The sequence below is a fragment of the Vibrio sp. SCSIO 43133 genome (assembly GCF_023716845.1).
Lineage (GTDB): Bacteria > Pseudomonadota > Gammaproteobacteria > Enterobacterales > Vibrionaceae > Vibrio > Vibrio mediterranei.
The window spans coordinates 805,843-863,513 of sequence record NZ_CP068025.1 but is presented as its reverse complement, the minus strand read 5'-3'; the positions used below and the strand labels follow the sequence as shown (position 1 = coordinate 863,513).

Below are 57,671 nucleotides of genomic sequence, written 5' to 3'. Positions count from 1 at the left end.
CTCAGTATGCGGAGCAGAAAGCGGAACAATTCTGTTTAGATTACGATGATTTGTTACTTTACTGCTTCCATATGGCTCAAGTGCCAGAGATAGCAAATAAAGTGCGAGCTCAATTCGATTTCATATTGGTCGATGAATACCAAGATACCAACTTACTTCAGGCGGGCATGCTCAAAGCCTTCTTTCCTGATGGAAGAGGGTTAACCGTGGTCGGTGATGATGCGCAATCCATCTACGGCTTCCGAGCGGCGAGTGTCGACAACATTCTGGAATTTCCACAACAGTTTTCTCCGCCTGCAAAAGTCATTACGCTCACAACCAACTATCGCTCACATCAAGGTATTTTGGATTTATCCAATCAACTACTTAATGAAGGACAAGAAGGTTATAAAGTTGAGCTACATTCGGAGCGAAAACAAGGGCCTAAGCCTCAACTTGTCACAGTGGAAGATGACGCTAAGCAAGCGGAATATATCGTTGAATCTATTCTAAGAGCGAGGGAAGAGGGCATTGAGTTGAAACGACAAGCTGTGCTGTTTCGCTCTAGTTATCATAGCGACAGATTGGAACTTGAGTTAACGCGCCGTGACATTCCTTATGTTAAGCATGGTGGCCTGAAGTTTCTTGAAGCTGCTCATGTTAAAGATCTTCTTTCTATTCTTCGCTGGGCTGATAATCCAAAACACACCATATCTGCTTTTCGAGTGTTGAAATTGCTTGCTGGTATTGGCCCGAAAACCGCTAACAATATCATCGAGCATTTAAAGGCGCATCAATATCAGTTCAGTGCGCTGTCTGATTGTAAAGTCCCGATGTCGGCAAGAGTGGAGTTTAAAACGTTAGTCGAATCTCTACTCACGATAAACAGTAACGCTGTACCGTGGGCAGAACAATTGAGCCTTCTTGCAACTCTCTATAGCCCATTATTAGAACTGAATTACGATGACCATTTTGTTCGTTGGGGTGATGTCGAGCAGCTTGTAATGATTTCCGGTCAATACAGCACGCGTGAACGGTTCTTGACTGAGTTGACTCTTGACCCACCGCAGTCGACTGGTGATTTAGCAAGCAACCCTAAAATCGATGATGACTTTTTAATTCTCTCCACGGTACACAGTGCGAAAGGGCAAGAGTGGCAAAATGTTTATGTTCTCAATGTCGCTGATGGCAACTTCCCTAATGAATATGCAGTGGGCGACAAACGAGCGTTAGAAGAAGAAAGACGCTTACTGTATGTAGCCATGACGCGTGCTAAGCAAGAACTGCATCTCATGCAGCCGATGAAATATTGGGTACCTGAGCAACAGAGTTGGGGTGATAAGCATGTGTATGGAGGCAAGAGCCGTTTTATGACGGACTCGTTGTGTGAACACTTAAACCGAGTGCACTATCCGAAAATAGCACCGGATTCTCAGGATAAAAAAATCGCTGCGAAAGCGATTACCGATATCCGTAAAACCGTACTTGGAATGTGGAAGGACTAGGCGATGAAGACTGACTACCACAAACGACTACGACCGGTAATTCGTTATCTAGAAAGTCACTATGACAATCCTACAAATTTGGTACAGGTAGCAGAGAAAGCACATTTGTCACCGTACCATTTCCATCGAATATTCAAAGCAGTGGTAGGAGAGACGCTGAACGACTTTATTCGTCGATTGAGACTAGAACAAGCCGCTAACGAGCTGTTCTATAACAAACCAGACATCACCACGGTGGCATTAGATAGTGGCTTCGCGAGCTCTCAAAGCTTGGCAAAAGCCTTTAAAAAGTACTTTGGAATCACGCCAACGGACATTCGCAATTGCCGTGATATGGAGGAGTACGGCTGCTTGATGCGAAACAGCAAGATTGGACACAAGCTTCGCAATAATGGACACGAGAATAGCGAAGCCGACCTCTATACTGAAGCCGAATCAAAAACATGGAGCACAATGATGGATATTAAAACTTTTGAATCTGGTCAATTAGCTTACGTGCGAGTGACTGGCCCATACGGAGAAAACTATGAGCCTGCAATCGATACACTTTACACATGGGCAGGCCCAAAAGGTCTAGCTGGGAACACCAGTATCTTCGTTTATCATGATAACCCAGAGATCACCCCAGCAGATAAATGCCGAACCGATATTTGTTTGTTGGTTGAGTCAACTGTAGACGTATCTAACGGTGTCGAGTTGATGTCATTTGATGGCGGTAAATACGCTTGTATTCGCAAAACGATTACTGAAAAGTCGCAATATGGACCTGCGTGGGAAGAGCTGATGGGGCAAGTTGTTGAACAGCAGCTTGATAGTGACGATAGACCCTGTTTCGAACTTTACCATTCCTATAATCTGGAAACGAATACAGCAGATGTGAGTTTCTGTACTGCAATCAAAGCATAACGTCATTTGTAAAAAGGCACGGACAGCAGTATGAACAGTTCGTGTCTCCCTCTTTTTTCTTCACTTTCCTCATTGACCTGTCTATAACTTTATAGTTTAAAGTGGTTAATCATCTAGACAGATAGAGGCATTGGATTTGTATCGAATCTCAGAGTTAGCAGCAATGGTCGGCTTGTCACGAACGGCTTTACTTTACTATGAAAAGCAAAAGCTGATTTCAGGTAGACGGCTAGAAAATGGCTATCGTGTTTACAGCGATAAAGATGTTCAGCGAGTCCGTTTGATTCAGAAGTTGCAGGCAGGAGGATTGACACTTAAAGAGTGTAAGGCCTGCTTAGAAGCTAAGGTGGATCGAGAGCTACTCAAGAACCGACTGCAAGTCCTACAACAAGAAATTGAGCAAAAACAGCAGTCGTTGCAATTACTCGCGGCGTTACTTGGGGAAGGTGACCTTAAAGCTTGGCATGGTGATTTGGACAAACTGGCTCCTGATGCTCACTTAGATTGGTTAATTAAGCAAGGGTTTAGTGAAAAAGACGCCTTGCACTTGAAATGGTTATCAAAAGATATGAACGAACACGACGAATACATGGCCGATTTTATGAAGGTTTTCCAGACATTAGAACGCTGGGGGCCAGGTAGTGAAGAGGACACAGCAAAGGCACTGAATTTACTACCGACGACGCCACGAAATATCCTTGAAATTGGTTGTGGTAAAGGTCTAGCCACAAAAGTTCTGGCAGAGCAAAGTAATGCAGTTATCACTGCTGTTGATAATGAGTCGACAGCGCTCGAACGTCTTTCTGAACGTTTTGCTGAGCAAGGATGGCAAGACAGGCTCAAGACAGTTACTGCGAGCATGACTGAGCTACCATTCGACAAACAGAGCTTTGACTTGATCTGGGCAGAAGGAAGCGCTTACATCATGGGAATCGAAAAGGCTCTAATGGATTGGAAACCTTTGTTGAAACAAGAAGGCTATCTGATGGTGAGCGACATGGTATGGAAAACGACATCACCGAGTGACGAATCGAAACAGTTTTGGAGCCATGAATACCCAGACATTCAACTTGTTGAGACACGGTTAGCGCAAATGAAAAAGGCAGGTTATGAAGTGATCGATAACTTCGCGCTGAGTCAATCTGGGTGGATGAACTATTATGGTCCATTGGGTGAACGAGTTGTTGAAATGACGTCCGAAATGTCCAATAAACCCGCATGGAAAGATATTCAACACGAAGTCCATATTTGTACTCAATATTCTGATGAGTTTGGCTACCATTTATTCCTTCTAAAAAAGAGTAATTAATCTTTATTAGCAATAAGCTAATAGCGTATTTTAGTTATCTTCACCACTCTCCCAATAATCTTGCATGTTTTGCTTTAAAACGTGCAAGATTCTTATCTGCCTTTTTATATTTCATTTCTAAAAAATCTACTTATATTGAATCTAACTTTAGTAGTTAACGCATCGATAGGTTTTCCCTATCCTAGAAATAGGATAAGCCCAATGGTGTAAACGGCTGGAGCGCACTATAGTTTGCTTAGTAACGGCAAAGGAGGTGTTTCATGAAAGCGAACCCTTATAGTGATATGGTTTTTAGCTCATTTGGAGTTAAGAGTGCTGTTCGGACGGAGAACTACAACCAAGGCACGTTCGAGCATAACAATCGAAAAAGCGTTGGACGTTTAACTGACGACAACAACGAACGGAAGAGACTTGAAACGGAAGTCTATGGTTACTGGGATTATGATAGTGACTATATTATAGCGGTGTAACTCAAACCTCTACTAATAAATGGATGGTCACATTGTTTATATTTAGGTAGTTAATATTTGATTGAATTCGGTGTAATGAAATATTAATTACTAATAAATCCACAGTTGAAGCTGGGTAATTGCTTGGCTTCGCTTATTTAAAAATAGTGTGCTTGTCGTAATCGTTAAAAGTTATAAATAAAATCGGTGAAATATTATGAAGCAAGAAAATACAACTACTGGCAAATGTCCAGTTATGCATGGAGCAGTTACCTCTTCAGAAGGTTCTAATGTTGCATGGTGGCCCAACGCACTTAACTTAGATATTTTGCATCAGCACGATGCTAAAACGAATCCTCTAGGACAAGCGTTTGATTATCGTGAAGCGGTAAAAACGTTGGATTTTGACGCATTGAAGCAAGACGTAACAGCATTAATGACCGATAGCCAAGAATGGTGGCCGGCTGATTGGGGCCATTACGGTGGTTTAATGATTCGCATGGCATGGCATTCAGCCGGCTCTTATCGAATTGGCGATGGCCGAGGTGGTGCGAGTACGGGTAACCAAAGATTTGCCCCCCTAAACTCTTGGCCAGATAACGCAAACTTAGATAAAGCACGTCGCCTTCTTTGGCCAATTAAGCAAAAGTATGGCAACAAAATTAGCTGGGCTGATCTTATCGTTTATGCGGGTAACATTGCTTACGAATCGATGGGGCTAAAAACCTACGGTTTCGCATTTGGTCGTGAAGATATCTGGTCGCCAGAGAAAGATATTTACTGGGGCGCTGAAAAAGAATGGCTTCAAGACAGTAAAGGTAAAAACAGTCGATATTCTGGTGATAGAAATTTAGAAAACCCATTAGCTGCGGTCATGATGGGCCTTATCTACGTGAACCCTGAAGGTGTTGATGGTCAACCAGATCCACTCAAAACCGCTCAGGATATGCGAGTCACTTTTGCTCGAATGGGAATGAATGACGAAGAAACCGTGGCCCTGACGGCTGGTGGTCATACAGTTGGTAAAGCACACGGTAACGGTAACGCTGCCGAACTTGGTGAATCTCCAGAAGGAGCGGATATCTCTGAGCAAGGTTTAGGTTGGAACAACCATCAGTCTCGTGGTATCGGTCGTAACACTGTAACTAGTGGCATTGAGGGCGCTTGGACTACACATCCAACTCAGTGGGATAACGGTTTCTTCGAAATGTTGTTATCACATGAGTGGCAATTGACTAAGAGCCCAGCAGGCGCATGGCAATGGGAACCTGTTGCGATTGATGAGGTAAATAAGCCGGTAGACGTAGAAGATGCAAGCATCCGATACAATCCTATGATGACTGATGCCGATATGGCGCTAAAAGTGGACCCAGAATATCGTAAGATCTCTGAACGCTTTTACAATAATCCAGAGCAGTTCTCCGAGGTGTTTGCTCGCGCTTGGTTTAAGTTACTCCACCGTGATATGGGACCATCATCAGTTTACATTGGTCCAGAAGCGCCAACTGAAGCGCTAATTTGGCAAGATCCTGTTCCTGCAGGTTCAACGGATTATGATATTGAAGACGTAAAGGAAAAAATCTTAGCGTCAGATTTAAGCGCAACGGAAATGATTACAACGGCTTGGGATAGTGCACGTGCATATCGCCAGTCAGATAAACGTGGCGGGGCTAATGGGGCTCGAATCCGTCTAGAGCCACAGCGTACCTGGTTAGGAAATGAACCAGAGAAACTGAATAAGGTTTTGCCTGTTCTTGAGCGTATCGCTGTCGATACTGGCGCAAGTGTTGCTGATGTGATTGTGTTAGCGGGTAATGTGGGTGTAGAGCAAGCAGCAAAACTTGCTGGGTTCAATGTGAACGTACCCTTCGCTCCAGGTCGAGGTGACGCAACCATAGAGCAAACTGACGTCGAATCTTTTGAAGTTCTAGAACCTCTTGCAGATGGTTTCCGAAACTGGCAAAAACAGCATTATGCTGCAACACCGGAAGAGATGTTGTTAGACCGCGCTCAATTGATGGGGCTAACCGCACCAGAGATGACAGTTCTCATCGGTGGGATGCGTGTGTTAGGGACTAACTATAACGGCAGTGCCCACGGTGTCTTCACTGAGCGTGTTGGAGTGTTGAGCAACGACTTCTTCGTTAATCTTACAGACATGAACTATCAGTGGAAGCCAACAGGCCGAAACTCCTATGATATCGTGCATCGTTCTAATGGTGTCGTGAAATGGACTGCGACGCGTGCTGACCTTGTATTCGGTTCTAACTCGATACTAAGAGCGTATGCTGAGGTCTATGCGCAAGATGATAACAAAGAAAAGTTTGTTACCGACTTTGTTGCTGCGTGGACTAAGGTAATGAATGCTGACCGTTTTGATTTGAAATAACTAAGATAATGTGGCCTTGCTAATGTGCAAGGCCACTTTCTTTTCTCACTTTTTCTATCTCCTTAATCATTCCAAAAAATTATCAAAATTATAATATTAGATAATTTCACCTACTTTCCCATTTGCCTTACTCTAGCGTCAGTTGGAAATAACCATTTAACGTTGTTGGCTTGTTTTACTGCGCTGACAAGAGTTCTGCCGAGGGGTTACATGAAAGTTTTACACACCATGATTCGAGTCGTGGACTTAGAAAAGTCCATCAAGTTTTATTCTGAAGTGCTTGGCATGAAAATGTTGGATCGTTTCGAAAATGAAGAGTATCGCTATACGTTAGTCTTCGTAGGCTACGAAGGTCAAGATGCAGGTTCGACTATTGAGTTAACTTACAACTGGGATACAGACAACTATGACCAAGGCAACGCCTGGGGACATATTGCGATTGGTTGTGAGGACATTTATGCAGCGTGTGAGCGTATTGAGCAACTTGGTGGCAACATTACTCGCGCTCCTGGTCCTATGAAAGGTGGCGAAACGCACATCGCTTTTGTTAAAGATCCAGACGGCTATTCAATTGAGCTTATTCAAACGAGCAAATAGGGGTATCGCAATGACAGATTCAATGTTTCAACCAATTCAGCTTGGTTCATTAACACTAAAAAACCGCATCGTAATGCCACCTATGACTCGCTCTCGTGCGACTCAACCTGGTAACTCTGCTAACGATATGATGGCCGAATACTACGCACAGCGCGCGTCTGCTGGTTTAATCGTTGCCGAAGGCACACAAATTTCACCAATGGGACAAGGTTATGCTTGGACTCCTGGTATTTATTCAGACGAGCAGATCGCGGGTTGGAAAAAAGTCACTGATGCCGTACACGCAAAAGACGGAGCTATCTTTGCTCAGCTTTGGCACGTTGGTCGCGTCACACATCCAGACAATATTGGTGGCAAGCAGCCTATCTCATCTTCGGCTCTAAAAGCTGAAAACGTAAAAGTATTTGTGGATAATGGCTCGAACGAACCTGGCTTTGTTGATGTGGTCGAGCCTCGTGCGATGACAAAAGAAGATATTCAAGAAGTCGTTGGTCAATACCGTCAAGCAGCACTAAATGCGATCGAGGCTGGTTTTGATGGTATCGAATTGCATGGTGCAAACGGCTATTTAATCAACCAATTTATTGACTCTGAAGCAAACAACCGTGATGACGAATACGGTGGTCCAATCGAAAATCGTCTTCGCTTTTTAGATGAAGTCGTCGCAGCTGTCGTAGATGCGATTGGTGCCGACAAAGTAGGTGTTCGTCTTGCGCCATTTACTTCACTTAACGGCACAGTCGATAAAACGCCAATTGATACTTACACTGCTGCGGCTCGCGTATTGGAAAAACACCACGTAGTCTATATGCACATTGCAGAAGTCGATTGGGATGATGCCCCAGACACACCAGCGGAATTTAAAACCGCAGTAAGAGAAGCGTACCAAGGTACGATCATTTACGCTGGTCGCTACAACCAAGAGAAAGCCGAAAAAGCACTGTCTGACGGTATTACTGATATGGTAGGTTTTGGTCGTCCGTTTATCGCCAACCCTGACTTACCGAGTCGCCTAGAACACGGTTATCCGCTAGCAGAGCATAATCCAAATACTTTGTTTGGTGGTAACGAAGTGGGCCTATTAGATTACCCAGAGTACCACGCGTAATTGTTATTTGTTGTATTTAAGCCCAAAGCGCCGAGATGTGCTTTGGGCTTTTTTACTTTTGTGACAACCAAACGCAGCTTTAGTACAATCCTTTGCCTGTTCATTTGTATTAATTTTTGTAGACCTAGGACCGATGAGTTTCACTGACATTCAAAGCAAGCTTACCGAATTTACCTCTATCGAGCAGGTGTTCGAGTACTTTGAGGTTGAGTTTGACAGTAAATTTGTCGAAGAGTATCGCTTACCTTTATTAAAACGGTTCAATGGCTACTTGATTATGCAAAAGCCAGAAGACTGGTTTGCCGCAAGACGAGTCCTTCGCAATGCCTACTGCAAAGTTCAAAGGGGACGACTCGATCCACATACTCGTTCAGCTTGTCGTGGATGTACTTCCTGCATCAGACGATAATAATCATTTGTAATCCTTCCGAATGTTACAAAGCTAAAGCGCTGATAGTAAAGTGTTTTAGTTGATTTTAATATTGATTAAACCAGACTAAATCCACTATTAAACTCTCCTCCATCGATCATATATCGGCTAATCCTTAAGATTCTCATCAACAGTTAATCACTACGAGAATTTATCCGATGAAATCAAAAAACCTTCTTTCCACCCTTGTTATGACAACGCTAATGTCTGGCTTTGTTTCAAACGCGGTCGCTGCTAACGCAAGCGATGGTGTACAAGACATGTCTGACCCTTTAGCAGTGTACACACAAGCGGGAGCAGGGCTGACGGATAAAGGCTTAAACGTAAAAATCGGTCGAGCTTATGACACCGGGAATGACGACACGATGGCTATGAACGTATTGGAGATTAAAGGCTTTGCCGGTAGCTCATTAGGTTGGTCTGGTACCTCAGAACGCGATGATTCTGTCGACTCAGTTCGTTTCCGTAATTTCACCATTAACACGACAAACGGTCTTGGTCGACAAATTGATTTGAATTACAACGTCGAACAAGAAGCATTGAACACCTCTTATAGTTTTATCCAAGCGCTACCTAAATGGGGTGGGTTACAACTTTATCCATTAGCTGGTGTCGGCGTTCAGGTCAAAAACGGCAAGTTTACTGGTGATAAAGTTGAACAGGTATCTTCGGGCCAAGTGAACCCAGACGATCAATACATCGGATATACCTTACCTGGCGTCTATGCCGTTGTTGGTGGCTATAGCAAATATTCAATTACAGACAAGTTGTGGGTTAACTATAACCCAATGTGGGTCACGCCTTTAGCGGGCTCGCAAGCTTGGACGGATGCAGGTTCTGTTTTTACTAATGAGTTTGTAGTTTCTTACCAGTTCACTCCACGTTTTAACGTTCGTTACTTTGCTAACTGGACGCACGATCAATCCTATTTCGATGGTGATCAACGTGTCGAGTTCAACTATCAGTTTTAGTCGAGTCGTTTTGAGAACGTCCACTAAGTAAGTTAAGAAGATTGTTTAAGTAGGCTCCAATGAAACTCGCTAATTCTTTATTTTTACTCTCACTAACGCTAATTGGGACTAGTGCTCAAGCTACATCTTTCACAGACCCAATTGATGGTCAGTTGGACATGGGAGACTACTTAGCGGAAAACGCGTATGGCTTCCTCCCTGTGCCCATTCTGATCACTGAACCTGCGGTGGGGTATGGCGGTGGAATGATGGGAGTATTCTTGCATGAATCTGATGCTCAAAAAAAGAAGCGTAAAGAATTAGCCCTAAAGTCACTTGATGGTGGAGCCAAGCTTCTTACTCCAGCGATTACCGTTGCAGGGGCGTTTGGTACTCAAAATGGCACGTGGGCGGGTTTTATCGGTCATAGGCATACCTGGAACAAAGACAGCATTCGCTATTTAGGCGGCGCCTTTTATGGTGACATTCATATGAATTTCTATGCTCCGTTTGCGAAAGATGACGCATCAGGTTTTGAAATGGGCATGAATGGATATGGTGTTATCCAGAAGTTGCAGTTTCGAGTGGGTAAATCACCCGTCTTACTTGGTGTGAGTCAAAAGTTCGTTTCCCCAGAACTGAGTATTGTGGAGCCAAGCAAAGCGAATCAGGTGGCTAATCGGTGGTTGAATATGACGCCGACGGTATCAGGTCTGGGGGCGATTGCTGAATATGACACCAAAAACAACTTCTTATATCCAACGGCTGGTGGAGATTATAAAGCGGAATACATGGTATTCAGTGAGCACCTTGGTAGTGACTACGACTTTCAAACATTTGCCGCAGAAGGCACACAATATTTCCCTGTTAGTCAAAAATGGAACGTGGCATTAAAGGGTAAGTACAACACTTTATCGACGGATGAGAGGTTGCTGCCTCCTCCGGCGTACCCTGATATCGAGCTTAGAGGTATTGCTAGAAATCGATATCAAGGCACTTCAACAGCTTCAATCGAATCACAGGTCACTTATAGCTTCACAAACCGCTGGTCGAGTTCGGTATTTGCCGGGGTTGGTTCTGCTACCGATGCGACTAATGAGCTATTTAGTGACGGAAATCACTATGCCTACGGAGTGGGCTTCCGTTATTTGATCGCCCGTCGTTACGGCTTAAAAGTAGGAATAGATGTCGCGAAAAGTGAAGAAGACAATGCGCTCTATTTTCAAGTGGGTACCGGACTTTAGGATCCAAATAACACCGTAATTATTATTAAACCAAAGCTTAAAAGGTAAGTATCATGAACATTCATTTTAACACACAAAGCATTGTTTTATCGGAAAGCATGCGTTCACATTGTGTCACCAAAGCAGACCATTTATTCGCAGTGCACCCACAGGCAACGGAGATTTTCGTCTCGATAATCCACCACCGCTCTTATGGGCAATATGATGTTGAGCTTAAAGTTCACGCTGAGCATCAATGGTGTTTCGTTAAACACTCTGGTGATGAGTTCTACCATGTCGCGGCTGAAGCATTTTCTGCTATGACGCATAAACTTCAGAAACAAAAAACGAAAGCAAAAAGAGAGCTTAGAGATCATTCATTGGAGGTGGAGCACGATGAGTAGCCATAACTTAACCTATGACCTATTGGAGTGTGGTCGTTGTCGTCAACGTGTCATGCTTACCAGCAAAAGTCGCGGAGAGCTACAATGTTGTGGTTTCCCAATGCGCAATGTCACTTATGATCGACTTGGGCATTACTTGGATTTGTCACTAGCACAAAAATCATCATTGGCTCAATGCTTGAGTACCATCGAAAGTAAACTAGTGCAAAGTGATTCTTCCAATAAAGAACTGACTCATTTGAAAGAGCTAATTAACCGCCAACAGGCTGTAGCAGGCAAGTTCGCGCAACTATTAATGGGTATATCAGATGAGCCGACAAGTATGTCGAAGTCTTTCATGAATGTCATTGATGACCTCTACCTTTCTTCGTTAAACCTTTATCCTAGCTTTTCTTTGGAAGCAAAAAGTGAAGCAAATATAGAATACGTAAGGCTTTTTGATGAGGCAACAGAGCTCGATAAGGAAACCATCGCGTTGTTAGAAGACACCTTGTATAGAGTAGAAAAAAGCCCTCAGTCTACACCATAATGCTGACTTCAAATAAACAGAAATCATTGACTCACCACGTGTAAAGACAGCTATAACTAATAGCTGTCTTTTTGTTTCCGCAATTAGTCATTCGTAATTTGATTTGAATGGACTATGTTTAATTTAGGCGAATCAGACAGATAGAGCGGAAATAATGGATCTAAATCTCCTTAAAACCTTTGACGCGGTTATTAAGTCGAAAAGTGTGAACGAAGCGGCCGAAGTTCTCAACATCACTGCTCCAGCGGTCAGTCATGCGCTTAATAGGCTTAGAGATGAATATCAAGACCCGCTATTTATTCGTCAGGGAAGAGGCATCGTACCTACTAATTTTGCTATTGAGCTTCACAACGAGATTCAAGAGCCGCTTAGCCTGTTGCTGAATGGGTCCAAATCACGTCAAGACTTTGATCCTGAGTTAAGCCAACGTACCTTTCGCATTTCTAGCCATAAAGACATCGACCTAATCGTTGTCCCCCCTTTGGTTCGCTATAAAAATGTGCATGCACCGAATGTCACCATACAGGCAGACATTGAACATTTGAATGAGCAAGACCGACACGACGACCTGAGGCGTCGTCGTGTGGACGTAATATTAGCGACGGTGCCATTAGAGGATAGGGGCTACCACAATGAGGTACTCTTTGATCAAGAGTTGGTGGTTACCGTAAGTAAAGATCATCCAAGGATACAAAGTGAATTGACGATGGAGGATTTTCTTAGAGAAAGCCACATTACTTGGAAAACTCAACGTCTTAATACCAATACACTGGACTCTGTAGCGATTGACGTCGCGCTTCCGCCACGACAAGTCGCATATTCCACGGGCTCTGGTGCGACGGCGTTGGTTATGGCTGCACAAACAGATTGGCTTGCTGTCAGTGGTCAATGGCAAGCGGAACAGCTTGCAGAGTCTCTCGGACTAAATGTCTTTCCAATACCATTTGAAACTCAGAAAGTTCCGGTTTACATGACGTGGCATCAGTCCCAAAAAAACGACAAAGGACATGAGTGGTTTCGGCAAGCGATAGTGTCATCGCTTGACCTGTAGACAGTAAAGCGACTTTACAAGACCTCAATTAGATAGCGACCTAACAGTGGTCGCTTTTTGGTGTGAATGCTGACGAAAAGTAGTTAGAAAATGACGGCAGTGAGTAAGGCTAGCAATAACACTGCTGACGAATAAAAGGTTAGTGCGAAGCCAAATGAGCGTGCTGGTGCTCCGTGCTTATAGCCAGTTGCAAACAGGACTCGGCCTAAAAGGAAAAGAGCTGAGCATATTGGAACCGCAGAAAGCCAAAGGCTGGGCGCCAGTGTACTCCATGCAAAGTAGATGGGCAGTGCTATGACAAGTTGTTCAAGGGTGTTCTGTATGATGCTCTGTAAGATACGTGCTTGTTGTGAGCCTTGAGTGAGGCCACTACCATCAATATCTTCTGCGCTAAAAAAACGATGTTTAGCTAGTCGCCCAATGGATATGAGTAGAAATAACGTTGGTAGAATAAACGAGTAAGACAGAACTTCGAAGCGATTTGTATTGTCATCAAAACTCAATGGGTTTGAATAAATCGCATAGCCTATGGATGCCAATGAAAGGAACAAAGCCAGCCCCATGCCTTTGGCTACGCCTTGCTGTTTGGTTGAAAGTGCCATTAAGTCGCCCTTCTATGTAATTATGAAGGGCTGAAAACAGCCCTCTCTTTGTGATTGAAGTCGTGTTGGGTATATATGTCCCTGAATAATAAAGTTAACCTTCAAATAACCAGTTCTGCCAACTTTGCATTCTTAAAATCACTTTACGAACAATACTGAACATCTCCCATTTAGGTGAATAAACCGCAACATGAGCATCAGTGCCTGAAGGTATTGGCATACCTTGCAAAAGTGACGGGTTGTCCAATTCAACTTTTACTAAGATCCTACCGTTATGAGGTATCTGTTCTGGATACTTCATGATGCCAGATGGAGTGATTGCACCTTGAGCAAATATATCGTTTACCTGTACCACATGGGCTTTATACGCGTGACCTGGAATAGTATTAAAGGTCACTTCTGCCGGATAACCAGCTTTAATATAGCGCGCAGGCGCTTGTTTAAACGCAGCAAATAGTTGTTTGTCTTCTTTATGTACGAACGTTAGATTACCTTGAAATGGAACAATACGGCTTTTCATGCCTGGGCGAAGTGCCACTTGAGTTACGTAGCCATCAGTAGGCGCTTTTACAGTAGTTTTCGCTAAGTTAAATTTCGCTAACTCTAACTGAGATTGATATTTGCTTTGGTTGGCTTTTTGTTCCAACAATTGAGTTTCGATATTGTCGATATTCTCTTGCGATGAAAACCCTTTCTTACCGAGTTTCTGGTAACGAACCAATTCTGATTCATAAAATTCAATGGCAGAAGATGTTCGTTGAATGTCGCTTTCTATACGGCTCACTTTATCTTGGAAAGGCGTTTTATCGATTTGATAAAGTGGATCACCAGCTTTCACCTGTTGGTTGCCTTTCACATAGACATCGGTAATTAACCCCTCAACTTGTGATGTGATAGGAGTCGTGACGCTGTATAAACGAGCCATACGAGAAACCGGTTGATACATCGCCATATAGAGAAAGATCCAACCTACGATAAATAACCCAATAACGCTGGCCGTTGTTAGCGTCCATTTATTTTTAGGCACTTTAAAAGCTTTAAATACAATAACGCAAAGTGCTGCGTAACTCAGGATGATGAGCGTTTCCATTTCGTTACTCCTTGATTGATTTTTCAAGAGCATCAATGCGTTCAACTAATGCTTGATATTGTTTATCGGAATGGGCTGAACGAGCCCCTAACCACTGCTGTTTATCACCGTCATACATGGTTGCCCATACCCAAAGCACAGGCCACATAACATGGAGGAAAAACAAACTAATCCAACCAGCAACATGAATCGCATCGGCATGTGGATGATTACGTTTTTTGGCAATCTCATAAGGAATATCGTGCAAAATGATCAATCCATAGATCAGGATTAGAAGCACAACAAACAAAATCGCCAGTGATGCATAATCTAGAGTGAGGTTCATAGTCTCCCCCCTTAGTTTAAAACGTTGTAGCCACGGCCAACCATGCACTGCTTCATGACACTATCAACATCGTGTTGATATTTGGCTTCACTGTATTGTGCTTCAGCACGGTGGTGGAGTAAGCCACCTACCAGACCAACCCCTGCACCAACTTTGGCGCCTTTAGAACCGTGGCCGCCGGCAATGGCTGTACCTGCTGCGCCTAATGCGGCAGTGCGGGCTGTGCTTCCCACAACGTCGCGACCTAAACTATTGACTTGATTGCTTTGAACCTGGGTCGATAGTTGTTGGCATTCGTACATATCAGCGTTGTATTTTTCCATATCGACACCTTTGGTATCGACAATAACGTTAGCGAACGACGTCGCTGAATAGATGGCAGTAAATAAAATGAAAAGGCTGCTTTTGATGTTCATAATGGTCTCTCTAACTGTTTTTTCTAATAGTATTTCTGTCGTTAGAGTTGAACAAATAGCGTTCGTTAATAGTGGATTAAGTGTTATTTAACTAAGAAAAAGGTATTTGAAAACATAAGGTTATGTTACCTAGTTTAGAGGTGGAGATGATGAGATGATTATATAAATTAGCGTAATGAATTTTGACGCCACCTACGTTTTACAGAGTAGATGGCGCTTTAGGAGACTAATTGTCTTCTGTGACCTTTAGTCGCTTGAGCTGAATGTAAGTGATAACACTCAAAACCAAAAAGAACAGTGGATCACTCCATCCCAAGCCAACGAATATTCCTGTGATACCTGCATAGGTCGTAATGACAACACCGAGTAAGTTGGTAATGAGCAGCGCTTTGATCAATTGAAACTGGGCATATAAGTCTGACACTCCGCGCATCATAAAACTAACCGCTGCAATTCCTCCTAAGAAAATGCTCGTATGCTGTGAAAGAAACGATGCATATTGATCATTGATCTGTACGCCGTATACAGGCCACATTATCGAAGGGATAACGAATAAAGCAATGGCAAACAGTGAGTAGATAGCACCGTGTATGGTCAGGAATAGTCGAGAATGCATTACTTGCTCCTATGCCGGTGTAACCGGGCCATGGTTGATTGCTGTAAGAGGGTTATTAATATCGAAAATAATGCCTCTAACTTCTTCAACACCAAGTTGCTTTAGTCGGGCAGTATGCATGGTTAAGTATGATTGAGCGGTTGTTTCGTCTTGGAACAAGTAAACACCTCCGCCTATACCCATTTCCGCATTTTCTGTCCATATTTTCCAAACCACACCTGGCTCTTGATTAATGGATTGAGCGAGGTCTTTTAGTGTGTTGGCCATGTCATTACCAAACGGTCCTGAAAACGCAAAGTCGACTTGTAGTAGTTTCATGAAGATTCTCCATTAGTTGAATAGGTGAATATATCCGATTAAGTACGGTGATTATTACTTGCAAAAAACAAACAGAAAAGTTCATAATTTTGCCGAATAATGTCGAAAAAACTGACATTTTAAGTGAGGGCGAGATGAGATTTAGGACGACCTTGGAGCAATGGGTGACGTTGCGCGAAATTGATAGAGCCGGAAGCATTCAAGCTGCAGCGTTGTCATTAAACAAAAGTCACACAACAGTGATTTACGGTATCCGAAAATTAGAGCAACAATTAGGCATTGAGTTGCTTGAAGTGAAAGGACGCAAAGCCGTGTTGACATTAGATGGTCGGGATCTATTGCGTCGCGCAAATACAATGCTTGATCAGGTGAAAGAGTTAGAGCTGTTGAGTGGTCAGTTATCGGCGGGAATGGAACAAGAAATTACGGTGGCCATGGATCACCTATGTGATCCTTCGCTGTTATATGACGCGATGAGTCGCTTCATTACCAATAATAGTGCAACCTCAGTACAGGTCATCGAAACTTCACTCTCCAAGACAGAAGAGGTGGTGAAACAAGAAGTTGCAGATATTGCGATTATCACACTGCCGATCACTAATTATCCCGCAGAAGCTTTTTCTGTCACCACTATGCTACCAGTAGTGTCGAAGTCACACCCATTAGCAACATCGGTTAAAGTGTCGCTTTCAGAGCTAGCAAATGTGACTCAAATTGTTATTCGCGACCTAGGTGAAAGCGCTCTCAGGAAGACAAAGCAAGATGTGGGATGGTTAAAAGGGCAGCAGCGAATTACGGTTGATAACTTTGACCATGCTTTCAAAGCAGTAGAAAGTGGCGTAGGTTTTTGTCGGCTTCCTAGACATATTATTGAAAGCCGTAATCAAGGACAATTAGTTGTACTTAATGTGACACTGTCAGATCAATATCAGGTGCCACTGCACCTAACCTTACCAAAAGGCGTACGAACGGGCCCTGCGGCATTAGCTATGTATGAAGCGCTTAAACAATTAAGGAAAGCATGATTTGGCTATGTTTAGATAAAGAAAAAGGCTCATAGCATAACTACTATGAGCCTTTTGATTAATAAGTCGTTTTATTTGTCATCAACGTTGACAAACATAAACGTCAACGCAAATGCCAATGCAAACACACCAATCACGCCAAGAACCGCTTGAATGAAGTTTTGAGTACCGCTTGCTAGGTATGCAGGCAAACTAAATACTGAAGACAAAATGTAGCTCGTTAGATGCGTGTCGATAGTTACTGAGATCGCACCAACAATACCTGCTGCTAGGCTCGCCATGAACAGTGCTTTAGTGTACTTAGTCAACACACCAAAGAGTGCAGGCTCAGTGATACCAAGAATTGCAGTGATACCAGAACCTACGGTAACAGAAGACTGTTCTTTTGAAACGTTCTTACGCTGTTTATACCACACCGCCATCGTAGCACCCGCGATAGCGAGGTTACCCAAGCACATTATTGGCATAAGCAAGTCTTTTCCATACAGCGCGAAGTTATTCAAGCTGATTGGCGTCATGCTGTGGTGAATACCAAATACGATGGTGATTGGGCGAGTTAAACCAAATACAAAGCCAGTCAGTGTTGGAGATATTTCTAATAGCGAGCTTACCACCCAACCTGCGCCATTACTTAACCACATGCCAGCTGGGGCAACCAGGGACAATACGATAGTTGAAGTGACCGTGAAGGCGAGTAGGGGAGTGAATACTGGCTTGGCGGATGAAGGGACGAATCGATCAACAAATGGTGTCACTTTTGAAAGTACCCAAACCGCTAAGATAGCAGGTACGATTGCGCCGCCATAGTTAAGCAGTTCGATTGGTACCACACCAAGTACAGTCAGCTCCGGAACGCTACCAGCGTCTTTGAGTAACGCCGCTTTTTCTACTAGTTTAGGCGCAAGCATGGCGGAAGACACAGCCAATGCAATGTATTCGTTCACTTTAAATACTTTAGCGGCAGAAAAAGACACTAACATTGGTAGGAAGAAGAATACAGCGGTAGAAATCGAACGGAAGAAGTACACTGTATCTGAAGATTCTGAAATAACGTTGGTCGCAATTAAACCAGAAAGAAGGCCCATCAACATACCCGCACCAGCAATTGCAGGAACCACAGGGCCAAAAATGCCCGCAACGATGCGCATTGCATTTTGGAACAGCTTACCTTTTTCAGCTTCAATCACTGGTTCATCACTGCTTTTGCTAACACCTGATAGCGCGTTGTACCACTTTTCTACATCTACACCGATGACGACTTGAGTCTGACCTTGAGCAAGAACCACCCCTTTGACCCCAGAAATGGCTTCTAGCTGCTCTTTCTTGGCAAGTGTCTCATCTGCTAACTTGAATCGAAGACGAGTCATGCAGTGAGTAATGTTGATGATGTTATCTTGGCCGCCAAGTGCTTGAACCAATATTTGTAGGTTGTCGCTAAAGCTATTCTTGTTACTCGATGCTTGAGCATTCAAGTTCACTTCATTATTAGTTTCAGTAAGTTGCATCTAAGGAGTCCCTATGTGCTTGCGTTATTTGTTGGGGACATAATATCCATCACTCATATTTACCCCAATCGGAAAAACAGAGACTTCCGTCACATTAAGTGCGGCAAATTGTTAATTTTCAGCAAAATTCGTCGATTGGTTCGTTTTTTTTAGCGAATGTTTAGCAATAACGAACCAGTTACTTTTTGCCGAAAATTAGCGCTTGAAATAAGGTTTTTTTCGCTGTTATATAGAATAAAACCACTGACATAGAGCTATTACGCCGTGAAAGAAAATATCATATCCAACATTGAATGTATAATTACTAAGCCAGACCGACACAATCTAATTACTGTGCTTGTAGAAACCGAGAGCGGCGTAACAGGCTATGGATGTGCGACATTCCAACAGCGTCCACTTGCTGTTAAAACTATGGTTGATGAATATATTAAGCCTTTGTTATTAGGTAAGAATGCGAATAATATTGAAGACCTTTGGCAAATGATGATGGTCAATGCCTATTGGCGTAATGGTCCGGTTATTAATAATGCTATTTCTGGTGTTGATATGGCTCTTTGGGATATTAAAGCCAAATTAGCTAATATGCCGTTACATCAATTATTTGGTGGTAAATCTAGAGATGCCATTCAAGTGTATACACATGCAACGAGTGACACAATGGAAGGGCTTTATGAGCAAGTTGAGCAATTCCTAGAGCAGGGTTATAAACACATTCGTTGCCAATTGGGATTTTATGGCGGTGTACCAGAGAATATGCACACCACAGAAAATCCAACTGAAGGCTCATACTACGACCAAGACCAGTATATGGATAACACATTAGAGATGTTCCGTTTACTGCGTGAAAAGTACGGTCGTAAATTCCACATTCTTCATGATGTACATGAACGGCTGTTTCCTAATCAAGCGTTGCAATTTGCCAAGCAAGTTGAACAATATCAACCGTATTTCATTGAAGATATTCTGCCGCCAAATCAAACCGAATGGTTGGATAACCTACGCAGCCAAACCTCGGTATCGCTAGCGTTAGGGGAGCTTTTTAATAACCCAGAAGAGTGGAAGTCAGTCGTTGTTAATCGTCGTATTGATTTCATTCGTTGCCATGTTTCACAGATCGGTGGTATCACTCCTGCGTTGAAATTAGGCCATCTATGCGAAAGCTTCGGTGTTCGTATTGCATGGCACTGTCCACCAGATATGACACCAATTGGAGCAGCGGTGAATACTCACCTAAATGTGCACCTTCACAACGCGGCAATTCAAGAGCATGTGCATTACAAAGAAAACACAAGAAAAGTGTTCCCTAATGCAGCTGAACCTAGAAATGGTTTTCTTTATGCTTCAGAAGACATAGGCATCGGAGTAGAAATCAATCGCGCTGCGGCACTTGATTTCCCAGTAGAATATCGTCCTCATGAGTGGACTCAAAGCCGACTTCCAGATGGCAGTATTCATACGCCATAAGGTTTAAATACTATTTAATAAAACGACCGCTATAATTAGCGGTCGTTTTGATCTCGATATTGCAAACTCTCATTATTGAATTTTGTGTGATAAGTGCATTGATAATTTATATCAATAACGTCGCTTACAATAAACGCCTCACCTGATGTTAAAAAACCGCGATTAGTAATATTCATAGCAGCGGTGGTACGTTTACATTGTAAAATGTTGGCATCCTCCGTTGATAAGTTAATTGCTTTATAGTTGGTTAGATAACTGTCAATCTTCAAACCTAACGACAACGCATATTTTTGCAGTGAACTCTCAATAATACTGTCGTTCATTTTCGGAAAAAGATGTACCGGAACGATCGTTTCTTCTATCTGTGTGATTTTATTTTGGATTAGACGTAACCTTTTGATATGCCATAAGTAGTCATCCTCTCCAATAGTAAAGACTTGCATCTCATGAATAGTCGGTACCCGTTTATTCAATTGCACTTTCTTATAGGAAATTTGCTCGAAGCTGTTTTCCGTAATTGAATTGTAGATTAAGGGAGAGCCGATAATAGAAGTGTTAACATAATAACCAGAACCCGTTTTTGGTTTAACAATGCCAATGGCTTCCAATTTTGACAGGGCTTTTCTGACAGAAAAACGTGATAGTTGGTACTTATCTACAAGCTCTCTCTCAGATGGCAGCTTATAAGTGATAACGTTATTGCAGATCTTACTTATTAAATCTTGTACCAGTTCTTCGTGTTTTTTCATCTTTATCTAATTCGATAAACCAAAATAATAAAGTTAATAATAGCGGTTATGTTGTCTTACTAGCAACACCTTTACGGTTAACAGATAAGCAAACACTCACAAGTCGCAAAACTGGCATTTCTTTCATAAGAGAATGCCAGTTCGTGTCGAGGTTGTAGGCATGGTGGCCTATAGAAAAAGTAGTGTAGGTTATTCAAAAATTGCTTTTTTTCTATCCTTTAAATGAAACCATACACTTATCAAGATAAACAAAAACGCGAAATAGTAGACGAACGAGGAGAGTGAAGCGATAAAGTCGACACCTTGCTCAACTTGCTCTTGGCTGTAGCCTTGAGAAACCAGTTTGTAGTAGTACGCGTATAGCACGCCAATAGAACCATATCCCAAGTTAAACATCAGTCCTTTGAAGCTTAGAACGGTTGCGCGGTTGTGTGATTCAGTTTTTCTATTGAGGTGGTAACTAATAAAGATGTTCATCGTCATGATGATAAAGATCAGTACTAGTGCCGGAATTACGCCGTAAATCGACCAACCTAAACTGATAAAGTAGTAGGTCGCGATAGTCGCTATGCCCATGATTACGATGAACTTCTTAGGGGCTAAACTTTCGGCAAATCGACGACTTTGTCCTGCAAAGAGTATCTTAAAAATACTCACGCCAGCGCCAATGAATCCAATGTAGATAATAGGAATGTCGATAGCACGATAATATTGACTATTCATGGTGAGAAACATGCGTGAGGTGTGCTCGAAAAGACTGTAGTAGAGCAATATGAACAACACATAAGGTGTAGACATAACCCACTTACCGGTACTGAGCGTCAAGTTTAAGCTTGCTAACGTTGTTGCTAGCTTATCGCCGCTTTTGGGCATCGGTTTTTTATCTTCTTGCATATTGATTGCTGCGTAAATGGCGACCATGGCTACGATCAAAGTGGCGTAAACCGGAATACGCATAATGTCTTGAGTGCTCTCTGGTGCTATCCATCCAAACAATTGGTACACAGACCCCATGACATCGACATCATACATAGCGGCCCCGATCAGCGTAACGAAGATACCCACTGCAGAGGCCACTCGTATTTGAATCTGCAATACATGAGGCCACGCCTCTTCCTTACCTTGTTCTTTCAAGGTGTCGTATGCCAAAGCTTCGTCGGCACCGCTAGCAAGGGCCATAGCTAAGCCACTTAATATCCGGTTAACCAAAAATACCGCGAATACCAAACTCGGATTACCTGTCGGGACAAAGGCTATCATGGCGATCTCAACGAACATGATAATCGAGGATAAGACGACAAGTTTCTTACGACCTAAAGTGTCGGCAAAGGCTCCTGATGGTACTTCCGCAAGAACGATGGTAGCAGCCCAAATCACATTGAGCATTGCAAACTGCGACAGTGTTAACCCGTAATCCAGATAGAGCAGGGTGAAAACAGGATAATAAAAACGCGCAAAATAGCTGCTTCGAAACATTAAGAAGTAGCGCACATTGCGAACTTGGAGGATTTCCTTAAGTGTCATGACTTTTTCATTTATTAGACTTATATAAGGTTATGTATAACCCTTTTTGGCCGAGATGGTAAGGTTTCAGCCGAAAAATCATAGGTTTGTTGCAAAGCGATTTAGCTTTGAATATTTAGAGCAGATTAATTATGGTGGCTTCCGCATCAAAAGGACTCTTCTCAGTGTCCTCGTTAGTGACAATAAAATAAAAAACCACTAGTCACTCGATTTTCTAGCTAATCAGCATCTATGCTGTATACATGAGCTGAATGCAATCAATGAGTTAATCATGGATCCATTATCCCAAGGAGTGCTAGGTGCCTCTTTGTCTCAATCATTAAGTAGAAAAAAACAAATAGTCGTTGCTGGTATATTGGGTCTGCTCGCGGGAATGTCCCCTGACTTAGATGTGCTTATTCGTTCGCATGATGATCCTTTGTTGTTCTTAGAGTTTCATCGCCAATTCACACATTCATTGTTTTTCATCCCTATTGGTAGCTTAATTTGTGCGTGGGTGCTACATCCTTTGATTGCGAAAAGACATGGACTTTCCTTTAAACAAAGTTGGCTTTACTGCACGTTAGGTTATAGCACTCATGCATTATTAGACTCTTGCACTAGTTATGGAACTCAATTGTTGTGGCCGTTTACTAATGAGCGTTATGCATGGAGCACGGTTTCGGTCATTGATCCTATCTATACGCTACCTATTTTGATACTGGTCGTTTTGGCAACGTTTAAGCGTAAAACATGGTTAGCCCGATTGGCTTTTTTGTGGGCTGTTATGTACCCAACGATAGGCATGATTCAAAGAGACCGAGCGGAAGCAGCTGGTTGGCAATTGGCTAACGAAAGACAGCATACCCCGATTAAACTAGAGGCCAAGCCGAGCTTTGCTAACATATTACTGTGGAAAGTAGTCTACGAAACCAGCGATCGATATTATGTCGATGCAGTTAGAGTAGGAAGTACAGTGAAAACATACCCTGGACAATCCGTACCTAAACTTGATGTGAATAGAGATTTTCCTTGGCTCGATCCTAACTCACAACAAGCTATCGATATCGAACGCTTTCGATGGTTTTCTAACGGATATGTTGCACAAGATCCTGATGACAAGACACGAGTCATCGACGTTCGATATTCTATAATTCCGAATCAAGTTAAATCACTTTGGAGCATCAAGCTTTCTCCTTCCGCGAACATAAAATCTCACGTTGAATATCATACTCATAGAGACAGCAGTCCTGAGTCCCGCGAAGTGTTCTTTGGTATGTTGTTCGATTCATACTAAGAACATTCAATTGAAGCGCCTAGGTACAGCTCGGAGATTCTAGAGTCTGTCCATGGTCATTCCTATACAGGTAGGAATCTAATAACAGCATTTAGGATAACCTAGTTAGTTTATCAATAAACCTTTCAGTTGCAGTCTGTAGGTTTTCTTGTCACATCACTCCAACTATCATTACAGGATCCTGGAACGTTCGCCCAAGTGACGCTTTGATCACAAAAATACCACCTTGGTATTGTATTGGTATTACTTTGAATAGTACCATTGTTTTGTGCCCTACAGTACCTAAGGATTAGAAATGAAAACGACAAACATCAAACTATCTTCAATGATGTTCATTGAATGGTTTATATGGGGCGCATGGTTCGTCCCGTTATGGCAAATACTAAGTACCAACGGTTTTACCCCAACAGAGATTGCATGGTCATACGCTTGTACTGCAATTGCAGCGATCTTATCGCCAATCTTGGTAGGTTCTATCACCGACCGATTTTTCCCAGCGCAGAAAGTACTCTCTGTGATGTTGTTGGCAGGCGCGGTACTCATGTATTTAGCGGCACAACAAACTGAATTCGCCACCTTTTTCCCGCTTTTACTTGGCTATTCACTGACTTACATGCCAACGATTGCACTGACAAACAGCATTGCTTTTTCTAATGTAGAAGATGTCGAACGTGATTTTCCACGCATTCGTGTGATGGGGACGATTGGTTGGATTGCCTCGGGTGTTGCGATTGGCTTTTTGCCTTCTTGGTTAGGTTACGGTGACATTTCTTCAAGCAATATTCCGCTTATTATTACGGCTGCAAGTTCGGCGTTATTAGGCATATTCGCTTTAACTTTGCCTAATACACCGCCAAAGAGTACCGGAAAACTAGACTTAAAAGTCATGCTTGGTCTTGATGCGATGGTGCTATTGAAAGATCGAAACTTCTTGGCGTTCTTTGTATGTTCATTCATGTTTAGTATGCCACTCGCGTTTTATTACATCTTTGCAAACGGCTTCCTAACAGAAGTAGGTATGAGTAACGCAACAGGTTGGATGACGCTGGGTCAGTTCTCTGAAATCTTCTTTATGTTAGCACTACCATTCTTTACTAAACGATTTGGTATTAAAAAGGTATTGCTTCTTGGTCTTGCTACGGCCGCCATCCGTTATGGATTCTTTGTCTACGGCAGCGCAGACACATGGTATCTGTACTCACTATTGTTCTTGGGCATTTTGCTACACGGCGTAAGCTACGACTTCTACTTTGTAACCGCTTATATTTATGTTGATAAGAAAGCGCCAGCACACATGCGTACTGCTGCTCAAGGTTTGATTACGCTAGGTTGTCAGGGTATTGGTAGCTTGCTTGGTTATCGCCTTGGTGGTGTCTTAATGGAAAAAATGTTTGCATACGACACACCACAAAACGGCTTAACGTTTGACTGGGCAGGTATGTGGGGATTTGGTGGCGTCATGATCGCGATCATCCTAGCCATCTTTATGTATTTCTTCCGTGAGCCTAATGGTGAGATAAAACCAATCCAAATGGCTGATCAGCAAGATTCCTCTAGTGCAGAACAAAAAGCACAAGCTTAAATTTCAGCCCTGCCCGATGTGTTTAATTCATGTTGGGCAGGACGTTTAACCCTTTTTTTGGTAAGTAAGATGACGATTACAAAACAAGACAGAATCCTTGGCACTTTTTATGGTCAAGCACTCGGTGACTCAATGGGGATGCCATCTGAACTTTGGCCTCGCAGTCGAGTAAAAGCCCATTTTGGTTGGATTGACCGTTTTCTTGATGGTCCTGAAGATAACAATGCTGCGTGTTACTTTAAAGCATGTCAATTTACCGATGATACATCAATGGCACTTGCGTTGGCTGACGCAATTATTGAATGTGATGGTCAAATTGTTCCTGAAGTCATCGCTCGTAATGTACTAACGTGGGCAGAAGGATTTGATGCGTTTAATAAAAATATTTTTGGCCCAAGTTCAAAAGCGGCAATGCGCTCGATTAAAGAAGGAGTAGCGATTAGTGAGTTGGAGAACAATGGAGTAACTAATGGCGCTGCGATGCGTGTGTCGCCTATGGGTTGCCTGTTACCAACAAATAACCATGACGACTTCATCGAGCAAGTTGCATTAGCTTCAAGTCCTACTCACAAGTCGGATGTTGCCATTTCAGGAGCTGTCATTATTGCTTGGGCAATATCGAAAGCAATTGAAGGGCACTCTTGGACAGAGATTAAAGATCAACTACCAGCGATTGCTCATACTGCACAAACAAAGAATGTCACGACGTTCAGTGCATCTATGGCATCACGTGTCGAACTAGCTCTGCAGGTGGCAGAAGAGAGATGTGGTATCGAAGAGCGAATGGAGAAAATCTATAACCTAGTGGGCGCTGGTGTAAGTACGATTGAGTCTGTACCGGCAGCGATTGCGATGGTTGAACTGGCCGAAACTGATCCAAACCGCTGTGCAATTTTGTGTGCAAACCTAGGTGGTGATACTGATACCATTGGCGCAATGGCAACAGCAATTTGCGGTGCATTGAATGGTATTCAAGCAATTGACGCTGCGCTCAAGCAGCAGTTAGATAATGAAAACCAGCTAAACTTTGAAGAATACGCGTGCAAATTCCTTTCTCTTCGGGAAGCTAAGGAGCAGGGCCATGCCTCATAATGCACTAATTGAATTAATTCCGACACTTAACAACAAACGTCAATTATGCTTAATCGGCGCTGCTGTCGTCGACATTGTGACCGAAACCCCTTGCTTACCTGAGCGAGGCGGTGACTTGGAAATGCAAGAAAAGGGCATTCATATTGGTGGTTGTGCGCTTAATATCGCGATTGCAGTTAAACGTCTAGGCCTGCAGTCGACCAATGCTTTACCCATCGGAAGTGGAAAATGGGCAGACTTAATTCGTCACTCAATGGAGGAGAAAGGACTACAAAGCAACCTAACCGATCCAAGTGGAGACAATGGCTGGTGCTTAGCCCTTGTTGAACCAGATGGCGAAAGAACGTTTCTTTCTGTCAGTGGTGTGGAAAACAACTGGAATAAAGAAAATCTAAGTCAGCTATCGATCAATGATGACGCGATTATCTATTTATCTGGTTACCAGCTAGCTTCAGATTGTGGCGTAGAAATTATCAATTGGTTAGAAACGCTACCAAATTCTATTCAATTGTTTATCGATTTTGGTCCGCGTATCGCTGACATCGAACCGGTTTTACTTGAGCGGTTGTTGCTCTTGAAGCCAATCATTTCGCTTAACCGTCAAGAAGCAGAGCACCTAGGGATGAAAGACAGTCAACGCTTTGTGGAACAATGGTATTCACGTTATCACTGCCCGTTGATTTTACGAATTGATAGTGACGGTGCGCTATTTAGCAATGGAGAGTCTCATGGAGTCGTTGCACCATTTGCGGCGCAGGTTGTTGATACGATTGGGGCCGGTGATACTCATGCTGGTGGTGTGCTTGCTGGTTTGAGTTCTGGGTGGGAACTGGCCGATGCTGTCCTTCTCGGTAATGCAGTTGCATCATACGTAGTTAGTCATGAAGGCGGCGACTGTGCTCCAAATGTTGTCAAAATCTCAGATTATCTTCGACAATATTAAAATATTGTAATTATAAAAGGGGCTTAACACTCGGTTAAGCCTCATCACTTTCACCATCAATCTAATCGAAGGTCGTTCGGCTCCGAGCGATGCTCATAAGTAATTATCATGAATAACAAAGCTATAAGGATCCTAGCCACAGGTTGCGGGATTAATCTGTGCATCGGTGTGCTTTATACATGGAGTGTGTTTAAAAATGCCCTTATTGAATTAGGCTGGAGCCACACGCAAGCGTCTTTGCCATATACCATTACTATCGTCACATTATCATTAGCGCTTCTGGTGGCAGGGCGTATTCAAGATCAAATTGGCCCGAAGAAGGTACTGATGCTTGGTACATTAATGGCTGGTGGAGGGATGGCATTATCGAGTCTATCTATTACTCCCATGAACTTATGTTTGAGCTTTGGAATGTTGACAGGTTCCGGTATTGGTTTTTCTTATGCGTGTCTTAATCCGACTGCAATGAAATGGTTTCACGCTTCCAGAAAAGGAATGGTCAATGGCGCGCTGGCTACAGCCTTTGGCTTGGCGGCACTGTATCTTGCACCTCTAACTAGTGTGCTGATTTCTGAACTCGGGTTAGAAGTGAGTTTGCAGATCCTTGGGCTTGGTTTGTTGCTGATTGCGTTTCCTTTGGCGTGCTCTTTCACCAATCCACCTTCAGATTTCAAACCTAAACCTGCAAACATGAAACGTGAATCGAAAGCTAAAGCTCAAAGTACCGACGTGTTATGGCGAGATATGCTATCGACGCGTCCTTTTTATCTACTATGGTTTGCTTATGCATTTGGGGCATCTGCAGGGCTAATGATCATCGCAAACATCACCTCGATCGCATCAGAACAAGGGAACATTATAGATGGTGCATATTTGGTGGTAGCGTTAGCAATTTTCAACTCAGGCGGTCGATTAGCCACTGGCTTATTGAGTGATAAGATCGGTTCGATCAAAACCCTTGCTCTAGCTATGTTACTACAATTAGTAAATATGCTGCTGTTTGCTCAATTTGATTCGTCTTTCACCTTAATTCTTGGTGCAGGTTTAGCCGGTATTGGCTATGGCGCTTTACTTGCAGTTTTCCCTTCTGTTATGGCGGAGCTATATGGGTTGAAAAACTTCGGCACCAACTACGGTATTTTATACACGGCGTGGGGCGTTGGAGGATTTATTGGCCCTGTGCTCGCGGGCTGGTCGGTCGATACATTTGGAACTTACGATCTCGCTTACTCTACGTGTGCTGTTTTAGTTTTTGTTGCTACGATATTGTTGCTTGTGGTCAAACCAAAAGAGGATGCGAAGCAAGTCGTTGCTGTCACGTGAGATAAATAAAAAGTTGAAACTTGCCTGTTTCAGCTTTTTTCGTCGCCCTATCTAATCCTTTCCAATATCAGGTATAATGCAAAAATTGCTGATAAAAATAAGAACGTTATGACAACCTACCAGCCTCTTATCGAACTGATACTGACTCGTATTGAACAAAAAGATAAATCACCGCTGTATATGAAGATATCTGAATCAGTAAAGGTCGCCACTGAACAGAAAATCTTAAAAAGTGGAGATTTTATTCCCACGGAGCGCGAGTTCAGCGATTTGTTAGGTGTCTCAAGGATAACGATTCGAAAAGCGTTAGACGTGCTCGATAAAGATGGCGTCATTGTTCGCTCTCGTGGTTTGGGAACCATGATTAGCGACACGGTAGAGTATTCAGGTAAAGCTGCGACAGGTTTTTCTCAACAAGTCGTGTTAAAAGGGAAAAAGCCAGATACGCTTTGGATCAAGAAAGACACTGTATCTTGTGTGGCGGAAATCGCCCAAACCCTAAACCTTAAAGAGGGGGAGGAAGTGTTTCTTTTGAAGCGCGTTCGTTATATTGATGAGCAAGCGGTATCAATTGAAGAATCTTACGTTCCGTCTGATTTGATTCAAGATCCAGATGACATCCAGTTATCGTTGTACGATTACTTCCACAGTCAAAACATAACACCTTCAAGAACGCAAAGTCGTGTGTCGGCAAAAATGCCAACAGAAGAGTCACTTGAGAAGCTTAATATAGACTCGACAACTCCCGTATTACTCATTGAACAAACCGCGTTTGACAATTCAGGGCGTCCAATCGAATACAGTATCAATCATTGTCGAGGTGACCTGTACGTGTTTGTCAGCGAGTAAAGTAGCAATACAGTTTGCAAAGAAACCACACCGCTTGCTGGCGGCGTGGTTGTGGTATTTCATAACTAGAAAACTAGCGGAGCTGATTTAACAATTTTGAATTAATCGCACTCTAGCCCCACTGTTTTAGCCTTCTCAGACTCAAGCTCAGCCATATTTTTCGTTTGCTTGAACGATTCATCAAACAGCACTTTCTTTTCTTCTGCACTTTCAATTTCGTCGGTCACGTCAACCTTCAATATTAAGTTCAAACCAAGTGCAACGAGAGAACCTGTGGTAATTCCCGAACCTAGAATAACTCTTAAGGAATCTGGGAAGTAGGTCAATGTTTCAGGACGAATCGTCACTGTCATTCCGGCGGCGACACCCAGAGCAACAATCAACATATCGCGCTTGGTAAAGTTCAGACGAGACAGAATGTTGATACCGGATGAGATGATCATTGAGAACATAACGATGCCAGCACCGCCTAACACGCTGCTAGGAATAGTAACGACTAGGCCACCTATCTTAGGAATCAACCCTGCACAAACCATAATGACGCCAGTAAAGGCGACCACATGGCGACTTGCAACACCAGTAATCGAGACAATACCAACGTTTTGGCTGAATGAAGAAAACGGTGTCGTGCCGACAACGGACGCTAAAGCACTGCCCACTCCATCACATAAGATACCACTGGAAAGTTTTTTACCCGTGAGCTTAGTTTTGGTGGCATCGCTTAGGGCTAAGAAATCCCCTGTAGATTCCATAATAGTGACCAAGTAAGCGATGGACATACCGATAATGCCAGCTACAGTGAATTCAATGCCAAACGGCAATAGGTCTGGAGTAGCAAAAACAGTCGCCTCTTTTACAGGAGTAAAGTCCACCATGCCCAATGCCAACGCAATCAGATATCCAACAGCAATACCAATAACGATAGATGCCGCACCGAAGATTCCCTTGCCAAAGTTAGAAATTGCGATAATCAATAAAAGAACGAAAGTGCCGAGAGCAAGATTTTCCAACCGTCCGTAGCCTTCTTGGCCTACAAAGCCTCCCGCGATCCAGTCGATACCGACAGGGAGTATGGTAAGACCGATCAATACAACGACCGTTCCGGACACGACGGGCGGGAACAACTTGCGTATTTGAGGCATAAATTTGGAGCCAATGATCATGACCAAGGAGCCAACCAATGCCGCTCCAAAGATGGCAGCAACACCAGATTCAATGCCAATAGAGATAGAGATAGCAACAAACGTAAAGCTTGTGCCCATAACAACCGGAAGTCTAATGCCTATTACTCCAACGCCTTTACATTGGATGATAGTAACGACTCCCGATACCAGTAACGCTGCATTAACTAAGACAATCATTTCATTAGTCGGAAGGCCAATGGCACTTCCCACAACTAAAGGCACCGCAATGATTGCCCCCATAGCCGCCAGCATATGTTGAAATGCTAATAGTAACGATGTTCCAAATGGCGGTTTATCCTCAACTTCATATGTTAACTTCATACTACGTCCTTCTATTCACCACTTAATAAATTCGTCAGCAATAGAGCAAGTTATGTTCCAAGAGCTTTGACAACCGATTATTACGTTTAGCTTTTTAGAGACTCGTTGGAGTTTGGCGATGGTAATAATTAATTTTTGATTGATGGATTTGTGAGCATGCCGCTCTCCGAGTTTAGTGGTGATTAACCGTGAACCTCGAAAGGGTAACAAGGTGTCAAGTTGATAGTTAGTGGCGATAACGAGGTTATCATTTTGATAGCTAAGCCTTGAGCAGGTGGTTAAAACGACGGGTTTAATTCATTTTTACTAACGTCAACGTCGTAAATAGACTAAGATACACGGCCTTTATCTAGCCCAGAGCCCAGAGAGTAATGACTGACAAAACATCTCCAACAACATTCGCTGACCTAGGTCTGATTCCAACCCTAGTTGAGCGACTAGAGGAGTTGGAATACAGCCAACCGACTCCAATCCAATCTCACACCATTCCTTACCTACTTGAAGGGCGTGATCTTGTTGGTGGTGCGAATACGGGTTCTGGTAAAACTGCCGCGTTTTCGCTGCCGATTCTGCAAAAAATCTGTCAACAGGACAAACCTAACAGTCGTCGTGGCAACACGGTTTCTCACCTAATTCTTGTTCCTACGCGCGAACTAGCGTCACAGGTGGCGTATAACGTTAAATCGTACTCATATCATCTACGAAATGAGATAAAAACGGTTGCTGTATTCGGTGGTGTCTCAGCAAACCCTCAAATGCTAGCGCTTCGAGGTGGCAGCGACATTGTTGTGGCAACACCTGGACGATTACTTGATCTGGTATCAAGTAATGCTATTAAGCTAGACCAAGTGCAAACACTAGTACTAGATGAAGCGGACCGTATGTTGAGCTTAGGCTTTACAGAAGAGCTCAACAAAATTCTTGCTTTGCTACCAGAGAAAAAACAGACGTTACTATTTTCAGCAACTTTCCCTGAGAAAGTAACAAGTCTGGCGCAGCACTTACTTAGCAACCCTGTTGAAGTGCAATTGCAAAGTGCTGAGACCAGTACTCTCGTGCAACGTGTGTTTAGCGTGAATAAAGGTCAAAAGACGGCGGTACTCGCGCACTTAATCAAACAGCATCAATGGCGACAAGCGTTAATCTTTGTTAATGCCAAAAATAGCTGTAACCATTTAGCACAAAAGCTATCAAAACGCGGTATCACTGCAGAGGTTTTCCATGGTGATAAAGGGCAGGGTGCTCGTACACGTGTGCTAGAAGGGTTTAAATCTGGCGACATTCAAGTCCTGATCGCAACCGACATCGCAGCTCGTGGCCTTGACATTGAAAAGCTACCGGTCGTGATCAACTTTGATCTGCCACGCAGTCCCGCCGATTATATGCACCGCATCGGGCGCAGTGGCCGCGCAGGAGAAGTTGGTCTTGGTTTATCTCTTATCGATTATGACGACTACCATCACTTTAAAGTGATAGAAAAGAAAAATAAGTTCCGTCTTGAACGCGAACAAGTTGCGGGATTTGAAGTGGATGATGACCAGAGTGAAGCTTATTTCGCACCCGTGAAACCACGAGCAAAACCGGCTGGAACGGGTAAGAAAAAAAAGAATCGAAATCAATAGAACAACGCTGATTAAGATTAGATAGAAATCATTGCGGACTAGTTTTGGCCGCAATGATAATTCATTATAGTTGTGCTTAATGATTTGCTATTAACACAACAATGTTCAATACACTAAACACAGTTAGCCACTCAACGTTCACTTACAAAGACTGAAGATGACGATAGAGACTAAATAAGTTTAATTGTTCCATCTTATCGTTTTATCCCTATATCCACGTATTCTAACGTCTCATTACCCCTTAGCGATTCAGCTATTGCCAACAAAACCGATGACATAAACCATACCAAGCATGACAAATTTCATGCACTAAAGTCGCTATCATCCTAGAACTTTATATTCACGAGCTGGTCACAAGCTCGTGTATCAATAATTGGTGTGAATGATGGCAAAAACTTGGATGGTCTCGGCTGTGTGTATGGCGCTGCTCGGCGGTGGTGCGTATTTCTATCTACAATCTTCGGAGCAGCCGTTAGCTTTTCCTACTCTGGCGGTAGAAAAAGGAACCATTGAGAAACAGGCGGTGGCCGTTGGTAATATCGTGCCCGCTCACTCAGTATCCATCAAATCTCAGATTGATGGCATAGTAGGTGAGATTTATGTCAGCGTCGGTGAAAAAGTCAAACAAGGTCAACCGCTCATCAAGGTTCGTCCTAATCCAACACCTCAAGCGTTAACCGATGCTTCAACCGATTTGATGCGCAGTGAAGCAGAGCTTGAATCAGCCAAGCAAAAGCTTGCCAACTTAAAGAGCTTAGTTGAGCAGGACATTATTCCTAAGAACTACGATGAGTACGTAAGCGCTCGTTCGTCGGTGAAATCTGCTCAAGCCAATGTGTTGCAAAAGCGTCAGAACCTTGAGCTTATCCGCAGCGGTGAAGCCTCCATCGGTAATGCTCGTCTGACATCCACTATCTACGCGCCGATTGATGGTACGGTTCTTAATCGCAAAGTTGAAGTCGGTGAACCAATAATCTCCACCCAATCCAACCAAGAAGCCACCGCCATGATGTCGCTAGCGGATATGAATAGTTTAATTTTCAAAGGCAGTGTCAGTGAACATGACGCCGCTCAATTGTCTCCAGGAATGCCTGTTGTGTTGACCGTTGCACCGTACCCTGATGTGGAAATTACCGGAGTACTGTCCAAGGTTGCTATTCAGTCTGAAAACTTAAATTCACCAGCAAGTAACTCGTCGGCAAAGAGTTTCGACAATGGATTTGGCGTTGAGGTGGGTGAGCTGTCGATCCCTAAAGGGGTTGTGTTGCGTTCAGGTTTCTCCTCGACAGCTAAAATTACCCTGAAGAAGTCAGAAAACGTCTTAACCCTGCCTGAGCGAGCACTGCAATTTAACGGCGACACACCCAATGTATTGATCCCCGATGCTTCTGAGCAGGGTTTTCACACACAACCAGTGAAACTCGGTCTGTCAGATGGCATTAATGTCGAGGTGCTCGACGGAGTTGAGTTGAACGAAGAGATTATCGACAACAGCATGATGGCAGGAGTTACACATGGCTAAGTTATCGTTGTCGAAATTAGGGTGCGCGGTATTAATTACTACCTTGAGTTTACCAAGTTATGCGATTTCTATAGAGCAAGCTTGGCAACAGGCAAAACAAAATGACCCGAATTATGAAAAAGCTAAAATTGGCGTGCAACTGGGTGAAGTGGGAGTTGAGGCACGGCGCAGTTCTCTACTCCCAGGCTTAAGTGCCAATGCCTCTGCTAATTGGAGTGAGTCGACAGACAATTCGAATAGCTACGGGGCAACACTGTCTCAAACCATTTGGGATAGCAGTTTATGGTCAGATTTAGATCTGGCGAATGCGAAATACATCAAAGCACAACTAGAGCTTTCTCGCTCACACAACGAGTTGGCGCAAAGACTGTTGTCTTCATATTTGGACGTAGCAAGTGCGCAGGGAGATCTTCAACTGGCCAAGTCTAAGCTAGAAGAAGGCAATAAGCTGCTGAAGATTATCGAGAAGCGCTACCGCGCCGGTAAAGTAAAATCGGTGGACGTAGAAGAGATTCGCGCAACTCAGGTATCTGAACAAGCTGGTATTTTGAGTGCGCAAGCTGACTTAGAAGTAAAAAGAGCAACGCTTGCCGAACTTATCAATCAAACGCCGCAAAATGTTGACCAAATTCGTACCGAGTCCCTGGCAGAGCCACCTATGTTGGTGAACTCACAACAACAATGGTTAAAGCTTGCGAAAGACAGCAGTCCAGAGTTGCTGGTGGCGGCGCAGAATGTTAAAGCGAGCGAATTTGCGAGAGATTCTGCCAAAGGTGGCTATTACCCTACATTAAAGGGAGATGTGGGATACAACGGTGGTGACCAACGCAAAGATGGTGAGTTCAGTGCCGGTATTACTCTGAGTGTCCCCATTGACCTCAATGGCTCGACGCGTGCCAAAGTAGATGAAGCATCACTTAATATTCTCAGCACCAAGCAGGACTTTCGCAAAGTAGAGATCGATATCCATAAACGCGTGGTGCAGCAATTTACTCAAGTGGGAATCAATTGGAATCAAGTGCTGATGGCAGACAAACTGGTGCTATCTCGAGAGAAAGTTCTGCGGAGTAAAGAGAAACTATACGATGCTGGATTGCTGGAAGTGTCAGAGGTAATCAACGCCCACAACAGCCTGTTTGAAGCAAAAAACAGTCTACAAACCAATCTGTACAATTATTGGCGCCAGCGCATAGGCTTATTGCAAACGGCAGGAAAGCTGGATGATGACACGATCGCATTGATATCTCGAGCTCTTAACTCATGACCAATCTGTTGCAGCAAACATGGCAAACTCTGCTGGCGCACCGCATGAAAAGTGCGCTCGCAATTATTGCCATTGCTTGGGGTGTCATCTCCGTGGTGGTGTTGATTGCACTTGGAGAGGGCTTTTATCGTCACCAAACTCAACAGCTATCTTTCTTGATGAATAATGTACAGGTTGCATTTCCTTCTAGTACCAGCAAGGCCTGGCAAGGCTTACCTTCTAGACGCCAGATCACCATTTCCCAAGAACAAGTTGAAAGAATAAAAAACACCGGCTTCGTCGACGCTGTGTCCAGTGTTTACGCCAAATGGGATGCCAGCGTTACCAATGAAAAAGGGCAAAACTTATCGCGCAGTGTAAACGGTATCGACTCGAGCTATTTCTCCCTTATGCAAATTAAGTTCGAACCCACCTCGCGCCATATCTCGCCTAGTGATATTGCTAATCACACTCGTGTAGCAGTGTTAGGCGACCAAATTGCTAAGATGGGAGGCCTCTCCATTGGTCATACCGTCAAAGTGAACGGCATTCCTTTTCTGGTGATTGGCGTGCTCAAAGATGAAGATTCCGCCAGCTTTTTCAGTGATAGTCGCACTGTGTACATTCCTCAAACTACTTATCGTGACTTATGGAACGTTAAACCATGGATGCTGTTAATGAAGCCTATTGAGGGCATGGATGCGCATTCGTTTAGAAAAAGTGTTGCCGATTTTTATTCGAAGCTGCTTCATTTTGATCCCACAGATAGAGACGCTATTGATATGCCAGACTTTAGCGAGGGTGCTTCCATGATTAAGGGGATCTTCAGAGGTATCCAGATATTCTTGGGCGCAAGTGGCGCCATGACCATGGCAGTTGGTGCGCTTGGTGTTGCTAATATTATGTTCCTGTCTGTTACCGAAAGAACCAGAGAAATTGGTGTGCGCCTAGCAGTGGGAGCAACGCAAAAATCGATTCTGAATCAGTTTATCCTTGAAGGGCTTATTCTTGTCGCCGTTGGAACGGCGCTAGGGTTGGCGTTTGCCTTTGCTACTGTGATGTTACTTAACTCCATCGCTCTTCCCGAGTGGTTAGGCACACCAGTGATAACTGGAGGCTCCATTGCTTGGTCGCTACTGGTGACTCTGATTTTAGCGTTGATGGCCTCTTATTTTCCCGCGAGGCGAGGTTCACGCCTTACACCGGTTATTGCCTTAAGTGCGAGGGCGTAGCGATGTTGTTACCAATAAGACAAATCTTTCAGGAAATGTCAGCAGAAAAGTTGCGTTTGGGTTTAACCATATTGGCGGTGGCTTGGGCAACGCTATGTATTGCTGCCATGCTTGCTGTCGGTGAGGGTATTCGTCAAGGAGTACTGAAAACGGCGCAAAATGGCAATGGCAACTTGATCTACTTAACTGGCGGCATCGCCAGTATCGACCATGGCGCTTTCCACCAAGGTAAGTTTCTTAAGTTAAAAAAAGAGGATGTCCAAGTTATCAAGGCGTTACCTGAAGTAGCCAGTGTCGCTCCTACTGCTCAATGGAACGAAAACATCACGGTTGGCGATAGAGGTTCATGGAAACAGCCGATAGCTGTTCCGACCGATTTTGCGTCGATGACTAACCTAATCCCGTTGCCGGGAGGGCGATGGTTGAACCCGCTAGACCAAAAGCAGATGCGCAAAGTGGTTGTGCTTGGCTATTCATTGGCTGCAGACCTGTTTAATCCAACTGACGACTATAACTGGTTTGCGACGGTGACTTTACAAGCGGATCCTGTTGGAAAAAAGGTGAAAATTGGCAGTGAGGAATTTACGGTTGTTGGGGTTTTGGCGAAGAATAGCGGACGAGTTGAGCAAGGGGATGGCATTAACTATTCGAGCTTTGTACCGCTGGCTACTTGGCAACGGTTTCACACCAATGGAGACATTGGCGGTATAAACGTCGAACTTAAAGCCAATGTGGACCGCAAAAGGTTGGCGCAAATCATTCGCCAAGTCATCGCTCGTAAACACGGAGCAAGCGTCCATGACGAGCAAGTAGTTCAAGTGGAAGACATGTTCCTACGACAAAAAAGTATGCAGCAGTTTCTTATTGGCTTACAAAGCTTCCTCGGCATTATTGGTTTTGTCACTCTTGCGGTGGCGGGTGTTGGGATTGCCAATGTCATGTATGCGACGGTAAAGCGTTCAACTCGCGATATTGGCGTTCGTATGGCGGTGGGGGCAACGCCTACGGCTATCCGTGTTCATTATTTAGTTCAATCTCTTATGACCATGATGATGGGTGGCGCGTTAGGGTTAGGTGTCACTTACGCTCTGATCTCTGCGATTAGCACCATCAGCCTTGAGGGAAATGCGTTCTATGAACAACTCGGAAAGCCTGTTCCTGAATTATCTTGGATTGTGGTCGCGATTGTTATCGTTACCCTAATGATTATCGGTGTCGCATCGGCTTGGTTACCCGCCAACAGAGCGGCCAAAGTCAGCCCGCTGGAGGCATTACAAAGTGAGTAACAATAACGCGAAACAAAGCTTGGCAAATATGCCTCTTGTTGAGCTGGCTAATATTTGCAAATACTACGCTAGTGGTGAAATGGAAGTACGTGCATTAGATGGCGTTGACTTAACCATTAACCAAGGTGAATTCCTGTCGATTCTTGGTCCTTCGGGCTCTGGAAAATCAACCCTAATGAACATGCTTGGCTGCTTAGATAAACCTAGCGATGGGGACTATTTATTAGCAGGCCAGAATGTCGCGAGTTTAACCGCTAATGCTCTAGCTACAATTAGAAACCAGAAGATTGGCTTTGTGTTCCAAAGCTTCAATTTACTTGAATACGCTACCGCACTCGACAATGTAGCGTTACCTCTGGTGTACGGCGGAATTAAAGCTAAAGAGCGTCGCCAGCGTGCGGCAAGACTGCTAGAGCAGGTAGGCTTAGGGGACCGCCTTGACCATAAACCAAACCAACTATCTGGTGGTCAAAAGCAGCGAGTTGCCATTGCTAGAGCCTTGGTAAATGACCCTCAAATTATCCTAGCTGATGAACCCACAGGCGCATTGGACTCGAAGTCAGGCGCTGAGATTGAAGCATTGTTTAATCAACTTCATGAGGAAGGCAGAACACTCATTATTGTTACTCACGACAATGCATTAGCAGAGCGTACTAAACGTATTATTACTATTAAAGATGGTAAGGTGATTTCAGATAGAGCGCCGACTTAGAGCTTCTGCGTAAGATTCATTCAATGAGTTAACATGCCGACTACTATCTTCGTGAGGGAATATAATTAGTGGCGGCATGCATTCTATTAAGTTAGCGCTGTGCTTAGTTCGTTACTTGATAGCATACGTTTGGAAAATCAGCCCACCAATTTCGTTGATGATTTGGTTACGTTCAGACATCGATAGGTCGGTTTGTGTTAGATAAATGCTGATGACCAATGGTTTGCGATTGTCAGCCCAAATAGCACCAGTAAAACCACGTGAACCATTAGCGCCTGCACCAGAGCGGTCTGCGATAGACCATCCTTGCGGTAGAACCGATCGTAGCAATGAATCTGAAACCGTGTTCCCTTGCATCCAAGCCATTAACTGATTTTTCGAGCCTTGATTCAGGGCCCCTTCAAATAGAAGACGATGCAGTGTGGTATTCATCGCATTTGGTGTTGTTGTATCCCGTTTATCGCCTGAAAGTGCCTGATTTAACTCTGGTTCAATGCGGTCTAATCGAGTCACGTCATCTTGGTTCAAACGTAGAAACTCAGTGAGTCCTTGAGGTCCCCCTATGGAATGCAGAACGATATTGGCTGCGGTGTTGTCGCTCGTTTCCATTGTCGCTTCACAAGCTTTGCTGACGGTAATGGAACTGCCCACCATTTTCTCTGTGACTGGTGACCAAGGAATAAGTTTGTCAGACGTTATGGGAGCCAAAGCGTTCTTGTCTAGCTCTCCTGAGTCAGCGTCATGCAACATCTTTGCACATGCCAGAGTTTTAAACGTGCTCATCATAGGAAACCGCTCATTGCCTCGATAGTGCCATTGCTGTTGATTGCTGGAATCCAAAACGGAGACGCCGATGCGTCCTGAGATTCGTTGCTCAATTGATGCTATAGATTCATCGAGCGTTGAGGCAGATGAAAAGAAAGATATAAGTATGAGGCTCAAGAGCAAAACAGGTTTTTTCATGGTTTCAGTTTTTACAGGAAAGCGAATTTACGGTGCGGAGTATTGCTAGGGAAACGGTATTATTCAACCGTCAAAATGCGCACAGTGCTTAATATGTTCAATGAACAACGGTATCTTGTTGGCTACATGCCTTCTTGACGCGTAAAATGCATATAGCACCAAGTCATCAGGTTGATGCTCCATTTCTATCACTTTCAAAGCACCAGAACTCAGTTCACCTTGGCATATGTCTCTAGGGAGAATTGCCAGCCCTATACCAGAGAGCGCGCCTGTTTTAGCGAGATGTCCGCTATTGACCTTAAAAGAAGACTTCACTTTTTGGGTAATTCGTTCACCGCTGTCCGTTTTGAAAACCCACGGTTCGCCATTGATCGCGGTCAGACTGCTAATGCAAGGAATGTGTTGTAAGTCAGTGGTCTTAAAGGGTATAGGGTAACGATCAAGAAGTTCCGGAGCACCGACTACAATACTAGGCCAGCGTTTAATTTCCCTCGCTACCAAATTGGTATCGTCAAGATTCCCACGATGGAATTTTAAAATTACATCGAACCCGTTGAATAAGTCCTCCTTGGGGCTGACGCTGGTATCACAACTAAGCGATATTGAGGGGTGTTTTTCGCAGAAACTTACCACGGCATTAGCCAACACAGGGGAGTCGGGCATCAGTATTCTCAACTGTCCAACGGCCTCTTGAGAATGATACGTAACCTCTTCAAGTGCATCATTAAGCTTATTTAGCAGTGGCTGTGTGAGTAGATATAGGTGCTCCCCAGCACTTGTCGGCGCAATTCTTCTAGTCGTTCTATCGAAGAGTCGGGTATCAAGTCGCTCTTCAAGCAAGCTGATATGGCGACTGAGATTGGAGGTTGGAAGTTGGAGAAACTCCGCGGCACGTTTAAAGCTCATGTTTTCGTACACACAATGAAAGCTCTTTAGCCATTGTTGGTCAATTCTCTCAAGCACGACTTATTGTCCCAAAATGTTGGATTAAGTAACTCAATATAGACACTTTATTGCTAATTATGAGTTTATACAATGATGAAATCAATTAAATCACGAAGGTATAAACGCGCATGAGTTGGCTTGAAAAGCTATTACATAGAAAAAAACTGGTTAGTAATCGCAAAGCAAACATACCCGAAGGTTTGTGGAGAAAGTGCCCTCAATGCGGCCACATTCTTTACAACAAAGCGTTGCAACTGAGTTTGGAGGTATGCCCCAAATGTAGTCACCATATGCGAATAACAGCACGTCGGCGTCTCGCTAGTTTCTTAGATACCGAGGAACAGGTTGAAATTGCAAGTCACTATCAACCAGAGGATATCTTGGGTTTTAAAGATAAAAAGCGTTACACCGACCGCTTAGCTTCAGCACAAAAAGAAACTGGGGAGAAAGATGCCCTCGTCGCAATGAAGGGACAGCTTATGGGGTTGCCTGTTGTTGCCTGCGCGTTTGAGTTTTCGTTTATGGCTGGTTCTTTGGGGTCGGTAGCAGGCGCTCGGTTTGTTCACGCTGTTAACGTCGCGAGAGATAGCAATTGTGGCCTAGTGTGTTTTTCAGCTTGTGGTGGTGCACGGATGCAAGAATCTTTAATGGCATTGATGCAAATGGCCAAAACCAGTGCCGCTTTGAATCAACTATCAATGGCTGGATTACCTTATATTTCCGTCCTCACTGACCAAACATATGGCGGTGTGTCTGCTAGCATCGCTATGCTAGGTGACATTAATATTGGTGAACCCCAAGCAAGAATTGGCTTCGCTGGACGCAGAGTCATTGAGCAAACCGTACGTGAAGAATTGCCAGAAGACTTTCAGCAAAGTGAGTTTCTTTTGGAGCATGGGGCGTTAGATATGATTGTGGATAGGCGCGATATGAGAAATCGAATCGCTGAGCTTTTATCTAAGATGACCAATAGTCAGCTGGTGGAAGAGAGTGATTAAGCATTTACACTGATTTACTCTCCCTGACGTAGGGTTACATTAGAAGGAGTAGAGTTAAAGCTCAACAGGAGCGTTATTATGAACAAACTCTATTCAATGGTGCTCGCCCTCATCCTGGCTATCATCTTTATCTGGCTTCAAGCGGAGCCTTCATTGGTCGCCAATGAAACCTCCATGCAATGGCGAAGCGCCTTAATCCAAATCACGGGTATCGTTTCAGTACTTCTATTAACTCTAGTGATGTTGCTCGCTTTGAGATTACCACTGATTGAGAATTTTACCTGAGGCTTAGATAAGTCTTATCGCCTACATAAATGGGTAGCAATCTATGCTGTTATCATAGGCGTTATTCACTGGCTACTTGCTATCGTACCAAAACAACTGGTGCGTGCGGGGTATATTGAACGACCTCAGCGTGGTGCTTCGTCCATAGACCCTGACTCTTTCTATGCTCTAATTCGTCCTTTGCGTGGCAGTGCGGAAACAATGGGCGAGTGGACGTTGTACTTATTTGTCGTTTTAACGGTATTGGCGTTATTTGCTCCTGTTCGCTATAAGTTTTTTAGATGGACTCATAAACTGATGGCGATTGCCTTTATCGCTATCGGCTATCACTCGCTGATTCTTCTCAAACACTCATATTGGGATAACATTATCACACCAATCATTGTGTTCGTTGTTCTTGCGGGCATTACGGCTGCCATTTTGAGTGTGATTGGGTGGATTGGCAAAGACAACAAACATGCTGGCACTATCAGTGAGGTGGTTTATAGCAAAGAAAATCATACGACGCGACTTTCCGTCCATCTTCCAAGTTGGAGAGGTCATTTAGCTGGTCAGTTTGCGTTTGTAAGGATCGGCAGCGAAGAACCCCACCCGTTCACTATCGCTTCAGTAGATAGTAAACAGCGCAATGTAAGCTTTTTAATTAAGGCTCTTGGCGACTTTACTGGCAACATTCATAAGCAAGTTCAAATAGGACAACAGATAGAAGTTGAAGGTCCGTATGGCAAGTTCGATTTTGACGATAGTAAAAAGCAAGTATGGATTGCTGGGGGGATTGGTTGCGCGGCGTTTAAAGCCCGATTGGATGAACTCGCCCAACAACCAGATAGAGGTGGAGTTGTTTTCTATTATTGTACCGAGAGCCCATCGCCTTCTTTGATCATAGAGATGGAAAGTGCAGCCAGAAAAGCAAACGTTGAGTTTCATGTGATCGATAATCGGCTAAAACCTTTTTTGTCTATTGAGCAGATACGCCAAAAATATCCTGATATTGCGCAGCGAAGTATTTGGTTTTGCGGTCCTGTTGGATTTAGGAAGGCGTTGCTGGGTCAACTTAAGGCAATCAGATTCGACACAAAGAATTTTCATTCAGAGTTGTTCAACTTTCGTTGATCTTGTTTAGTTCGGATTCTCTCACAAGGTTCAAAGGTGCTGTTTGATGTGTTCAACCAAAAATAAACTAATGGTTGGTAATTGAACTGGTATAGAAAGACTGCAATATTGAACGACGAAACCCACGAACAATCAGCCAACAAGCACTAGGTCGCTTGGGTCAGTGAATAGGATCAGACATATGGAAGTTAAAGATTGGGACACTCCATTCAGCGAAGGAACGATATATATCGTTGATTTATCATGGAATGGAAGGCATTTTGCAGTGACGTTTCCAGATGGTAGTGGTTACGAGCTTGAAGGAAGTGAGCGGCATAAAGATTACGCATTGATAGTAAGTGTCTTCCATGAAGAAACTGAAAGTCAATACGATGTCATGTTTGATACGGTAAGTGGGTTTCGCCTGTTAGATGAAGGTGGTTTACTCGAACTTTGGGCGGTAGGGGATAGATTCCCAAATTGTGCTCTTATTAAAGGGCATCTATGGAGTAAAGAAAGTCCAATAACGTTTATTTCTGGCTATGAAGATGAATGGTCCCACTTAATTGCAACCTCCGATGAGTGTGTAGAAATTGTTTCTCATAAGCATCCAGACATCAAGCTAGTAGGGAAATCTAATAAACGGGAAACAGCTAAGTAACCATAAAGCTCAATGAAAACGTACGGTAGTGAGCATCTAAGGCATATTTTAATAAGCTACTGACCCACTTATGTGCTGTTATCAACGTCACTTTGGTACAAAAATATACCGTTATTCCCTTGATAAAGAGAATCTCCTACAGCGTGTCGTATATCTAGTTAACATGAGCTGGTTTACATATTCAGTAATCTACACGCTATAGAACAACATCTTCGTTTTCACGAAGATGTTGTTCTATTTGAGATCGAAGGTGGGTATTGGATAGTAAATAACTTATCACTTCCCAATATGCTATCTCAACGCCCTTTGGAACTTGAATCTCTTTGGTTTAGTGACATTGGGACGGTGTACTTCGTAGCTTCTGAATTACCTAATAGCGCTTCTATGGTGGTTACGGCTATTTGGCTAAAGTCGACACCAACAGAGCTAAGTGATGGTCTTTGATATTGATTGAAAGGGCTGTTATCGAATCCTACGACGCCAATTTGATTCAAATAATCAGGGTCGAGTTCTCTAAGTGTTTGAATGAAACCATAAGCGATAACATCAGCAGCGCATACAAAAGCGTCTGGACGAGAGGTCATTCCAAGCACTTTGTGGGCTGCTTCCTTTCCTGATTTTTCCGAGAAAAGTGCATCAAATACAACTTGCTTCGCATTGGCTTCAAGTACAGCGCTTCGATAACCTTCTAGTCGACTATGAGCAGAGTGTTTGTTGTCCAAACCACCGATAAAAGCGATAGAGTTGAAATCTTGTTCGTATAAATGTTCAACGGCGAGTCTAGCGCCACCGAAATCGTCGGTGAAAATATTAATACTCTTCTTAGCCTCTTTGATCTCTCGATCTATCACTGCGATTCGATAGTCATCCTCTATCAAGTTATCTATAAACTTGACGTCGTTAGAAAGCCCGAGAAAAACCGCAGCCGCAATGGTTTTTGAATCAAAGTCTTTACGTATTTGTGCTTCAACTTCTTGTTCGTTATCTCCGAACTCTATGAGTTCCACAACAAGTTTATGGTTGTGGTTTTTTGCAGCTTTAATGAAGTTAGAAATTATTCCCATGACATAGGGTGATTCTAATGAGCTCAAAGAATCAGTTTCCATATCCACCTCGTAAGCGTACGCATAAAGAGCGATCACGGTCTGTGGCACCCCCTTAAGTACTTGAGCAAAGGCATTTGGTTGATACTTATGCTTCTCAATTACCGATAGAACCTTGGCTTTTGTGTCCTCTGGGATATCAGGGTAGTTGTTGATGACTTTTGATACGGTACTTCGAGAGACTCCCGCGAGCTTAGCGATCTGCGTTGCATTGATTGGTTTTTGAGACATGGCAACCTCTAATGAATGGCTGCGAAAATAATACCAGTAAAAGAGTTTCTCTCACGAACAAATATCATACGCTCAAGTAGTTAGTTTGTAGATCTGAATCACGTTTTTTGACTAGAGCATACTGAATGTGCGGTGGATCACTTACACGCAAGGCAAATTCTTATAAGTTTACGAACAGCTGTTCGTAAACTTATAATTTTTGATTCGTGTAGATAGAGATAAATAATGAAGCTAGTAGATTATTTGACGTTTGAAGCAACTTGTCTCAATACAAATGCTGTAGAGGTAACTGCAACTCCTCGTTTTGATGAGGAGGTTGTGTTTTTAGATATTGAGGTTTCAGCAAAAGAACCCACTAGGTTCCCTGAAGTAACCGTAGACGTCCATTTTCCCTTTATCGACATGCACAGTCTTTGGACGCCGTGCCCTCACGGTAACCCCAAAGCATTGCGTAACAAGGGTATCCCAGAATGGTGGCCTTACTACTCAAGTCATATTAGCCATGTCGCTCCGGTAGGGTGTTTTTACTCTCAACGTAGCCAAAGCCGCTTGGCTTTTGCATTTTCGGATTGCAAAAACATTGTTAACGTTCATGCGGGAGCATACGAGGAAGAAAATGTTGGCAGAATTAGACTTCGTCTATTTAGTCAATCGAATGAACAGCTAACCTCTTACCGAGGAACGCTTCGCTTGGACACAAGAGACATACCAGTATTTGACGCGATTGAATCTATGGCTTTGTGGCACGAAAAGCTACTTGGTGGCGAGCAAATGCAAGTTCCTGAAGCAGCCTTGGAACCAGTTTATTCAACATGGTATGCATTCCATCAAGATCTTTCTCAGCAGGAAATTGAAGCGCAGTGCGAGATGGCCGTATCGGCAGGGTGTAAAACAATTATCCTCGACGATGGTTGGCAGACGGATGACAACAATCGAGGTTATAAATACTGCGGTGATTGGCAGGTAGCAACATCGAGATTTCCAGATTTTGCCCAGCATGTACGCAATGTTCAGGGTATGGGCATGAAATATATGTTGTGGCTCAGCGTACCGTTTATGGGGAAGGGGTGCGAGAGATGGAACGAATTTGAAGACTATTTATTGTTCTATAGTGAACAGAATGACACTGGGACGCTTGATCCACGCTACCCACAGGTTCGCGATTATCTAGTGGAAACATTCAGTCGAGTAGTACGTGAATACAATCTTGACGGTTTAAAGCTGGATTTCATTGACGAGTTTGACATGACAAATGCGCAAGGTAGTGCTTTGTCGCCAGACCCAAACAGAGACACAGAATCTCTTCCAGAAGCAGTAGACATGCTGATGGTTGACGTTCGCCGAACTCTGGAAGCTCTAAACCCTAATATAATGATTGAGTTTAGGCAGAGATATATCGGTTCGATGATCCGAAAGTATGGCAACTTGTTTAGGGTTCATGATTGTCCAAATGATCCTATTGGGAATCGAATGGGCATTGTTGATTTGAGAGCTTTTTCGGGCAGTACTTCCGTTCACTCCGATATGTTTACTTGGTCACCTGAGGACACAGTCGAAAGTGCTAGCTTACACTTTATTAACTCCCTATTCGCGGTGCCTCAAATCTCTCCAAACATGCGAAAACTATCAGACTCTCACTTAACGATGGTTAAGCACTGGCTTGGTTTTTGGGTAAAACATAAAGATATTTTAATGAAAGGCAAGATTAAAACTTGCAACCCAGAAATGCAGTATCCGATCGTCGAGTCTTCACTGGATCATCAAAAGGTAGTCGCTGTCTTCTCTGATACACCTGTTGAGGTCTTTCATGATGGTATTACCGATATTACCATCGTCAATGGCTCTATGAACGAAAGAGTCATTCTTAGAAGCTTGAGCGAGAAATCAGTATCCGTTAGCACTTTTGATTGCCTGGGGAAACAATTAGAACACAAGACAATGGAACTGAAAGTGGGTCTTACTGAGCTCGCGCAGCCAATCTCAGGTTATATGAAAATTAGCGTCTAATCGATTTAAAGCCTGATAACCCTACAGTCAGGCTTAGTCCAAATTGCAAGCATTTCTAAGGAGTGATAATGAATAACGTGATTACAGGTAAGGTCAGTAATCAAACCAAATGGTCGTTTGGTTTAGGTGGCTTTGGAAAGGATTTTGGTTTGGTGTTAGTAAACATCTTTATCATGATTTACTACACAGACGTCGCCGGTCTCTCCCCGATATTCCTAGCAGGTATGTTTCTACTTGCTAGGGTATGGGACACCATCAACGACCCAATACTGGGTTACATAGTTGCTAAGACAAATACTCGATGGGGTAAATACAAGCCTTGGATTCTTGTCGGGAACGTATTGAATGCCGTCTTCTTAGTGGGCATTTTCGCCGCTCACCTTTTTGAAGGTAACGCGCAACTGTGGTGGGTAGTGTTTACCTATGTAGGTTGGGGTATGACCTACACGATGTTAGATGCACCTTTCTGGTCATTAGTCCCTAAGATCACTCTGAATAAAGATGAAAGAGAAGGGTTAATGCCTTATCCAAGAGTATTCGCGACTGCTGCAAGTTATACTGTGCAGGGGGTAGCTGTTTATGCGGTGATGTTTTTTGGTGCGGGTGATGATGGGCGCGGCTATATGCTGTTCGCCGTGTGTGCTGGAGTGTTGGCTATCATTAGCGCTTTGATTACATGCAAATGGGTAGAAGAATCCTTTGAAGAGGATGAAGCTGCTTCAAAGAACTTCAACTTAAAGCAAGCTTTCTCGTTGATACTTAAAAATAAACAGTTTCTTTGGCTATTAGCTATTGCGCTTTGTTACAACGTCGGTACTGCTCTTATGGGCGGCTACACATTGTACTTCTATACGTATGTGCTAGGTGATGCGACAAAGCTAGCTGTCGCCTCTGCCTGTGGCGGTATTGCAGGCGTTGGTACTCTACTTTTCTTCAAACCTATCGTCAAAGCCGTTGGTCGCCAAGCTCTGTTCTCTGCTTCATTGGTTTTTCCAGTACTCGCCGCTGTTTCTCTATGGTTTGCTGGGAATTACGCACCAGAGTCGAATCTGCTTATCGGGCTTTCTGGTGTATTCGGAGGTATCTCTGGAGCGGTCTATTGGCTAATCATTTTGATAATGGTTGCGGATACAGTCGATTATGGAGATAAAACAATTGGTATTCGTGCTGAAAGTGTATCGTACTCTGCTCATACATTAATTTCTAAATGCTCTGGTGCTCTTACGGGCTCTCTTATCGGGTTGGGGCTAGCCGCAATTAACTTTGTCCCTAACGAAGTTCAAACGACTGAGGCGTTAACGGGTTTACAGTTCCTATATTTATCTCCTGCGGTACTATGTGCCCTTGGCTTCTTCATCTATTCAAAGTTCTATAAGCTAAACGGTGAAAACCTCGATAAATTGCAAGATGACCTCAGAGCTAAATACGCGTAAAGACTATACTGAGTAAAGTGCCGCCTTATGCCGATAGGACGGGTGGCACTACTGACCGATAAATGCTCCAGCCCAAATACTGTCATTCCTGCCAAGGCAGGAACCTACTGACAACGCCCACTGAATCATATGAACGCCCCCCTCCTAAGTGTTTGACTATGTGGCCGAATTCAGCGTACCACTGCAAACTCCCAATAATGTGCCAAATTAGCGTTATAAATTCAGGTGCATATTGCACTCCCTTCAAAATCTGAACATGGATTTCACTCCAATTAAATACACAACGCTAAGCGAGAACTTTTTTTAAATGCTCGATTGCACACTTATTTATTAAAGATTGTTGTCGGCAAGTCATTATATTCCACTATGTGGAAATTGGATTTCACAAAGTGGAATTGAGGTTGTGATCACAACTACAACATTCGTAAAACACTATATTAGCTTTACTGACAATTTGATTAGAAGAGTAGTAATGAGCCAGAATCAGTCTATCGTCAAAGCGATTAGTATTATTGATGCGGTTGCAATGGGGGATCGAAATCTAAAAGCAATCTCTGAAAGAGTGGAGATACCGACCACTACTGTTCATAGAATGCTTCAAACACTGATTTCTCAGCATCTCATTCGTGATGTTAAAGGTATTGGATTCACTTTAGGCACGAAGCTCATCACTTTAGGCAATATTGCAACGCAATCAATGCCTTTGAAACATATAGCGAGACCGTTTCTAGAAGAGTTAAAAAACCTAACGAATGATACGGTTCACTTAGGTATAAAAGATGAAGATCAGATATTTTATCTAGACAAAATCCCTGGGAATAGAACTATTCAATTACGCTCTAAAATTGGAGATCGACTTCCAATTGCAGTCACGGGAATTGGTAAGTCATTAATGATAGACATGCCTAAAACGGAATGTCATCGTTTGATTAGCGAACAAATTCCCGATAAAAAGGAAGAGATGATTCGTCGAATGGAATCTTATTCTCACGGTGGTTATAGCTTCGACTTAGAAGACAATGAAGATTTCGTTCGTTGTGTTGCTGCACCTATTAGGAATAAAACCGGTAATATTATTGCAGCAATCTCAGTGACAAGTATTAAAGACTATATGGATGATCAGAGAATGAATGAACTTATCCCTATAATTCAAAGTTACAGTGAAAAAATTTCAGAGCAAATAAATTAAGAATTAATTAACACTATTCGTGTTAATTACATAATGGGCCGTTTAATTAATTTGAATGAATATTTAATGTCATAAACTAATTAAGCACCTCAATATAAATTACTCATGAAGCCAAAGAAGCTTCCCCCCTACCATAATAAGGTTATGATAATGAATAAACTCTTCAAAAATGTATTGATGTCTGCTGTTATTGCGAGCGCATCAATTGCAACTACTGTAGGCGCGACTTCAACGTATCCAGATTCACCGGTAAAAGTGATTGTTCCATATTCAGCGGGTGGTGGTTCAGATAGTGTAAGCCGTGCCCTTGTAGAAGCGCTTAAAGATAAGTTTCCAGAAGGTATTGCAGCAGAAAACCGTACAGGTGGCGCTGGCGCTATTGGTATGTCTTATGCTCAAAATAGTAAACCTGATGGCAAAACGATCGGCATGGTTGCGCCTGAGCTTGTGATGCTTCCGCACCAAGGCTACGGGTCAAACCTGGACTACACGAAATTAACCCCTCTTGCAATTGTAAACTCTGGCTACGCAGCGATTACGGTACCTGCTGATTCTCCGTATGAAACGCTGGAAGACCTTATCAAAGACTCGAAGGACAACAATCTACTGTTTGGCAACTCTGGAACAGGCAGTATTTGGCATCTCGCTGGTGCGGGCTTAGAGGTAAAAGCAGGTACACAATTTACGCATATCCCTTATAAAGGCTCCTCTGCAGCAATCACTGCTTTACTTGGTAAACACTTAGACGCGGTGTCAGTATCTTATGCAGAAGTGGCATCACAAGTAGAAGCGGGCGCATTGCGGTCACTCGCTGTTCTAGCACCTAATCGTTTAAAAGATGCACCAAATGTTCCTACTGCAAAAGAATTGGGTTACGACGTAGAGATTGGTACTTGGCGCGGTTTCATGGTTCCTAAAGGTACACCACAATCAACGGTTGATTTCTTAACGGATGCCATTTTAGAAGCAGTTGAAACAGACACGTTCAAAACCTTTATGGCAAACACAAACAATGATATTGAAATCATTAAATCTGACGAGTTTGCGAAAAAACTAGAACGTGAAGACATTTTCTTCAAAGAACTCATTACTAAACTAGAGCTTAACTAAGCAATACCTGTGAAGCTTATTTTATAACGAATAAGCTTCACAAATCTTGGGGCGATAATTATGCGTAAAGCTCATTTAATTTCAGCTTTAATTTTTGTTTTATTCTCTATTGTGGCTTTATATCTATCGAACGAATTACCAGGCTCTCGTAGAGGTGTCCCTGGCCCTGCGGTATGGCCAGTTATTATTTCCTGTGCAATATTGATATCAGGTTGTATTTTGTTTTTTAAAACACTTAGAAAATCAGAGAGTGAACCATTAGAGATACTTAATAGCGATAATATAAGAGTATATATAACAATGGGTATTCTTGTTGGCTATTTAGTTCTTATGAATGTGATTGGTTTTGTAGTGACGTCGTTAGTTTTGATGTTCGGATTATTTACTTGGTTTAGCAATATGCCACTAATTAAGCGAATGTTATTTTCAATTGCCATCGTTGGCATGGTGTACGGCGTGTTTAACTACGCACTCAATGTCCCATTCCGGTTTGGAATACTGTTTTAAGGAATATATAACGTGTTAATTGAAGCATTAGATTTGGTGTTACAGCCAAATGTCATTTTATATCTTCTAGTAGGCGTTGCAGGTGGCATGTGTATTGGTTGCTTACCGGGACTAACAACTACAATGGGTGTTGCACTTGTACTGCCGTTAACGTTTGGAATGGACGCTGTTCCAAGTATTCTTTTGTTGATTGGTGTGTATGTTGGTGCAGTTTATGGTGGCTCATTAGCAGCAATACTGCTCAATACCCCTGGAACACCAGCATCAGCTGCGACCGCTCTTGATGGCTATAAAATGGCGTCGCGGGGCGAGGCTGGTCGAGCACTTGGAATCTCCACGTTCAGTTCTTTCATTGGTGGTTTAATTAGCTGCATTTTCCTAATTTTGATCGCACCAGTATTAGCTGATTTTGCGCTGAAGTTCAGTGCTCCAGAATTTTTTATGCTGGCCGTATTTGGCCTATGCATTATTTCTTCAATATCAGGTAAATCCATTTTCTTGGGTTTGATCAGTGGCTTTATCGGTATGTTCATCGCCACGATAGGTCTTGATGATATTACGGGTAATATGCGTTTTACTTTTGATAACATTAACTTATATTCAGGCATTAATTTCATACCAGTCATGATTGGACTGTTTGCAATGTCTCAGGCATTTATTGGTGTCGAAGAAATTGGTGTTAAAAGTAAAGCGACAGGAAAAATTAGACGCGTGATCCCAAAAAGTTCAGATTGGAAGGTCATTTTTAAAAATGGTGTTCCATTTGGTAGCTTGGGTGCGTTTATCGGAACCATTCCAGGTGTTGGCGCTGACATCGCGTCATTCATCGCCTATGGACAAGCAAAAAGCATTTCTAAAAAGCCCGAAGAATTTGGAAACGGATCACCAGAAGGTGTGTCTGCTCCAGAAGCGGCAAACAATGGCGTGACGGGGGGAGCGCTAATCCCGATGTTATGTCTTGGCGTTCCAGGGGATGCTGTTGCAGCAATTATGATTGGTTCTTTGACGGTTCAAGGTATTCAGCCTGGCCCGTTACTATTCCAAAATGATGCATCAACGGTCTACGCCATTTTTATAGGTTTATTAATTGCTAACGTGTTCATGCTCATTTTAGGCTTGAGCTCCGTTCGAATTTTCACGAAGGTTCTGTCTGTCCCTAAACCAGTGTTAGTACCAACCATAATGTTGCTGTGTTTTGTGGGTAGTTACGCCTTAAACAACAATATGTTTGATGTTGCTGTGATGCTGTTTTTTGGTGTAGTGGGATACTTTTTTCAAAAACTTGAGATATCCGCTTCCCCTCTAATTTTAGGTTTGATTTTAGGCCCAATGGCAGAAAGTAACTTCAGACGAGCACTACTGATGTCTAGAGGGGACTACTCAACATTTTTATCTACCGGAATTTGTTGGGCTTTCTTCACTCTTATCATCATTTCCCTCCTATTCCCAATAATTAAAATAAGAATGTTGAAGAAGCAGAATAACAACGTAAATACACATGGCCTTGAGAGAAATTAATGAAAATTATAGACGTAATTCCACACGCAATTTCAGTTCCATTAGACAATCCGTTTTATTTTTCTCAAGGATGGGCTAGCAACCGAAGTGCGGTGATTGTTGAGGTTATCACTGACGAAGGTGTGATTGGCTACGGTGAATCGCTATGCCATGGGCTACAAAGTCCAATGATAGCCGCTTCAATTATTGAACATAGCTATAAGCCTTTGCTAATTGGGCGAGACCCATTCGATGTCGAATGTCTATGGGAAGAAATGTACAACCTTTCTCGACCATTTGGACAAAGTGGTGCAACGGTGAATGCCGTGAGTGGTGTCGACATTGCGCTTTGGGATGTTATCGGTAAGTCACTTAAAAAACCAATTCATAAATTACTAGGTGGTGCCTTTAGAAGTGAAGTTACCCCTTACGCAACAGGGTTCTACCGCATTGCTGATGGACATTACCCACAAGATTCACAAGTAGAAGCAAAACTGCACGTTAAGAATGGGTTTAAAGCATTTAAACTAAAAATCGGCTTTGGTATTGAAGAAGACATCAAACTGATTACAGCCGTGCGTGCAACTGTGGGAGATGACATTAAAATCATGGCTGACGCCAACGGTGCTTACAATGTTGCTCAGGCGCGTAAGCTTATTAATGAAACTGAAAAGTACAATTTGCACTTCCTTGAAGAGTTGCTTGCTCCAGAAGATATCGACGGTTACAGAGAATTAAAATCAAGTTCACCGACGGCCATTGCGGCGGGCGAGCAAGTCTTTGGCAAGATGGGTTATCGCCCATGGCTTGAAAAGCGTTCGCTAGATATCATCCAGCCTGACTTATGTTCAAGCGGTGGTTTTACTGAATGTAAAAAAATCGCTGCGATGGCACAAGCTAGCCATACTACGTTGATTCCTCATGTTTGGGGCTCAGGGATAGGTATTGCTGCTTCACTGCAATTCATCGCGTCTATTCCATGTAATCCACTATCTCTTAACCCGACTGAGCCGATGCTTGAGTTTGACCAGTCGTCTCACCCATTTAGAAAGGCTCTTATTTGCGACGGTATTCATTACGCGGATGGAAAGGTAACAATCCCGACTAAACCAGGTATTGGTGTGGATGTCGATATCGACATCATCAAGCAATACAAAATTAATTGATTAGTGAGTTCTAACAATATGTTATCAAAAAATGATATTGAGTTTCTTATTGTAGATTGGGGCACAACTAACTTTCGAGCGTTTGCAATTAATCATGAAAATAAAGTCCATACGCATATCGAATTACCATTGGGTTTGAAACAAGTTACCGACAATGAGTTTGCAAATGTGCTGGAGCACGAGCTAAAAGCTTGGATTGTAGATTATCAAGAACTGCCTATCTATATGGCGGGTATGGTGGGCAGTGCTAACGGATGGGTAAATGTGCCTTATGTCAGCACCCCTACGAGTGTAAGCAAATTGGCGAACGAAACGTACCGGCTTACGCTTCCTTGGGGAGCAATGGCCTATATCGTTCCAGGTATTAGCCACCAGACGGGTAATGGTGAATTTGATGTTATGCGAGGGGAGGAAGTACAAGTATTCGGCCTTATCAATAAGCTGAGCAGTGGCTCTTTTACAGCGGTTTTACCAGGCACGCATAGCAAGCATGTTGTTGTTCAAAATGATGAACTTGTGTTGTTCGATTCCTTTATGACAGGGGAGTTGTTTTCGGCGATCAGAGAACACACCATTATTGGGAGAGATCTTCCTGAACAAAAACAATCGCATACTGCATTCGTGAAAGGCGTGCTGTCTGCACAAAATGGCGGTGCGACGAGTCAAATTTTTAAGGCAAGAACTGGAAAAATATTCGCCCAAATAGATGAGACAGAAGTGGATGACTTTCTGTCGGGAGTACTTATTGGAAGCGAATTGAAAGAGCTTACCAGCGAATCAACCTACTTGGTAGGAAATGGAAAACTATGCAACCGCTATCAAATTGCGTGTGAAACCACTCATAAAATGAGTGAGTTCTTTAACGGCGATGAGTGCTTTATTGATGGCATGCTACTAATAAAACAGGAAATTGGAAATGACTCAGCGATTTAATCCAAAAACAGATGTTCCGCTTATTGCGATTTTACGAGGTATAGAACCTAAAGACGCGCTTCGTGTCGGTCACATCCTGATTGATAGTGGTTTTAAAGCCATTGAAGTGCCACTAAATTCACCCGATGCGCTAAAAAGCATTGAGCTAATGGTAAAAGAATTTGGTAACCAGTATTTGATTGGAGCAGGGACAGTAACGACGCCCGAACTTGCCAAGCAAGTCATTGCGACGGGAGCCAAGCTTATTGTTACACCAAACTACAGCGAAGACGTTATCAAACTGGGTATTGAAGCGGGCTGTCAGGTGTACCCAGGTGTGGTTACTCCAACGGAGGCTTTTAATGCACTTGAGGCAGGTGCGAGTGGCATTAAGCTGTTTCCAGTCACATTGCTTGGTACCAGTGGAGTCAAAGCATTAAAGTCTGTTTTACCTAAAGAGACACTCTGTTTCGCTGTTGGCGGCATCAACCCTGAGGTTAACAGCATGAAGCCATATCTGGATATTGGCATTGATGGTTTCGGGTTAGGAGCTTCCTTATATTCACCTGATCTTTCAGATGAAGAAATTAGACAAAACGCGCAGATGTTTATCAAATCATATAACGAAGCAAACTTGAAAGAAGGGTAATTATGGCTACTTATTTAATCACAGGTGCAAGTACAGGAATCGGTGCAGAGACAGCGAAGGTGCTCGCTGAAAACAACGATTTAATTCTCACTTATTACCACTCTTCTGATGAGGCTTTCACTTTACAATCCGTTCTATTGCAAGACTATCAAGCTAAGAGCGTTAACTTCGTCAAAGCGAATTTAAGCACAGAAGAAGGGTGTATTGGACTCTTTGAGCAAGTGACTGGCATGACGGATAAACTCGATGCCTTGATCAATAATGCGGGTGGGATGGTGACAAGAGAAAGTATTGATAACTTTAGTTGGCAAACGATGGAGTCGATTTTTAACTTGAACACGTTTAGCCTATTTAAAGTAACCTCTCTGGCTCTTCCGCTATTAAAGAAATCAGACTCCCCTAGTATTGTGAATTTAACCTCGATAGCATCAAGACTCGGCGGCCCTAGTACAACGTTATACGCAGCGGCAAAAGGAGCGGTAGATACATTTACCAGAGGTGCAGCTAAAGAGCTTGCACCAAAGATCAGAGTTAATTCTGTCTCTCCTGGAATCATTGAGACTCCGTTTCATGAAAAGATGAGCACCAATCAGCAAGTTTTAGAATGGCGTGAGAACAATCCACTAAAAAGAAATGGAACCGCTTATGATGTTGCTTCTGCTATAAAATTTTGTGTAGAGAACACATTTGTGAACGGTGAGTCGATCGATGTGAATGGTGGACTTCACACACGATAAATCTCAATGTTGTTTTTAGTTTAGCGATGAAAGCTAGAGTATAGTCTCTAGCTTACCTGTCTACTTATTTCAATCCTTGTTAACTGCTTTGTTCCAGATAGATAGGAGACAAAGATAAACGATTTTCCACGTCTCCAGTTATTCATTAGTTGCTAATTTAGCTGCGTCATTAACTCAATTTGTCGATTATGTAGCAGATCAAATTATCATCGAACTCTTGTTAATACATATTTACCATCCACAAATATAGTATGTTAGCTAGAGAAATGTTCCCTTTTATATACCATCAGAAAAATACTTTAATCAAATACGTTAGAGGGAAAAACGATTTATGTAAGAGCATACTCGATAGGCGCTAATTCGGTACCAATCAATAAACACAGCTAGGTGCATATCAAAAGCACTATGTCTGTATAGAAGTGTCAGGTCTGATCTGAAAAATTGATCTTGAACAAGTTATGCTAATGAGATGTTATATCCATGTATTCACATAACAGAGAGTAAAGGTTTAAATATGGCACAAGTAACTTTCCAAGGTAACTCTGTAAGTATTGCGGGTTCTATTCCTGTCACTGGTGATTCTGCACCTGAGTTTTCTCTTACAGCGTCTGATTTATCGGACCTTAAATTATCAAGTTTCTCAGGTAAAAACGTAATTCTTAACATCTTCCCAAGTATTGACACTCCAGTGTGTGCGAACAGTGTAAGACGTTTCAATGAAGAAGCTGCGCAGCTAGAAGATACGCAGGTGATCTGTATTTCAGCTGATTTACCTTTTGCCGCTGGTCGATTCTGTGAAATTGAAGGTATTGATAATGTTCAGCATGCGTCCACTTTCCGTAGTGCAGATTTTGCAGAAACTTATGGAGTGGCGATTCCTGAAGGTGCTCTGCGAGGTTTGACGGCTCGTGCAATTGTATGTGTGAATAAAGAAGGCGTGGTGACTCACAGCGAATTAGTTTCTGAGATAACTAACGAACCAAATTACGATGCTGCAATTGCGGCGATTCAACAATAAGTCTTAAGAAATAGTACGAGCTGCGAAGAGTATTATTTTTTTATTGTTACTCTGTTGATTTGTGGCTTTAGGCATCGAATCAAAGCGCCTCAGTCTATGGGGCGCTTTTTGATTTAATGAGTCGTGGCTTACTGTTGTAGTGTCACTGTTTAGCCTGCATCTTTAGCAAGAGTTACTTGGCCGTTAACGCTACACCATCAAAGCGAATGCCATCCCAGCCATGCTGGATAAAGTTACGGATATTGGCATGGTCACTGCCATCTGGATTCTTTAACACGTCATCACGATAGAACTGGCCGAAGCAAGCTAGTGTTGATGGTTCGTCTAATCCTTGTATCTGAGCAAAAGCAAAAATCTTACAAGAGCCATTGTTTTGTCCTGCCTGATTTTCGGTTTCTCCGTTTACAAAGCTGACTGGGCTAAAGTCAAAATGTTCGTCGATAACCTGCATCGTTTGCTCGAAAGTGACTTCATTAGGCTTAGTCGCCAGTAGCTTTAGAAATTTATCCATTTTACTT

The 57,671-nt window shown here is 43.1% G+C and carries 56 protein-coding genes and 1 pseudogene (1 of these 57 running past the window's edge); 43 read left to right on the top strand and 14 right to left on the bottom strand.

The window, feature by feature from the left end; translation table 11 throughout:
* The 13 genes from JKJ11_RS20745 to JKJ11_RS20685 all read left to right on the top strand — a co-directional run.
* Positions 1–1,484, top strand: partial view of an ATP-dependent helicase gene (locus JKJ11_RS20745; RefSeq protein WP_252039935.1) — the 3' portion only. The gene continues 589 nt to the left of window position 1, outside the view; the window shows 1,484 of its 2,073 coding nt (coding positions 590–2,073); its start codon lies off the left edge, out of view; its stop codon occupies positions 1,482–1,484.
* A 3-nt stretch (positions 1,485–1,487) separates the two neighbouring features.
* Complete coding sequence (locus JKJ11_RS20740; protein ID WP_006069407.1) at positions 1,488–2,390, top strand: AraC family transcriptional regulator; 903 nt, start codon at positions 1,488–1,490, stop codon at positions 2,388–2,390.
* 136 nt (positions 2,391–2,526) lie between these two features.
* A complete protein-coding gene (locus JKJ11_RS20735; RefSeq protein ID WP_252039934.1) occupies positions 2,527–3,699 on the top strand; it encodes a MerR family transcriptional regulator in 1,173 nt (390 codons plus the stop codon).
* Between the two features lie 260 nt (positions 3,700–3,959).
* On the top strand, positions 3,960–4,169 hold the full coding sequence (locus tag JKJ11_RS20730) for a hypothetical protein (RefSeq protein WP_252039933.1): 210 nt from the start codon (positions 3,960–3,962) through the stop codon (positions 4,167–4,169).
* A 196-nt stretch (positions 4,170–4,365) separates the two neighbouring features.
* The gene (katG, locus tag JKJ11_RS20725) at positions 4,366–6,537 is read left to right on the top strand and encodes a catalase/peroxidase HPI (protein ID WP_252039932.1); all 2,172 of its coding nucleotides are present in this window, start codon (positions 4,366–4,368) and stop codon (positions 6,535–6,537) included.
* A gap of 210 nt (positions 6,538–6,747) precedes the next feature.
* Complete coding sequence (gene gloA / locus JKJ11_RS20720; protein WP_006069411.1) at positions 6,748–7,134, top strand: lactoylglutathione lyase; 387 nt, start codon at positions 6,748–6,750, stop codon at positions 7,132–7,134.
* Positions 7,135–7,144: 10 nt separating this feature from the next.
* A complete protein-coding gene (locus tag JKJ11_RS20715) occupies positions 7,145–8,242 on the top strand; it encodes an alkene reductase (RefSeq protein WP_006069412.1) in 1,098 nt (365 codons plus the stop codon).
* Positions 8,243–8,375: 133 nt separating this feature from the next.
* Positions 8,376–8,651 (top strand): nitrogenase-stabilizing/protective protein NifW, encoded by a 276-nt coding sequence (locus JKJ11_RS20710; RefSeq protein ID WP_031493892.1) that lies wholly within the window; start codon positions 8,376–8,378, stop codon positions 8,649–8,651.
* Positions 8,652–8,830: 179 nt separating this feature from the next.
* Positions 8,831–9,643: a hypothetical protein gene (locus JKJ11_RS20705; RefSeq protein WP_031493891.1), complete on the top strand. Its 813-nt coding sequence runs from the start codon at positions 8,831–8,833 to the stop codon at positions 9,641–9,643.
* 59 nt (positions 9,644–9,702) lie between these two features.
* On the top strand, positions 9,703–10,866 hold the full coding sequence (locus tag JKJ11_RS20700; protein WP_038227111.1) for a BamA/TamA family outer membrane protein: 1,164 nt from the start codon (positions 9,703–9,705) through the stop codon (positions 10,864–10,866).
* A 53-nt stretch (positions 10,867–10,919) separates the two neighbouring features.
* Positions 10,920–11,249 (top strand): HPF/RaiA family ribosome-associated protein, encoded by a 330-nt coding sequence (locus JKJ11_RS20695; RefSeq protein WP_031495720.1) that lies wholly within the window; start codon positions 10,920–10,922, stop codon positions 11,247–11,249.
* A complete protein-coding gene (locus JKJ11_RS20690; protein WP_252039931.1) occupies positions 11,242–11,778 on the top strand; it encodes a hypothetical protein in 537 nt (178 codons plus the stop codon). Before JKJ11_RS20695 ends, JKJ11_RS20690 begins: the two co-directional genes overlap by 8 nt.
* Positions 11,779–11,932: 154 nt before the next feature.
* Entirely contained in the window at positions 11,933–12,829 is an 897-nt protein-coding gene (locus JKJ11_RS20685) for a LysR substrate-binding domain-containing protein (RefSeq protein ID WP_006069418.1), read from the top strand.
* A gap of 83 nt (positions 12,830–12,912) precedes the next feature.
* Here JKJ11_RS20685 and JKJ11_RS20680 read toward each other — a convergent pair whose 3' ends face one another.
* From JKJ11_RS20680 to JKJ11_RS20655, 6 genes are all read right to left on the bottom strand, one after another.
* On the bottom strand, positions 12,913–13,431 hold the full coding sequence (locus tag JKJ11_RS20680; protein WP_252039930.1) for an MAPEG family protein: 519 nt from the start codon (positions 13,429–13,431) through the stop codon (positions 12,913–12,915).
* 94 nt (positions 13,432–13,525) lie between these two features.
* A complete protein-coding gene (locus JKJ11_RS20675; RefSeq protein ID WP_006069420.1) occupies positions 13,526–14,521 on the bottom strand; it encodes an HlyD family secretion protein in 996 nt (331 codons plus the stop codon).
* A gap of 4 nt (positions 14,522–14,525) precedes the next feature.
* A complete protein-coding gene (locus tag JKJ11_RS20670) occupies positions 14,526–14,846 on the bottom strand; it encodes a DUF3302 domain-containing protein (protein WP_038227107.1) in 321 nt (106 codons plus the stop codon).
* A gap of 11 nt (positions 14,847–14,857) precedes the next feature.
* Complete coding sequence (locus tag JKJ11_RS20665; RefSeq protein WP_124941306.1) at positions 14,858–15,262, bottom strand: glycine zipper family protein; 405 nt, start codon at positions 15,260–15,262, stop codon at positions 14,858–14,860.
* A gap of 226 nt (positions 15,263–15,488) precedes the next feature.
* A complete protein-coding gene (locus JKJ11_RS20660; RefSeq protein WP_124941305.1) occupies positions 15,489–15,878 on the bottom strand; it encodes a hypothetical protein in 390 nt (129 codons plus the stop codon).
* Between the two features lie 9 nt (positions 15,879–15,887).
* Positions 15,888–16,196 carry a monooxygenase gene (locus JKJ11_RS20655; protein WP_124941304.1) on the bottom strand — a complete coding sequence of 103 codons (309 nt, stop codon included), beginning with the start codon at positions 16,194–16,196 and terminating at the stop codon, positions 15,888–15,890.
* Positions 16,197–16,330: 134 nt separating this feature from the next.
* Between JKJ11_RS20655 and JKJ11_RS20650 the strand changes: the two genes are divergently transcribed.
* Positions 16,331–17,221: a LysR family transcriptional regulator gene (locus JKJ11_RS20650; protein WP_252039929.1), complete on the top strand. Its 891-nt coding sequence runs from the start codon at positions 16,331–16,333 to the stop codon at positions 17,219–17,221.
* A gap of 71 nt (positions 17,222–17,292) precedes the next feature.
* Here the strand turns inward: JKJ11_RS20650 and JKJ11_RS20645 are convergent, their stop codons facing one another.
* The gene (locus tag JKJ11_RS20645) at positions 17,293–18,726 is read right to left on the bottom strand and encodes a PTS transporter subunit EIIC (RefSeq protein ID WP_006069426.1); all 1,434 of its coding nucleotides are present in this window, start codon (positions 18,724–18,726) and stop codon (positions 17,293–17,295) included.
* Positions 18,727–18,990: 264 nt separating this feature from the next.
* Here JKJ11_RS20645 and JKJ11_RS20640 point away from each other — a divergent pair, with 264 nt between their 5' ends.
* Entirely contained in the window at positions 18,991–20,190 is a 1,200-nt protein-coding gene (locus tag JKJ11_RS20640; RefSeq protein WP_171389757.1) for an enolase C-terminal domain-like protein, read from the top strand.
* Positions 20,191–20,225: 35 nt separating this feature from the next.
* Here JKJ11_RS20640 and JKJ11_RS20635 read toward each other — a convergent pair whose 3' ends face one another.
* Together JKJ11_RS20635 and JKJ11_RS20630 are read right to left on the bottom strand one after the other, a co-directional pair.
* The gene (locus JKJ11_RS20635) at positions 20,226–20,939 is read right to left on the bottom strand and encodes a GntR family transcriptional regulator (RefSeq protein ID WP_006069428.1); all 714 of its coding nucleotides are present in this window, start codon (positions 20,937–20,939) and stop codon (positions 20,226–20,228) included.
* A 189-nt stretch (positions 20,940–21,128) separates the two neighbouring features.
* Entirely contained in the window at positions 21,129–22,463 is a 1,335-nt protein-coding gene (locus JKJ11_RS20630) for an MFS transporter (protein WP_252039928.1), read from the bottom strand.
* A 271-nt stretch (positions 22,464–22,734) separates the two neighbouring features.
* Between JKJ11_RS20630 and JKJ11_RS20625 the strand changes: the two genes are divergently transcribed.
* From JKJ11_RS20625 to JKJ11_RS20600, 6 genes are all read left to right on the top strand, one after another.
* Positions 22,735–23,739: a metal-dependent hydrolase gene (locus JKJ11_RS20625; RefSeq protein ID WP_252039927.1), complete on the top strand. Its 1,005-nt coding sequence runs from the start codon at positions 22,735–22,737 to the stop codon at positions 23,737–23,739.
* A gap of 295 nt (positions 23,740–24,034) precedes the next feature.
* Positions 24,035–25,321: a nucleoside permease gene (locus tag JKJ11_RS20620; protein ID WP_006069431.1), complete on the top strand. Its 1,287-nt coding sequence runs from the start codon at positions 24,035–24,037 to the stop codon at positions 25,319–25,321.
* A gap of 69 nt (positions 25,322–25,390) precedes the next feature.
* Complete coding sequence (locus JKJ11_RS20615) at positions 25,391–26,413, top strand: ADP-ribosylglycohydrolase family protein (protein ID WP_006069432.1); 1,023 nt, start codon at positions 25,391–25,393, stop codon at positions 26,411–26,413.
* The gene (locus tag JKJ11_RS20610) at positions 26,403–27,356 is read left to right on the top strand and encodes a PfkB family carbohydrate kinase (RefSeq protein WP_198559081.1); all 954 of its coding nucleotides are present in this window, start codon (positions 26,403–26,405) and stop codon (positions 27,354–27,356) included. Before JKJ11_RS20615 ends, JKJ11_RS20610 begins: the two co-directional genes overlap by 11 nt.
* A gap of 108 nt (positions 27,357–27,464) precedes the next feature.
* Positions 27,465–28,679 (top strand): L-lactate MFS transporter, encoded by a 1,215-nt coding sequence (locus JKJ11_RS20605; RefSeq protein ID WP_252039926.1) that lies wholly within the window; start codon positions 27,465–27,467, stop codon positions 28,677–28,679.
* 108 nt (positions 28,680–28,787) lie between these two features.
* Positions 28,788–29,528 (top strand): GntR family transcriptional regulator, encoded by a 741-nt coding sequence (locus JKJ11_RS20600; protein ID WP_006069435.1) that lies wholly within the window; start codon positions 28,788–28,790, stop codon positions 29,526–29,528.
* 101 nt (positions 29,529–29,629) lie between these two features.
* On the opposite strand, the gene JKJ11_RS20595 is transcribed toward JKJ11_RS20600, so the two are convergent.
* Complete coding sequence (locus tag JKJ11_RS20595; protein WP_252039925.1) at positions 29,630–31,033, bottom strand: uracil-xanthine permease family protein; 1,404 nt, start codon at positions 31,031–31,033, stop codon at positions 29,630–29,632.
* Between the two features lie 371 nt (positions 31,034–31,404).
* Here JKJ11_RS20595 and JKJ11_RS20590 point away from each other — a divergent pair, with 371 nt between their 5' ends.
* The 6 genes from JKJ11_RS20590 (at position 31,405) to JKJ11_RS20565 (ending at position 38,650) form a co-directional block, all read left to right on the top strand.
* On the top strand, positions 31,405–32,655 hold the full coding sequence (locus JKJ11_RS20590) for a DEAD/DEAH box helicase (RefSeq protein ID WP_252039924.1): 1,251 nt from the start codon (positions 31,405–31,407) through the stop codon (positions 32,653–32,655).
* Positions 32,656–33,040: 385 nt separating this feature from the next.
* Positions 33,041–34,177: an efflux RND transporter periplasmic adaptor subunit gene (locus tag JKJ11_RS20585; protein ID WP_006069444.1), complete on the top strand. Its 1,137-nt coding sequence runs from the start codon at positions 33,041–33,043 to the stop codon at positions 34,175–34,177.
* A complete protein-coding gene (locus JKJ11_RS20580; RefSeq protein ID WP_252039923.1) occupies positions 34,170–35,441 on the top strand; it encodes a TolC family protein in 1,272 nt (423 codons plus the stop codon). The genes JKJ11_RS20585 and JKJ11_RS20580 overlap by 8 nt, the downstream gene beginning before the upstream one ends.
* Positions 35,438–36,652: an ABC transporter permease gene (locus tag JKJ11_RS20575; protein WP_252039922.1), complete on the top strand. Its 1,215-nt coding sequence runs from the start codon at positions 35,438–35,440 to the stop codon at positions 36,650–36,652. The genes JKJ11_RS20580 and JKJ11_RS20575 overlap by 4 nt, the downstream gene beginning before the upstream one ends.
* 2 nt (positions 36,653–36,654) lie before the next feature.
* Complete coding sequence (locus JKJ11_RS20570) at positions 36,655–37,938, top strand: ABC transporter permease (RefSeq protein ID WP_252039921.1); 1,284 nt, start codon at positions 36,655–36,657, stop codon at positions 37,936–37,938.
* A 19-nt stretch (positions 37,939–37,957) separates the two neighbouring features.
* Complete coding sequence (locus tag JKJ11_RS20565; RefSeq protein ID WP_286036769.1) at positions 37,958–38,650, top strand: ABC transporter ATP-binding protein; 693 nt, start codon at positions 37,958–37,960, stop codon at positions 38,648–38,650.
* A gap of 111 nt (positions 38,651–38,761) precedes the next feature.
* On the opposite strand, the gene bla is transcribed toward JKJ11_RS20565, so the two are convergent.
* Positions 38,762–39,613: a class A beta-lactamase gene (gene bla / locus JKJ11_RS20560; RefSeq protein WP_252039920.1), complete on the bottom strand. Its 852-nt coding sequence runs from the start codon at positions 39,611–39,613 to the stop codon at positions 38,762–38,764.
* Positions 39,614–39,676: 63 nt separating this feature from the next.
* Positions 39,677–40,576 (bottom strand): LysR family transcriptional regulator, encoded by a 900-nt coding sequence (locus JKJ11_RS20555; RefSeq protein WP_062462132.1) that lies wholly within the window; start codon positions 40,574–40,576, stop codon positions 39,677–39,679.
* A 110-nt stretch (positions 40,577–40,686) separates the two neighbouring features.
* Between JKJ11_RS20555 and accD the strand changes: the two genes are divergently transcribed.
* The 5 genes and pseudogenes from accD (at position 40,687) to JKJ11_RS20535 (ending at position 43,594) form a co-directional block, all read left to right on the top strand.
* Positions 40,687–41,556 carry an acetyl-CoA carboxylase, carboxyltransferase subunit beta gene (gene accD, locus JKJ11_RS20550; protein ID WP_252039919.1) on the top strand — a complete coding sequence of 290 codons (870 nt, stop codon included), beginning with the start codon at positions 40,687–40,689 and terminating at the stop codon, positions 41,554–41,556.
* Positions 41,557–41,634: 78 nt separating this feature from the next.
* On the top strand, positions 41,635–41,841 hold the full coding sequence (locus JKJ11_RS20545; RefSeq protein WP_252039918.1) for a hypothetical protein: 207 nt from the start codon (positions 41,635–41,637) through the stop codon (positions 41,839–41,841).
* Positions 41,842–41,856: 15 nt separating this feature from the next.
* A pseudogene (locus JKJ11_RS26050) lies at positions 41,857–42,147 on the top strand (ferric reductase-like transmembrane domain-containing protein); the annotation flags it as partial.
* Positions 42,139–42,954 carry an FAD-binding oxidoreductase gene (locus JKJ11_RS20540; RefSeq protein ID WP_286036768.1) on the top strand — a complete coding sequence of 272 codons (816 nt, stop codon included), beginning with the start codon at positions 42,139–42,141 and terminating at the stop codon, positions 42,952–42,954. The pseudogene JKJ11_RS26050 and the gene JKJ11_RS20540, both read left to right, overlap by 9 nt.
* Before the next feature lie 181 nt (positions 42,955–43,135).
* Complete coding sequence (locus tag JKJ11_RS20535; protein ID WP_252039917.1) at positions 43,136–43,594, top strand: hypothetical protein; 459 nt, start codon at positions 43,136–43,138, stop codon at positions 43,592–43,594.
* A gap of 296 nt (positions 43,595–43,890) precedes the next feature.
* On the opposite strand, the gene JKJ11_RS20530 is transcribed toward JKJ11_RS20535, so the two are convergent.
* On the bottom strand, positions 43,891–44,928 hold the full coding sequence (locus tag JKJ11_RS20530) for a LacI family DNA-binding transcriptional regulator (protein ID WP_006069454.1): 1,038 nt from the start codon (positions 44,926–44,928) through the stop codon (positions 43,891–43,893).
* A gap of 225 nt (positions 44,929–45,153) precedes the next feature.
* On the opposite strand from JKJ11_RS20530, the gene JKJ11_RS20525 reads away from it, so the two are divergent.
* From JKJ11_RS20525 to tpx, 11 genes are all read left to right on the top strand, one after another.
* Positions 45,154–46,935 carry a glycoside hydrolase family 36 protein gene (locus JKJ11_RS20525; RefSeq protein ID WP_252039916.1) on the top strand — a complete coding sequence of 594 codons (1,782 nt, stop codon included), beginning with the start codon at positions 45,154–45,156 and terminating at the stop codon, positions 46,933–46,935.
* 68 nt (positions 46,936–47,003) lie between these two features.
* Positions 47,004–48,368, top strand: a complete 1,365-nt coding sequence (gene melB / locus JKJ11_RS20520) for a melibiose:sodium transporter MelB (protein ID WP_006069456.1) — start codon at positions 47,004–47,006, stop codon at positions 48,366–48,368.
* 472 nt (positions 48,369–48,840) lie between these two features.
* Complete coding sequence (locus JKJ11_RS20515; RefSeq protein WP_198559070.1) at positions 48,841–49,557, top strand: IclR family transcriptional regulator; 717 nt, start codon at positions 48,841–48,843, stop codon at positions 49,555–49,557.
* Between the two features lie 150 nt (positions 49,558–49,707).
* A complete protein-coding gene (locus JKJ11_RS20510) occupies positions 49,708–50,667 on the top strand; it encodes a Bug family tripartite tricarboxylate transporter substrate binding protein (protein WP_031493089.1) in 960 nt (319 codons plus the stop codon).
* Positions 50,668–50,727: 60 nt separating this feature from the next.
* A complete protein-coding gene (locus JKJ11_RS20505) occupies positions 50,728–51,174 on the top strand; it encodes a tripartite tricarboxylate transporter TctB family protein (protein WP_198559069.1) in 447 nt (148 codons plus the stop codon).
* A gap of 3 nt (positions 51,175–51,177) precedes the next feature.
* Positions 51,178–52,692: a tripartite tricarboxylate transporter permease gene (locus JKJ11_RS20500; protein WP_503061277.1), complete on the top strand. Its 1,515-nt coding sequence runs from the start codon at positions 51,178–51,180 to the stop codon at positions 52,690–52,692.
* The gene (locus JKJ11_RS20495; RefSeq protein WP_252039914.1) at positions 52,692–53,837 is read left to right on the top strand and encodes a mandelate racemase/muconate lactonizing enzyme family protein; all 1,146 of its coding nucleotides are present in this window, start codon (positions 52,692–52,694) and stop codon (positions 53,835–53,837) included. Before JKJ11_RS20500 ends, JKJ11_RS20495 begins: the two co-directional genes overlap by 1 nt.
* A gap of 18 nt (positions 53,838–53,855) precedes the next feature.
* Positions 53,856–54,770 (top strand): 2-dehydro-3-deoxygalactonokinase, encoded by a 915-nt coding sequence (locus JKJ11_RS20490; RefSeq protein ID WP_252039913.1) that lies wholly within the window; start codon positions 53,856–53,858, stop codon positions 54,768–54,770.
* Entirely contained in the window at positions 54,754–55,398 is a 645-nt protein-coding gene (locus JKJ11_RS20485) for a 2-dehydro-3-deoxy-6-phosphogalactonate aldolase (protein WP_252039912.1), read from the top strand. Before JKJ11_RS20490 ends, JKJ11_RS20485 begins: the two co-directional genes overlap by 17 nt.
* Positions 55,399–55,400: 2 nt before the next feature.
* The gene (locus tag JKJ11_RS20480) at positions 55,401–56,135 is read left to right on the top strand and encodes an SDR family NAD(P)-dependent oxidoreductase (RefSeq protein WP_252039911.1); all 735 of its coding nucleotides are present in this window, start codon (positions 55,401–55,403) and stop codon (positions 56,133–56,135) included.
* A gap of 514 nt (positions 56,136–56,649) precedes the next feature.
* The gene (gene tpx, locus JKJ11_RS20475) at positions 56,650–57,153 is read left to right on the top strand and encodes a thiol peroxidase (RefSeq protein ID WP_252039910.1); all 504 of its coding nucleotides are present in this window, start codon (positions 56,650–56,652) and stop codon (positions 57,151–57,153) included.
* Positions 57,154–57,325: 172 nt separating this feature from the next.
* Here the strand turns inward: tpx and JKJ11_RS20470 are convergent, their stop codons facing one another.
* Positions 57,326–57,664, bottom strand: a complete 339-nt coding sequence (locus tag JKJ11_RS20470) for a HopJ type III effector protein (RefSeq protein ID WP_252039909.1) — start codon at positions 57,662–57,664, stop codon at positions 57,326–57,328.
* Between the last annotated feature and the right edge of the window lie 7 nt (positions 57,665–57,671).

Coding starts and splice junctions, on each gene's coding strand:
- JKJ11_RS20740 (WP_006069407.1), top strand. CDS start 1,488: ATGAAGACTGACTACCACAAACGACTACGACCGGTAATTCGTTATCTA.
- JKJ11_RS20730 (WP_252039933.1), top strand. CDS start 3,960: ATGAAAGCGAACCCTTATAGTGATATGGTTTTTAGCTCATTTGGAGTT.
- katG (WP_252039932.1), top strand. CDS start 4,366: ATGAAGCAAGAAAATACAACTACTGGCAAATGTCCAGTTATGCATGGA.
- gloA (WP_006069411.1), top strand. CDS start 6,748: ATGAAAGTTTTACACACCATGATTCGAGTCGTGGACTTAGAAAAGTCC.
- JKJ11_RS20715 (WP_006069412.1), top strand. CDS start 7,145: ATGACAGATTCAATGTTTCAACCAATTCAGCTTGGTTCATTAACACTA.
- JKJ11_RS20710 (WP_031493892.1), top strand. CDS start 8,376: ATGAGTTTCACTGACATTCAAAGCAAGCTTACCGAATTTACCTCTATC.
- JKJ11_RS20705 (WP_031493891.1), top strand. CDS start 8,831: ATGAAATCAAAAAACCTTCTTTCCACCCTTGTTATGACAACGCTAATG.
- JKJ11_RS20700 (WP_038227111.1), top strand. CDS start 9,703: ATGAAACTCGCTAATTCTTTATTTTTACTCTCACTAACGCTAATTGGG.
- JKJ11_RS20695 (WP_031495720.1), top strand. CDS start 10,920: ATGAACATTCATTTTAACACACAAAGCATTGTTTTATCGGAAAGCATG.
- JKJ11_RS20690 (WP_252039931.1), top strand. CDS start 11,242: ATGAGTAGCCATAACTTAACCTATGACCTATTGGAGTGTGGTCGTTGT.
- JKJ11_RS20685 (WP_006069418.1), top strand. CDS start 11,933: ATGGATCTAAATCTCCTTAAAACCTTTGACGCGGTTATTAAGTCGAAA.
- JKJ11_RS20680 (WP_252039930.1), bottom strand. CDS start 13,431: ATGGCACTTTCAACCAAACAGCAAGGCGTAGCCAAAGGCATGGGGCTG.
- JKJ11_RS20675 (WP_006069420.1), bottom strand. CDS start 14,521: ATGGAAACGCTCATCATCCTGAGTTACGCAGCACTTTGCGTTATTGTA.
- JKJ11_RS20670 (WP_038227107.1), bottom strand. CDS start 14,846: ATGAACCTCACTCTAGATTATGCATCACTGGCGATTTTGTTTGTTGTG.
- JKJ11_RS20665 (WP_124941306.1), bottom strand. CDS start 15,262: ATGAACATCAAAAGCAGCCTTTTCATTTTATTTACTGCCATCTATTCA.
- JKJ11_RS20660 (WP_124941305.1), bottom strand. CDS start 15,878: ATGCATTCTCGACTATTCCTGACCATACACGGTGCTATCTACTCACTG.
- JKJ11_RS20655 (WP_124941304.1), bottom strand. CDS start 16,196: ATGAAACTACTACAAGTCGACTTTGCGTTTTCAGGACCGTTTGGTAAT.
- JKJ11_RS20650 (WP_252039929.1), top strand. CDS start 16,331: ATGAGATTTAGGACGACCTTGGAGCAATGGGTGACGTTGCGCGAAATT.
- JKJ11_RS20645 (WP_006069426.1), bottom strand. CDS start 18,726: ATGCAACTTACTGAAACTAATAATGAAGTGAACTTGAATGCTCAAGCA.
- JKJ11_RS20635 (WP_006069428.1), bottom strand. CDS start 20,939: ATGAAAAAACACGAAGAACTGGTACAAGATTTAATAAGTAAGATCTGC.
- JKJ11_RS20630 (WP_252039928.1), bottom strand. CDS start 22,463: ATGACACTTAAGGAAATCCTCCAAGTTCGCAATGTGCGCTACTTCTTA.
- JKJ11_RS20625 (WP_252039927.1), top strand. CDS start 22,735: ATGGATCCATTATCCCAAGGAGTGCTAGGTGCCTCTTTGTCTCAATCA.
- JKJ11_RS20620 (WP_006069431.1), top strand. CDS start 24,035: ATGAAAACGACAAACATCAAACTATCTTCAATGATGTTCATTGAATGG.
- JKJ11_RS20615 (WP_006069432.1), top strand. CDS start 25,391: ATGACGATTACAAAACAAGACAGAATCCTTGGCACTTTTTATGGTCAA.
- JKJ11_RS20610 (WP_198559081.1), top strand. CDS start 26,403: ATGCCTCATAATGCACTAATTGAATTAATTCCGACACTTAACAACAAA.
- JKJ11_RS20605 (WP_252039926.1), top strand. CDS start 27,465: ATGAATAACAAAGCTATAAGGATCCTAGCCACAGGTTGCGGGATTAAT.
- JKJ11_RS20600 (WP_006069435.1), top strand. CDS start 28,788: ATGACAACCTACCAGCCTCTTATCGAACTGATACTGACTCGTATTGAA.
- JKJ11_RS20595 (WP_252039925.1), bottom strand. CDS start 31,033: ATGAAGTTAACATATGAAGTTGAGGATAAACCGCCATTTGGAACATCG.
- JKJ11_RS20590 (WP_252039924.1), top strand. CDS start 31,405: ATGACTGACAAAACATCTCCAACAACATTCGCTGACCTAGGTCTGATT.
- JKJ11_RS20585 (WP_006069444.1), top strand. CDS start 33,041: ATGGCAAAAACTTGGATGGTCTCGGCTGTGTGTATGGCGCTGCTCGGC.
- JKJ11_RS20580 (WP_252039923.1), top strand. CDS start 34,170: ATGGCTAAGTTATCGTTGTCGAAATTAGGGTGCGCGGTATTAATTACT.
- JKJ11_RS20575 (WP_252039922.1), top strand. CDS start 35,438: ATGACCAATCTGTTGCAGCAAACATGGCAAACTCTGCTGGCGCACCGC.
- JKJ11_RS20570 (WP_252039921.1), top strand. CDS start 36,655: ATGTTGTTACCAATAAGACAAATCTTTCAGGAAATGTCAGCAGAAAAG.
- bla (WP_252039920.1), bottom strand. CDS start 39,613: ATGAAAAAACCTGTTTTGCTCTTGAGCCTCATACTTATATCTTTCTTT.
- accD (WP_252039919.1), top strand. CDS start 40,687: ATGAGTTGGCTTGAAAAGCTATTACATAGAAAAAAACTGGTTAGTAAT.
- JKJ11_RS20545 (WP_252039918.1), top strand. CDS start 41,635: ATGAACAAACTCTATTCAATGGTGCTCGCCCTCATCCTGGCTATCATC.
- JKJ11_RS20540 (WP_286036768.1), top strand. CDS start 42,139: ATGGCGATTGCCTTTATCGCTATCGGCTATCACTCGCTGATTCTTCTC.
- JKJ11_RS20535 (WP_252039917.1), top strand. CDS start 43,136: ATGGAAGTTAAAGATTGGGACACTCCATTCAGCGAAGGAACGATATAT.
- JKJ11_RS20530 (WP_006069454.1), bottom strand. CDS start 44,928: ATGTCTCAAAAACCAATCAATGCAACGCAGATCGCTAAGCTCGCGGGA.
- JKJ11_RS20525 (WP_252039916.1), top strand. CDS start 45,154: ATGAAGCTAGTAGATTATTTGACGTTTGAAGCAACTTGTCTCAATACA.
- melB (WP_006069456.1), top strand. CDS start 47,004: ATGAATAACGTGATTACAGGTAAGGTCAGTAATCAAACCAAATGGTCG.
- JKJ11_RS20515 (WP_198559070.1), top strand. CDS start 48,841: ATGAGCCAGAATCAGTCTATCGTCAAAGCGATTAGTATTATTGATGCG.
- JKJ11_RS20510 (WP_031493089.1), top strand. CDS start 49,708: ATGAATAAACTCTTCAAAAATGTATTGATGTCTGCTGTTATTGCGAGC.
- JKJ11_RS20505 (WP_198559069.1), top strand. CDS start 50,728: ATGCGTAAAGCTCATTTAATTTCAGCTTTAATTTTTGTTTTATTCTCT.
- JKJ11_RS20495 (WP_252039914.1), top strand. CDS start 52,692: ATGAAAATTATAGACGTAATTCCACACGCAATTTCAGTTCCATTAGAC.
- JKJ11_RS20490 (WP_252039913.1), top strand. CDS start 53,856: ATGTTATCAAAAAATGATATTGAGTTTCTTATTGTAGATTGGGGCACA.
- JKJ11_RS20485 (WP_252039912.1), top strand. CDS start 54,754: ATGACTCAGCGATTTAATCCAAAAACAGATGTTCCGCTTATTGCGATT.
- JKJ11_RS20480 (WP_252039911.1), top strand. CDS start 55,401: ATGGCTACTTATTTAATCACAGGTGCAAGTACAGGAATCGGTGCAGAG.
- tpx (WP_252039910.1), top strand. CDS start 56,650: ATGGCACAAGTAACTTTCCAAGGTAACTCTGTAAGTATTGCGGGTTCT.
- JKJ11_RS20470 (WP_252039909.1), bottom strand. CDS start 57,664: ATGGATAAATTTCTAAAGCTACTGGCGACTAAGCCTAATGAAGTCACT.